The organism is Paraburkholderia sp. EG286A (assembly GCF_040965375.1).
GTDB lineage: Bacteria > Pseudomonadota > Gammaproteobacteria > Burkholderiales > Burkholderiaceae > Paraburkholderia.
Genome location: NZ_JBFRCB010000004.1, coordinates 905,762 through 952,980, shown reverse-complemented (window position 1 = coordinate 952,980; position 47,219 = coordinate 905,762). Strand labels below are relative to the sequence as shown.

General features: G+C 60.5%; 41 protein-coding genes and 1 pseudogene (1 of these 42 cut by a window edge). 16 read left to right on the top strand and 26 right to left on the bottom strand.

The features are described from left to right. The 6 genes from AB4Y35_RS23235 to tssE form a co-directional block, all read right to left on the bottom strand. The coding region (locus AB4Y35_RS23235; RefSeq protein ID WP_368706108.1) for a putative type VI secretion system effector at positions 1-628 on the bottom strand (628 nt) is incomplete at its 3' end. After that, positions 625-3,540 (bottom strand): T6SS effector BTH_I2691 family protein, encoded by a 2,916-nt coding sequence (locus AB4Y35_RS23230; RefSeq protein WP_368706107.1) that lies wholly within the window; start codon positions 3,538-3,540, stop codon positions 625-627. The genes AB4Y35_RS23230 and AB4Y35_RS23235, both read right to left, overlap by 4 nt. Before the next feature lie 44 nt (positions 3,541-3,584). Next, entirely contained in the window at positions 3,585-4,565 is a 981-nt protein-coding gene (locus tag AB4Y35_RS23225; RefSeq protein WP_368706106.1) for a DUF4123 domain-containing protein, read from the bottom strand. Between the two features lie 5 nt (positions 4,566-4,570). Next, entirely contained in the window at positions 4,571-7,153 is a 2,583-nt protein-coding gene (locus AB4Y35_RS23220) for a type VI secretion system Vgr family protein (RefSeq protein WP_368706105.1), read from the bottom strand. A 29-nt stretch (positions 7,154-7,182) separates the two neighbouring features. Then, complete coding sequence (gene tssF, locus AB4Y35_RS23215) at positions 7,183-9,021, bottom strand: type VI secretion system baseplate subunit TssF (RefSeq protein ID WP_368706104.1); 1,839 nt, start codon at positions 9,019-9,021, stop codon at positions 7,183-7,185. Then, complete coding sequence (tssE, locus tag AB4Y35_RS23210; protein ID WP_368706103.1) at positions 9,014-9,499, bottom strand: type VI secretion system baseplate subunit TssE; 486 nt, start codon at positions 9,497-9,499, stop codon at positions 9,014-9,016. Before tssE ends, tssF begins: the two co-directional genes overlap by 8 nt. 2,387 nt (positions 9,500-11,886) lie before the next feature. Here tssE and AB4Y35_RS23205 point away from each other — a divergent pair. The 3 genes from AB4Y35_RS23205 to AB4Y35_RS23195 all read left to right on the top strand — a co-directional run bounded on the left by AB4Y35_RS23205 (position 11,887) and on the right by AB4Y35_RS23195 (position 14,615). Beyond that, complete coding sequence (locus AB4Y35_RS23205) at positions 11,887-12,570, top strand: hypothetical protein (RefSeq protein WP_368706102.1); 684 nt, start codon at positions 11,887-11,889, stop codon at positions 12,568-12,570. Positions 12,571-12,978: 408 nt separating this feature from the next. Then, a complete protein-coding gene (locus AB4Y35_RS23200; protein ID WP_368706101.1) occupies positions 12,979-13,350 on the top strand; it encodes a YciI family protein in 372 nt (123 codons plus the stop codon). Further along, a complete protein-coding gene (locus tag AB4Y35_RS23195) occupies positions 13,347-14,615 on the top strand; it encodes an RNA polymerase sigma factor (RefSeq protein WP_368706100.1) in 1,269 nt (422 codons plus the stop codon). The genes AB4Y35_RS23200 and AB4Y35_RS23195 overlap by 4 nt, the downstream gene beginning before the upstream one ends. 336 nt (positions 14,616-14,951) lie before the next feature. Here AB4Y35_RS23195 and AB4Y35_RS23190 read toward each other — a convergent pair whose 3' ends face one another. Further along, positions 14,952-15,869 (bottom strand): LysR family transcriptional regulator, encoded by a 918-nt coding sequence (locus AB4Y35_RS23190; RefSeq protein ID WP_368706099.1) that lies wholly within the window; start codon positions 15,867-15,869, stop codon positions 14,952-14,954. Between the two features lie 135 nt (positions 15,870-16,004). Here AB4Y35_RS23190 and AB4Y35_RS23185 point away from each other — a divergent pair, with 135 nt between their 5' ends. Next, on the top strand, positions 16,005-16,769 hold the full coding sequence (locus AB4Y35_RS23185) for an SDR family NAD(P)-dependent oxidoreductase (protein ID WP_368706098.1): 765 nt from the start codon (positions 16,005-16,007) through the stop codon (positions 16,767-16,769). A 676-nt stretch (positions 16,770-17,445) separates the two neighbouring features. Here AB4Y35_RS23185 and AB4Y35_RS23180 read toward each other — a convergent pair. Together AB4Y35_RS23180 and AB4Y35_RS23175 are read right to left on the bottom strand one after the other, a co-directional pair. Further along, positions 17,446-18,525, bottom strand: a complete 1,080-nt coding sequence (locus tag AB4Y35_RS23180) for a helix-turn-helix transcriptional regulator (RefSeq protein ID WP_368706097.1) — start codon at positions 18,523-18,525, stop codon at positions 17,446-17,448. A gap of 337 nt (positions 18,526-18,862) precedes the next feature. Then, the gene (locus AB4Y35_RS23175) at positions 18,863-20,149 is read right to left on the bottom strand and encodes an APC family permease (protein ID WP_368706144.1); all 1,287 of its coding nucleotides are present in this window, start codon (positions 20,147-20,149) and stop codon (positions 18,863-18,865) included. Between the two features lie 368 nt (positions 20,150-20,517). Between AB4Y35_RS23175 and AB4Y35_RS23170 the strand changes: the two genes are divergently transcribed. The 3 genes from AB4Y35_RS23170 (at position 20,518) to AB4Y35_RS23160 (ending at position 22,430) form a co-directional block, all read left to right on the top strand. Then, the gene (locus AB4Y35_RS23170; protein WP_368706096.1) at positions 20,518-20,751 is read left to right on the top strand and encodes a methyl-accepting chemotaxis protein; all 234 of its coding nucleotides are present in this window, start codon (positions 20,518-20,520) and stop codon (positions 20,749-20,751) included. A gap of 442 nt (positions 20,752-21,193) precedes the next feature. Further along, positions 21,194-21,433, top strand: coding sequence for a hypothetical protein (locus AB4Y35_RS23165; protein WP_368706095.1), 240 nt, complete (start codon positions 21,194-21,196; stop codon positions 21,431-21,433). Between the two features lie 415 nt (positions 21,434-21,848). Further along, positions 21,849-22,430, top strand: coding sequence for a hypothetical protein (locus AB4Y35_RS23160; RefSeq protein ID WP_368706094.1), 582 nt, complete (start codon positions 21,849-21,851; stop codon positions 22,428-22,430). A gap of 300 nt (positions 22,431-22,730) precedes the next feature. On the opposite strand, the gene AB4Y35_RS23155 is transcribed toward AB4Y35_RS23160, so the two are convergent. The 3 genes from AB4Y35_RS23155 to AB4Y35_RS23145 form a co-directional block, all read right to left on the bottom strand. Next, complete coding sequence (locus tag AB4Y35_RS23155; RefSeq protein WP_368706093.1) at positions 22,731-23,057, bottom strand: hypothetical protein; 327 nt, start codon at positions 23,055-23,057, stop codon at positions 22,731-22,733. Between the two features lie 177 nt (positions 23,058-23,234). Beyond that, entirely contained in the window at positions 23,235-25,181 is a 1,947-nt protein-coding gene (locus tag AB4Y35_RS23150) for a hypothetical protein (RefSeq protein WP_368706092.1), read from the bottom strand. A gap of 262 nt (positions 25,182-25,443) precedes the next feature. Next, on the bottom strand, positions 25,444-26,754 hold the full coding sequence (locus AB4Y35_RS23145) for a helix-turn-helix transcriptional regulator (protein ID WP_368706091.1): 1,311 nt from the start codon (positions 26,752-26,754) through the stop codon (positions 25,444-25,446). 465 nt (positions 26,755-27,219) lie between these two features. On the opposite strand from AB4Y35_RS23145, the gene AB4Y35_RS23140 reads away from it, so the two are divergent. After that, complete coding sequence (locus AB4Y35_RS23140; RefSeq protein WP_368706090.1) at positions 27,220-28,248, top strand: response regulator transcription factor; 1,029 nt, start codon at positions 27,220-27,222, stop codon at positions 28,246-28,248. Here the strand turns inward: AB4Y35_RS23140 and AB4Y35_RS23135 are convergent. Further along, the gene (locus AB4Y35_RS23135) at positions 28,245-28,490 is read right to left on the bottom strand and encodes a hypothetical protein (RefSeq protein ID WP_368706089.1); all 246 of its coding nucleotides are present in this window, start codon (positions 28,488-28,490) and stop codon (positions 28,245-28,247) included. The genes AB4Y35_RS23140 and AB4Y35_RS23135 overlap by 4 nt on opposite strands. Positions 28,491-29,057: 567 nt before the next feature. On the opposite strand from AB4Y35_RS23135, the gene AB4Y35_RS23130 reads away from it, so the two are divergent. Next, positions 29,058-29,528, top strand: coding sequence for a hypothetical protein (locus tag AB4Y35_RS23130; RefSeq protein WP_368706088.1), 471 nt, complete (start codon positions 29,058-29,060; stop codon positions 29,526-29,528). Continuing rightward, positions 29,518-29,772, top strand: a complete 255-nt coding sequence (locus AB4Y35_RS23125) for a hypothetical protein (RefSeq protein ID WP_368706087.1) — start codon at positions 29,518-29,520, stop codon at positions 29,770-29,772. The genes AB4Y35_RS23130 and AB4Y35_RS23125 overlap by 11 nt, the downstream gene beginning before the upstream one ends. Positions 29,773-29,893: 121 nt before the next feature. Here the strand turns inward: AB4Y35_RS23125 and AB4Y35_RS23120 are convergent, their stop codons facing one another. From AB4Y35_RS23120 to AB4Y35_RS23080, 9 genes are all read right to left on the bottom strand, one after another. Continuing rightward, positions 29,894-30,286 carry a nitrile hydratase accessory protein gene (locus AB4Y35_RS23120; protein ID WP_368706086.1) on the bottom strand — a complete coding sequence of 131 codons (393 nt, stop codon included), beginning with the start codon at positions 30,284-30,286 and terminating at the stop codon, positions 29,894-29,896. After that, positions 30,283-30,945: a nitrile hydratase subunit beta gene (nthB, locus tag AB4Y35_RS23115; protein ID WP_368706085.1), complete on the bottom strand. Its 663-nt coding sequence runs from the start codon at positions 30,943-30,945 to the stop codon at positions 30,283-30,285. Before nthB ends, AB4Y35_RS23120 begins: the two co-directional genes overlap by 4 nt. Then, positions 30,942-31,547, bottom strand: coding sequence for a nitrile hydratase subunit alpha (nthA, locus tag AB4Y35_RS23110; protein WP_368706084.1), 606 nt, complete (start codon positions 31,545-31,547; stop codon positions 30,942-30,944). Before nthA ends, nthB begins: the two co-directional genes overlap by 4 nt. Before the next feature lie 44 nt (positions 31,548-31,591). Then, a complete protein-coding gene (locus AB4Y35_RS23105) occupies positions 31,592-32,662 on the bottom strand; it encodes an ABC transporter ATP-binding protein (RefSeq protein ID WP_368706083.1) in 1,071 nt (356 codons plus the stop codon). Next, positions 32,663-34,399: an ABC transporter permease gene (locus tag AB4Y35_RS23100; protein WP_368706082.1), complete on the bottom strand. Its 1,737-nt coding sequence runs from the start codon at positions 34,397-34,399 to the stop codon at positions 32,663-32,665. A gap of 30 nt (positions 34,400-34,429) precedes the next feature. Beyond that, on the bottom strand, positions 34,430-35,491 hold the full coding sequence (locus tag AB4Y35_RS23095; protein ID WP_368706081.1) for an ABC transporter substrate-binding protein: 1,062 nt from the start codon (positions 35,489-35,491) through the stop codon (positions 34,430-34,432). A gap of 379 nt (positions 35,492-35,870) precedes the next feature. After that, positions 35,871-36,089: a hypothetical protein gene (locus AB4Y35_RS23090; RefSeq protein ID WP_368706080.1), complete on the bottom strand. Its 219-nt coding sequence runs from the start codon at positions 36,087-36,089 to the stop codon at positions 35,871-35,873. A 123-nt stretch (positions 36,090-36,212) separates the two neighbouring features. Beyond that, positions 36,213-36,545 carry a hypothetical protein gene (locus AB4Y35_RS23085; protein WP_368706079.1) on the bottom strand — a complete coding sequence of 111 codons (333 nt, stop codon included), beginning with the start codon at positions 36,543-36,545 and terminating at the stop codon, positions 36,213-36,215. A gap of 40 nt (positions 36,546-36,585) precedes the next feature. Next, positions 36,586-36,831 carry an ATP-binding cassette domain-containing protein gene (locus AB4Y35_RS23080; RefSeq protein ID WP_368706078.1) on the bottom strand — a complete coding sequence of 82 codons (246 nt, stop codon included), beginning with the start codon at positions 36,829-36,831 and terminating at the stop codon, positions 36,586-36,588. Positions 36,832-37,550: 719 nt separating this feature from the next. Between AB4Y35_RS23080 and AB4Y35_RS23075 the strand changes: the two genes are divergently transcribed. Both AB4Y35_RS23075 and AB4Y35_RS23070 read left to right on the top strand, forming a co-directional pair. Beyond that, entirely contained in the window at positions 37,551-38,678 is a 1,128-nt protein-coding gene (locus tag AB4Y35_RS23075) for a helix-turn-helix transcriptional regulator (protein WP_368706077.1), read from the top strand. A gap of 28 nt (positions 38,679-38,706) precedes the next feature. Then, positions 38,707-39,138 (top strand): annotated as a pseudogene (locus AB4Y35_RS23070) (lytic transglycosylase domain-containing protein); the annotation flags it as partial. 176 nt (positions 39,139-39,314) lie between these two features. Here the strand turns inward: AB4Y35_RS23070 and AB4Y35_RS23065 are convergent. Continuing rightward, positions 39,315-40,268, bottom strand: coding sequence for a poly(3-hydroxybutyrate) depolymerase (locus AB4Y35_RS23065; protein ID WP_368706076.1), 954 nt, complete (start codon positions 40,266-40,268; stop codon positions 39,315-39,317). Between the two features lie 649 nt (positions 40,269-40,917). Between AB4Y35_RS23065 and AB4Y35_RS23060 the strand changes: the two genes are divergently transcribed. Next, positions 40,918-42,378: an esterase-like activity of phytase family protein gene (locus AB4Y35_RS23060; RefSeq protein ID WP_368706075.1), complete on the top strand. Its 1,461-nt coding sequence runs from the start codon at positions 40,918-40,920 to the stop codon at positions 42,376-42,378. Positions 42,379-42,890: 512 nt separating this feature from the next. Here the strand turns inward: AB4Y35_RS23060 and AB4Y35_RS23055 are convergent. Further along, positions 42,891-43,358 carry a hypothetical protein gene (locus AB4Y35_RS23055; RefSeq protein WP_368706074.1) on the bottom strand — a complete coding sequence of 156 codons (468 nt, stop codon included), beginning with the start codon at positions 43,356-43,358 and terminating at the stop codon, positions 42,891-42,893. A gap of 201 nt (positions 43,359-43,559) precedes the next feature. After that, positions 43,560-44,360, bottom strand: a complete 801-nt coding sequence (locus AB4Y35_RS23050) for a LuxR C-terminal-related transcriptional regulator (protein ID WP_368706073.1) — start codon at positions 44,358-44,360, stop codon at positions 43,560-43,562. Between the two features lie 162 nt (positions 44,361-44,522). On the opposite strand from AB4Y35_RS23050, the gene AB4Y35_RS23045 reads away from it, so the two are divergent. Both AB4Y35_RS23045 and AB4Y35_RS23040 read left to right on the top strand, forming a co-directional pair. Continuing rightward, positions 44,523-44,906, top strand: coding sequence for an ATP-dependent protease (locus AB4Y35_RS23045; RefSeq protein ID WP_368706072.1), 384 nt, complete (start codon positions 44,523-44,525; stop codon positions 44,904-44,906). A gap of 331 nt (positions 44,907-45,237) precedes the next feature. Continuing rightward, positions 45,238-46,260, top strand: coding sequence for a hypothetical protein (locus AB4Y35_RS23040; RefSeq protein WP_368706071.1), 1,023 nt, complete (start codon positions 45,238-45,240; stop codon positions 46,258-46,260). A 41-nt stretch (positions 46,261-46,301) separates the two neighbouring features. On the opposite strand, the gene AB4Y35_RS23035 is transcribed toward AB4Y35_RS23040, so the two are convergent. Continuing rightward, positions 46,302-46,508 carry a hypothetical protein gene (locus AB4Y35_RS23035; protein WP_028204535.1) on the bottom strand — a complete coding sequence of 69 codons (207 nt, stop codon included), beginning with the start codon at positions 46,506-46,508 and terminating at the stop codon, positions 46,302-46,304. A gap of 443 nt (positions 46,509-46,951) precedes the next feature. On the opposite strand from AB4Y35_RS23035, the gene AB4Y35_RS23030 reads away from it, so the two are divergent. Next, positions 46,952-47,219: the beginning of a class I SAM-dependent methyltransferase gene (locus tag AB4Y35_RS23030; protein WP_368706070.1), read on the top strand. 497 nt of this gene lie beyond the right edge of the window; only the first 268 of its 765 coding nucleotides appear in the window; the start codon lies at positions 46,952-46,954; the stop codon falls past the right edge of the window.

Genomic DNA, 47,219 nt, shown 5'->3' with positions numbered 1-47,219 from the left:
TCGAGAAAATCAGTTCAGCCATCCTGACAAAACCCATGAGCTTCCACGAGACCCTCAAGGCAATGATTCCAGTAAAAACCATCAAAAATGGAATAAATGCCCAAGCAAAGACTTGCATACCGTCTTTCTGAAAGGTCTCAACGCCTCCCTGGACAAGAAAAACTGTCATCAACATCAAATAACTAGCAATTGTCCAGTATAGCCACGCCTTAGCCGATTTCCGGAAATGCGCACTCCGTCCTGCCGTAGCATGTGGATAAATCGCCAGCAAGCCGTCTTCCTTGCGCCTGACTGCATAGGCGACGTACCGGTTCTCGCCAATCTGTTCTGCTGCGACCTCAACAGAATCACCGTTAAGCATGGGCATCATCCATAGCCAGCCCTCGACCTGTTTGCCGTCCAGATTGAACTGCACCCAGTCCGCTTCCTCTTCCGAATTGCCTGCCATACTGATCAGGCCAATGCCGATGGCTCCGCTTCCCATCAGCGACGCAGCCACGGCAGTCGCATCGATCTGTCGATGCTGAACCTGCGTCAGAACGAAATCACGAGTGCGGCGCGAACGTTTCAGTTCCGAGATCGTGCCTGACAAAAGAACAGTGGATTGCTTCGATTCCTGATTTTTCATATCGACTGGGTCATGGCTGAGACATAGTCCTTCTCCTGCTCGGCCGGGTCCGTATAGAGCTTCACACTGTAGTCCTTGACGCGGAAGAACGATGTGCGGCCCGTTCCAAAGGCGCATTCCGAGCACCATGTCTCAAGGGCGGTAGGCGTGAGCCAGTCCGCAGCGGCCTGGAGCACGATCAGACCGATCGCCGCCTCCCATCCCAGCAGCATGCCGATCCCTCTTAGAACCGCCCAGGCGACCGCCCTCTCCGTTACAGCCTCGACGGCGGCAATCACCGCTTCCGTGCCATACCGTCTTGCAATCGTCTTGAGCAACGGGGCTGACGTGCTGATGGTGTCGATCACGACGGCCCCCGTAATTCCGAAATCCGCTACTGCTTTAAGACCGTAAATAAATGATGCGTCAAACTGATGTTTTGATACGCTATCGCGGGTTTTTGCTGCATCCATCCATAGGCTAATCGAAGCTCCAATCGCGCCCAACCCGCCCCCGACAAATTTCCACGCCCGCGTGCGGTTCGAGTTCTTCAGCGCCGCATAATACGGTGTCATCGTGATCGTGATCATCGATGAGAGCAGGGAGACGCCGGACTGCACCAGTTTCTTGTTGGTATCGTCATCCTTGGCGCCTGTCATGAGCTTGTAGAAGTTGACCGACTCCAGCAGCATTGCTACGACACCAATCCGGGCCGCTCTCAATGACTTCACGCCGTCCTCGGTCGACGCCATCTGATGCCACGTGTCGTACAGCTCCTTCGTGGCAGGCGGTGTTTTCGCGGAAGCACCCGCGCGCAGGAAGGGAACCGCAGCGCGTACACGCGAGAGTTTTTCCTCGCGACTCATCAGTTCGAGATCGGCCTGCTTGCGCACCAGCGCAATCGCATCGGTGTTGGACACGCCGGCGCGTTTGAGTAAAAGCGTCTGGATGAGTTTCTCACCGACGAAATCACCCATCTGGTTAATCCGGAATTTTCGATAGATCGCATCCCCGACGGTCATCACGAACGTGTCGGCATGAAGACGTTTGAGCGCGTTGCCTGCTGGTGTGATCTTTGCCGGATCGCTTTGAGTTGCCAGCGACGCGAGCTTGCTGTAGTAACCGTTCAGTTTGGCGAGCGTGCCGGATGCACTGATCACGGCATCGACACCGGGGCTATGTCCGCCTGCTGCCTGGCCCGCAGGCGCAGCCAGCGGCGTATCCTTTTTCGCCTGCGCGGTCTTCAGATATTCCGCAAGCTCCTGACGCGCGTCCATCTGGTTCATCGCGAAGACGCGCCAGATGAGACTCGGAAGCTCGACGGGATTCCACTGCGCGACTAGCGTATCGAGGATCTTCTTCCCCGTGGGCGTGCTACCCAGTCCTGCCGTTGCGTCGGTGACGACAATCTCGAACGCGGCCGCATCGTTGAGATCCGTGGACCCGTAATCCTCCAGCGTGTCGAACAGTAGCTGCGCCTGCAGCCAGGCACCAACGTCTGCGCTCCGTGTTTCCTGCAGGTCATGGACGGATGTCCGGAGTTTCTGGTACTGGTCGCGGAAATGATCGAGATCCTTTGCCCTGAGCCGGGCAACGTATTTCGACCACTCATAGGCCGTCGCCGAATCAATCTGTGATTGAAGGTCGCTGGCATGTTGCCCTCCCTTCTTCTGCGCATACGCACGGGCCTCCGACATGACCTCGTCGCGATACGCACCGGTATAGGGCGCACTCGAATTGGGATTGGTGGCCGAGGAGCTGATTCCAATCACGTTGAGCCGTCGCTGGTAACTGGGCGGCGTATTGTTGGCTGCCATCCAGGCCTGGTCGTCGTAGAACGCGTTGATCTGTGCAGCCCGTGCCGGATCGGCACCGGCCAGTGCCTGGGCACGCTGCTTTGCCAGCATCGCTGGCGCGTCCGGGCTGGCGAGGGGATTCATGACGGTATCCTGCCCCTTGACCCGCGCCTCATTGCGCGACTGGACGATCGCTTTTGCCGCGTCCACATCATGTTGCGCGCCGACCTGCAGCGTGCGCTCGGTTGCGACGTAACGGTCTAGCCATGACACGGGATCGCTGCGAAACCCGTTGAGTTCGTGGACGTTGCCGATACTGTCCCAGAGCGCAAGCAGCATTGGCGGATGGGATGATCCGGAAGCGTCTGTACCGATCTGCTGCATCAGTTTTACAAGCGCCTGGCTCGTCGAGAGCGGCGAGGCCTGCCGGATGAAAAGGGGATAGCGGGTGACTTTCAGCTTCAGCCAGTCGTCCTTGTAGTCGCCCTTACCCGTGCTGAACGACTGCTTGTCGTCGGGCAGGCTGAGTTGCTTCGGATCGAACGCCGGCATGTATTCAAGTACAGCGTCGATGGCAGATTCGGTCGCCGCAATGGCGTGCCCGTGTGCATCCGTGCCCCCCTGGATCCACTTCGACGGCTCAATGTACTGCATCCGCGCCGTGCGCAGCTTCGCGTCAGTCTTGTAGTGACTGAAGATTTCGGCGTGCCATGCATGTTCGGAAAATGCGATGTACACCTTCCCGGTACACTTCTTCGGCTGCTCGATGGCAATGACATCCATCGGTACAGCGATGGCGCATTGTGCGCAGGCCGGGTCGGTTCTGGTTTCGCCGGACAGCGTCGGGGATGTCGGCGACGCCAGGTCGTGCTTCCAGAGACGACCGTCCGCGGTCACCTTGTAGACCTCCCAGTACTGGCTACCTCGCGCACCCACTTCGTAGAAGAGATAGATCCATCCCTCACGTAACGTGCGCACGCCGTAGTGATGATCCGTCAGGCCGACACCCGTCACGCGCTCCCCGCTCAGGCCGCCGGGCATGCGCGCTTTCACATCGTTGGGCAGGACAGTGTATCGCACAGGCAGGATCGCCAGGCCGGTCTTCTCGCAATTGTCACACTTCGGTTTGGCTGCCATACATTTCCCTACATATCTGATTCGGACTGTGCCAAAAGTGGGCCTTAGCGGAGCGTGGGCGGGGTCACCCGGTCGTACCACGCGCCACTGCAAATGTCCGCAATATCGGCCTGCGTCAGTTCGCTGATGCCTGCGGTATAAAAATCATCCGGCGCCATGTTGCCCAGGACACTCAGCACCTTCGGATACAGATCGAACTGTGGATGCCATGCCAGCGCGTGACCAATGAAGGCGATGTGGTCGTTCCGGTCGGCAAGGCCATATCGTTCCGCCCGTTCCGCTGCGGCAACCGCCGTTTCGATGTCCGATGGCTCGGGCTGACGCCCCGTCGACATCGCATGCAGCGCGAGCGCCCGGTTGATCGGGCCATGGCGACGAATCTGTTGCCATTGCGCGGCGGTCAGCGCCAGTTCCCGGTCTGATTCACCCGTCTGGCTGTAGACACATGGCCTCGCACTCGCATCAAGTGCATGCCAGACCTTGACCGGCCCCAGCAATGCCTGCTGCTGTCGCCCGCTCAGCATCGGCCAGATCAGGCTGAGCGATCGCGCGTCGTAGAAACGCAGCACACATGCGCGCCCCTGATCGTCGTATTGCAGCGCGTGGCCGGACCAGTGTGAAGCGATCTCGGCAAGCGATGCAGAACTGGCGAGCCATCCACCAATGCGCTGCCCCAGTCCCGCAGCCATCGATTCCGGACGTCTGTCTTCGTACGCCAGCCGGACGCTCTCTTTCAAAAGCGTCATGCCCGCCGGTTTCGCGAGATCCAGCTCGATCAGGTAAGGGTGATGCGCTTCCGCAAACCCGTCGTGATCGATTTCCACCACCGCACGCGAGGCGGCGTCCGGGCCTGAGCTTTCTTCGTCAGTCAGATCCCGCTGCGCCGGATCGACGGCCAGAAAGCAGTGCATCTCCGGACTCCTGCTGAAATACGCACGCAGGACGTCGAGGGTCGCGTTGACGACTTCTTCCCAGGAACCGCCATCTGCCTGCTGCGCAGGGTCTGGGGTATTCGGATGATCCATTGCAGTTACTCCAGCGGGACACTTGATGCGCTATCCGCCGACGCGGCAGCCGTTTTCCAGGCGCAGCCCTTCGGGACGCTTGTGAGCGGTGCAGGCAACCGCATGGACGACGCACCCTGCTTGCTCCACGACGCAGCGCGCTCGATGATCTTTCCGCTCGACCCATTCTCGATCAGGTCGGGCGTAATCTTGATATATGAGCCGCCCGCGCCGATCCAGATTTCCTTGTCTGCCGAGATCACGACCTTGCCATTCGAGCTCGTGACCGTCACATCGTTCTGCGCAGCAAGCTTCATCTCGTCGCTCTGCGCCTGAATCTCAACCTTGCCCTTCGCGGCGAACAGCTTGATCCCGGCGTTCTGGGCAAACAGGCTGATCTTCTCCATCACGCTGGCGATCAGCGACTGGCCGGTGGCCACATGCGTGTTCTTCCCGCTCACGATGTTGACCTGCTGGTTTGCCGTGATGTGCGCCGAATCCTGCGTCGACATCCCGACGCCCGATGGACTCGCGATCAGCATGATCGGCGTCGAAAATCCGTTGGCGTTGCCGGTTCCGCCTTCGGCCGTGTTGCCGCCGCTACCGCTGCTGCCTGCCACGCTATACTGCGTCGCATCGGTGAACTTTTTCAGGGCATCCAGGCCATCCTGCAGGCTCTCCGCCTGGTTTGCCGTACTTGCCTGGGACGCCAGATCGGTCACACTTTCGGCGCTCGTGAGCTGCTCGCTTGCTGCCGTCACGTTCATCGGCTGGGCCACGCTTGCCGGATGGGTCGAGACATACAGCCCCTGGCCCGCACGGATCGCCCCATACGCATCCGACTTCAGGTCGAAGCCGCTGCCCAGATAGGCACCGCGCGTGTTGTCATTCTGCGCGATGAGGTACCCCAGGTGGAGCGCGGAATTTGCACTTGTCGAGTAAAGCTGCATGCGGCTCTGGGCCGTTGAGTCATCCAGCACCATGTGGTTATAGCCACTGCCACCGCCATACTCCTTCGACCGGTAGCCCGACAGTATTCCGTTCGAGTGCCAGTTCGGCGTCGCCGAACCGTTGTAAACGCGGCCCGTCACAATAGGCCGGTCACAATCTCCGTTCACCCAGTCCACGAGAATTTCTTCGCCCACGCGGGGCACATGCACGCCGCCATAGCTGCCGCCCGTATCCGACATCGCCACCCGCAGCCAGCACGAGGATTTTTCGTCACCCGGGTTCAGGCGATCCCACTCGAAGCGCGCCTTGATGCGGTTCAGCGGATCGGTGTAGACCTCCGCGCCAGACGGGCCGGTGACGGTCGCCGTCTGGATCTGCATCTGCGGCTTTTTGTGCTCGAACGGGCTGCGGTACGGCACGCTCATGCGCTGCGCCTCGACCAGCGTCAGAAAGAAGCCGTCGCTCGCCCCTGCCGCTGTTCTCCATGATGCCCGCGGCGTGTCATGCTCCGACACATCGCCCTGGTAGCTCTCGCGCATCTGCGCGACTTCGCCCTCCAGGCTCCCCGGGAACGGTCGCGTGTTGCCAGCGGGCAGGTTGTTCTCGATAAACCACTGCACCTCGATGGCGAGGAACTGGCGCTGCTGTTGCGCGTCCTTTTCATGGTCGGGGTGATCTACGAGTTCGAAATACCGGCCTGCGTCCATACGGCGGACACTGCCTGCACCATGGAACCGCTTGGCGCGCGACTCGAACTCCTCCATGCGCAGCGTTGCCAGGTGGTCGCCCCGGTTGTTGTCCAGCCACGTATATTTCCCGGTGTATTCGTAGACCTCGGTCTGGTCAGGCAGATCACCCTGATTGGGCACGGTGTTCTTGCTCTGGGTCTTGCTGCTCAGGGGCGCCTTGTAGTCCCCGGTGACACTCGTATAGCGCACACTCTGAAGCGTGCGCGTACCCGACCATTGCGAGAAACCGTCAACCTCGGCGTCAATCGCCGAGCGCGAGAAGTGAATCTGGCCGGGCTTGAGCTCGCTCGCGAAGTAGTTGTAGTCCGTGATGACCAGCGTATGCGACTGTCCATCCTCCGCCTGCTCGAAGTAGCCCCAGAGGCCCTCGGCCTCGAGGAGTCGGTGCACAAAGGTCCAGTCGTCCTCGTACTGCATGCAGAACGAGCGCGGAGCGAGCGGTGTCTTCAGTTGCCCGTACAGGTTGAAGCGGAACCGGCCTCGCGCCTGCGGATGTGCATTGAAAACATCGGCGAGGATGTCCTGTACTGTCCTGTCCTGCCAGATACGGGCATCCTTGCGAAAGCGCAGGAAGTGTATCCATGAGGCGAATTCGAGCTGCGTGTGAACAAGCCCCCCATCGGCCCCAAGCCGGCGCGCTGTATGCACGTAACCGTGATGCGGCTGATAGGTTTTGTCGTTCTGGCGGATCCAGAGCGTGACGGGCTGGGCGATCAACTGCTTGAGTTCGATCTGCCGGGAAGTCGACACCATGTCGACCGAAAAGCCGTAATCGCGACCGATCCTCGACTGGCCGACCGCACGCAGTGGCAGCAGCACATCCTTGCCCAGCGGGGTATCGAGCTTCAGCAGCCGGTCGTTCTGGACCACGCCCTGGCTGATATCGCGGATCTGCTCGTAGGCATCCATGATCTTTTCCGTTCGTTTCTGTGTACGGGTTACATGAGGATCGAATCGCCGCTGCGTGGTTTGCAACGGATCATTTCCTGGCCGGTGCGCTTCGAGAGTACGATCAGCTGCGTGAAGCTGTTGATGTGCACGTAGAGCCCGAAAAAGCGGTCGAGCACGCCAATGAAGGTCGCAAGGCTCACACCGGCGAAATGCTCTTCGTCCAGCGTCAAACAGATTTCAACGCCGCGCACGAACGTGGGAAAGGGCTTGCCGGCCATCCACTGGATCGACTCGCCAGCCTCGACGTTCACGATGCCGTCAATCTGACGTGCGGACACCGCCGTATGGCGCTGGTCGTAAAGCAGCAGCATCTCCCTGAGCGTACCTGCGCCGTCTTCGAGCAGCGAAACATGGTTCAGCGAGAGATGAGAGATCAGCCGCCAGTGCGCCGCTTCCCGGCGGTCGAACCGGGCCACGCCTGTGGGCCGCATCAGCAGGGCAACGCGCCCCGCAATGTCATTGCCCGCGATGAAGAGGTCTCCCCCTTCCAGCCCGATCGACAGCAGCCCGGGCAATTCCCGGTTGGTCGCCGTGACATCAATGCTCAGCGTGTCGATCTGGGCGTCGGCGGGATTGAAACCGAGGTCGACGACCGATATCTCGGTCTCGTACCCTGGACTCTGGCGGGCCACCAGTTCGTTGCGGCGCGCAAACCAGTAGTGTCCGACCTTGGACTGCTCACCGTGACGCAGCGAGTAGAACGGCCTGAGTTCGCTCACGTTCTCTTCGTTCCCAGCCTTGCGCACGAGGTTCACCGTGTCGATGGAATACACCTCATGGGCCGACGCGTGCCGCCCGTTGACGATGACCGGGTAGGACGAGGCCGTGTGCGTCCAGAGTATGGGGTCCGCGTGCGCCTGGAAAAGATTGATGACCGGCGTGCAGAACAGGCGAAGATGGCGAGCGGACAGGGCCCCGAGCAGGCGGGCGGCAGGCGAGTCGGCGCGCACCTCCTTCAGCACCAGATGCAGGGTCAGCCGCTTGCAGGGGCCAGCGACCTTCGCCATGGCGGCCAGGTCAATATCAACGAAGCTGAACTGTTCCGGAAACGCAAAATATTCGGTCAGCAACCGGTAGGCAGGATGCGAACGCGCCGGATAGTCAATCAGGGCGTCTTCGTCATCGAAGCCGGCCTGGTTCAGGGGCACAGCCGGCAGCGCCGTCCATCGCCCGCTGCGTTCGGGCTCCACGTACGCCGCGAGAGTATGGAGAAACAGGCAGTCCTGGAGCGCGGCAATCAGCGGCTGGTCACCGTCCAGATGTACACGCAGCCGGTCAAGCTTCAGTGCCGTGACGCCAGCCTGGGGTGCAGTCGACTCCAGGGTAATCGAAATGATGCCGGTCGCGCCCGCTGGCAGGTTGACGAGGCTCGGTGCTACCGTCGTTAGTGCGTACTTCGCTTCCGACACACGGACCGGCGCCAGCGCGACATCGTAGGCTGTCCGGAACGTGCACTGCGTGCCGCGCACGGGGTGGGACTTAAGTTCCGTGCCGCGCGCGATAACGAGCGGCTGCGCGAGCTGTCCAACGGCGGCACTGCCGCTGAACTGCGCGATGGAACTCGCAGGAAAGGGCCGCAGGTAGTGCGGATACAGGACCTCCAGGAGCGCATCGGTGAACTCGGGATAGTCGTCCTCGATTTTCTTGCTGATGCGCGCGCCAAGAAACGCGAACGATTCGATCAGTCGCTCAACGTGCGGGTCCTCGACGTGCTCGCCACTGACTCCCAAACGCCCGGCGGTTCTCGGGTAGCGCTGGGCAAAATCCGCCGAATAGCGGCGCAGGAACGTCAGCTCGCGCTCGTAGTACGGTAACAGGTCATCCACCGAACGTCCCCTGAGCCTTGCCGCGCGCACGCGTGACCGAATACTGGTGCGTCGAAGGCTGCAGCTGTGCATCGAAACTGACCCGCTCCTGCGCCGGATGGACGACCAGCATGGCCTTGATGGCGAAGTGCAGCGCATTGGTGGACGGTGCACGCATCTCAAGCGTCACCTTCACGTCCACCAGGCGACGCTCATGCCGTGCGATAGCCCGACCGATCGACTCGCAGATGAACTTGCGGTCGTCGTGGCTTGCGAGTGTTCGCCCCGAGAAGTCGTTCAGGCCGTAGGTGAGAATCGAACGCGAACATTCGGGAAACCCGCCCAGGTCGTCCTCCGAATACCCCATACGCGTGTTGAGCAGGGATTCAAGATCCTGCGCGACGGTGCTCTTGAGTTCTTCGAGCGAGAGCGTACGCACGGTAGCGGAATCCGGCGCGTTATAAAACAGCTTGTCAAAAAGCCCGGGTTCGAAGCGCATGACTCATCACCGATGCATGCTGGATGCATATATCTTCAAGTGGAGAGAAACAGGTAAATTGCGGATTGCGAATGTGTGAATGCCGCGACATCGTACCGGCCATTTTCTGGCAGTTCAATCTTTTGCCGGAAAATAATCGTGAAGTCAGGACAGGGCCCCACAGAATCTGGTAATAATTTCTGATACAACCACTTGGAATCCGGAAATTTTTCCACCGCCACAAACGCGATAAACTACGTCGCGTATTTGTGGATGTGCGCTCGATAGAATCTGGATGCGGAATGATTTAACAATTATCCGAAGACAAGTTATCGACCGTAAAGGGAAATCGATGTCGACGCGGGCGGCATCCGATCACACGGCGAGAAGCGCGCCAAGCATGCCCATGAAATTTAAGTAATCTTGTTACCGTCGTCACCATTCGACCGCGCGACCCACGACCGGCCATGCGGGAGATGTGTGAACCCCAGTCGCCGCCTGTCACGTCGCCCTCCAGGTAACGTCAGGGCCTGACAATTGTTGCTGACTCGCCAAAGACTTGTTGAGATTTAAACCATTGACCGCATTTGCTGCGCTGTCCGTCCCGGCTGCGCTGTTTGTGGCAACACTACACCTTGACGGAAATTAAAAAATCCGCACCGAGCGTGCGCCACTGAGGCCCCGAGTCATAAGGCAGCGAAGAGAAAGCTGAAACGGATCATTTATCTTCCCGATTTGTCAATGCAATATGCTCCGATTTCAGTGTCGATGTTACATGAGTGATTGCGGACGCAAGCTTGACCTGTCTCCAATGTCTCCTTTCAGGAGCACCAAAGGCCGGTTGGGGGCCAAGCTATGCTTTTTGCATGATACGCGTACCCCATATGTTCAGCGCGCGGTGCCGTCGGGCTCTGGGCAGCCAGGGGCGGCCGTTCGACAAGAGTGCGTGAATCGTCGACAATCCGAGCAACCAGCCTAGTTTGTTATGCCGACAACAAAGGCGGGCTATCGCGCGGACCGTCAATAAAACACTCCCGAAAATGCTGTTTAACAAAAGGCCGGAATTTCGACGCCGACCGCCGAGTCCCTATCGCGAAGGGAGTCTGGTGAATCGTGCGACCACTTTGGCCTCGTGGCTAGGTCGTGGAATATTCGGTCTCTTGAGCATTGTCTTGTTACTCGCCACAGCGGCGGCAGGGCCTGGAGTAGACCTGCCAACATCGAAGAGAGGGTGGTTCGCATTGGTTGCCATCATCGGTGGTGGCGTCCTTATTTGTATAGTTGTAGTTCGCTGGATGCACACTCCGGTTACTCTCCAAAGGTAATGACGTTCGCATGAGGGCTCGCCGCGGATCGGGATATTGCTTTTGGCTTTTTGCATAGAGGCGCTTGCGAGGGATGCTGGGGCTCATGAGGCTGTTAACGCAACGCCTGTTCCTGCTCGACGAGCGCACGCAACTCTGGCGTAGATGCCGCTAGGCGCGCTGCGCCGTCGCTCATCGCGCCTTGCGTGGCGTTCATATGGAAAAGCTCGGCTATGCGGAAATTCGGGAGACCCGACCGCTGACTGTGTGAGCGGCGACGCAGCAGAGGATTGAATGTTTGGAGACGTGTTGACCTGCCCGCATGACATGCGTGGGAACCCCGCCAGAACCAGAGTGACCAGCGCTACCGAAGAGACCAGATAACGGCAGCACGTCTTCATGTAGCCTGCCTCCTTACGGTCGCCTCGTTTTCCGCAAGACGACGTTCCTCGCTTTTATTGGCGATACCAGAAATTGAAGCAGGAACGCGGACAGGATCCAAGGTGCCGACCACGGATGGATGTGCGGTAGCGCACAGATGCCCAGCGCGATTGGTGTATGCCGTCGGCAGCGAAGGCCACGTCGCGTCGTCGTTTGCGACTTGAACTCCCGTGATTCCCACTGGGCGTCCTGACGCTGCGCCTCACCTGCGCGCTCGTCGATCCACTGGCCAACGATACACAGAGCCGGGGCGAGCTGCGCATCGCCGGCGCGAAGATCATCGTCGGCCGGGATCCCCTCTCTGGTCGCCCTTCCGCTACCCGGGTGGCCTGGAGCCTTTACAGCACCGTCTCATACAGGAGTCCACCATGTCTTCTAACCAGTGCTGCCTTCGCGGTTGAAAAGCGGATGCGCATATCTGTCATCGGGCTCCCCAAAACTAGCGGCTAAGGAGCGTAACCGTGATCGAACTGTACGCGCCCCCCACCAACAACTCACCCCCGGTCAGGCAAGTCGACAGGGAATGCGCCCCTTTTTTTGCTTCAAAAGCGCTTGCCGGTCTCTGATGCCTAATAGGTATAATCGCCGCCCGGGTGGCGCAAAAATCAAACAAGGGGACATGTCGTGCGCGCGACAATGGCAGTGGTAATGGCAGTTGCGGCAATGAGTGTGACGATGGCGGCCGCAGCCTCCGTCGAGTATCGCGAACAATGGACGCCGCCGGATGTGTGTCATGGCATCGTCGCGAAACGGACCGAAGCAACAGGTCAGATCGCGGTCGGCGCGGCTGCGGGCAACGCGTGTGTTTGCCAGCCTGCCGGCGCCGGACCGCGCGCTGCGGCAGCCCGCCCTGCACCGCCGTCGGGCGATCATAAAGACCAGGATGACGACGGAGCGCTCAAGGCGGGGGCAGCGATGCTCGGGCTTTGGCCGAAAGACTCGGCGAATCATACAGGTCACGTCGTGACCGGGCAGATTGTCCGCAACGTTCGGCACGAGCCGGTTGCTGCCGCTCACGCGCCGGAGGGTGGATCGCATCACGCGTTTAGCTATGGCCGTCGCGCAAACGTTTGGCACGCGCCGAGTACTGTCGCGCGAACGACAACGGACGCGCCGCCGCATCGCACGTCAGCCGGCACCAGTAAGGACAACACCCGGCACAAGCCGGCCGCTGGCGCGCGCCTGGCGGCAAAGTTACCGCCGCACAGTGACGGCTCGCGACGTTCGCTCGCAACCGCCGCCGCTCATCCGGTGCCGCATCATCGCCTCGTCGTCGAGACGAAGCCGATGCAACCGAAGGTGCTGCCGAACTCGCCACGACGGGAATTGCCGCCCATTCTCAGTTGATACTGCATATAAACTGCGCAGAGATTCGCTCTCTGCGCTTCGTTTCGCGCAGCGGCACGTCGCGCGACATTCCCGCCAATCGCTCGATCTGGTCACGGCATGACGCATCGAGTGATCACCTGGCGTTCTCCGGGAGGATGTTCCTGCAGATACGTTGGGAAACTCCGTTCATGCGCGCGCGCCGCACCTTCTCCCGTTCCCAGCGCACGTGTCGCCGAATGGCGCTGCGTGTATCCGAAACTGACAGGCCGTTAGTTGCGTTGATTCGTCGCCCCCTTCCTGCTGCCGCTTGACATCTGCCCTCCGCGATTTTTTTGATGCGCCTTGTCCGTCAGCGAGCCATGCGAGCGTCATTATGATGGCGGCACGATGTAATTCATCCGCCTCAACCCCATGACGGAGGCTCAAATGGAATACCTCTTGATGATCTATTCGGCAGAAAACGGCTGGAACCAGATGACCGACAGCGAGCGACAGCAAGGCGTCGCCGCCTATCACGCGTACACCGAATCGCTCCAGAAAGCAGGAGCGCTGGTGGGTGCCAACCGGCTGCAGCACACGAATACGGCCACGACCGTACGGCTGATCGACGGCAAGCCGCAGGTGCTCGACGGACCGTACTCCGATTCGAAGGAGCAGCTCGCGGGCTACTACCTGATCGACGTACCCAACCTGGACGCGGCAATGACGTGGGCGTCGCGATGTCCAGGCGCGGCGCACGGCGTCATGGAAGTGCGCCCGGTCTGGACCGCTCCGTACGATGCGCCATCTGCTGCATGAGCCAGTCCGGCGGCGGCCGTCACGCTGACGCCGCCGCACATTCCATTGCCGAGGCAGTCGCGCGCCGCAGTTATGGCAAGCTCGTCGCGCTGTTGGCGATGCGCACGCGCGACGTCGCCGCGGCCGAGGATGCACTCGCCGACGCGTTTGCGGCGGCGCTCACGGACTGGCCGGAGCACGGTTGCCCCGCGAGCCCCGAAGCCTGGCTGATGACAGTTGCGCGCCGCCGCGCGATAGATGGCGCACGCCATCGCCATGTCGGCGACGCAGTGGTGAACCAGCTCGCGATCCTCGCGGACGAAATCGACGAGTCTGAACCCGGGGCGTTGCCCGACCGGCGGCTCGCGCTGCTCTTCGCGTGCACTCACCCTGCACTCGAGGCCGCGATTCGCACGCCGCTGATGCTGCAGGTAGTGCTGGGCCTGGAAGCGAAGACGATTGCATCCGCGTTCCTGATGTCTCCCGCCGCCATGAGCAAGCGCCTCGTGCGCGCGAAGACCAAGATCCGCGAAGCGGGCATTCCGTTCAGCGTGCCCGAGCGTGAGGAACTGCCTGGCCGGCTCGACTCAGTGCTTGAAGCTGTCTATGCAGCGTATGCGGAAGGTTGGACGGACCCGGTCGGCGGTGATACCGAACGGCGCGATCTAGCCGACGAGGCGCTGTATCTTGCACAATTGCTCGTCGAACTACTGCCCGAGGAACCGGAGACGCTGGGTCTGCTTGCGCTGATGCTGTTTGCGCAGGCGCGGCGAGATGCCCGACGCGATGCGGCTGGCGATTACGTGCCGCTGTCGGCTCAGGACCCGGCAACATGGAACGCACCGATGATCGACGCAGCCAACGCGCTGCTGCGGCGCGCGAACGCGTTAAATTCCATCGGTCGCTTTCAACTCGAGGCCGCGCTGCAGTCGGCGCATGTGCATCGCTGCCGATCGCATTGCCCGAACTGGGACGAGATCGTGCAACTCTACGATGGGCTGCTCGCCATTGCAGCTTCGCCCGTGATCGCGGTAAACCGCGCACTCGCACTGGCGGAACGCGACGGCCCACAGGCGGCGCTCGGCGCGCTCGCGCCATATGCGGACGATCCGCGGCTGATTGACTACCAGCCATACTGGGCCGCACGCGCCAATCTGCTCGCGCGTGCCGGCGCTACGACCGAAGCGCTTGACGCGTACGAACTTGCGATTGGCCTCGAGCGCGATCCGGCCGTGCGCCGGTTCCTGCAGCGCAAGAAACTGGAACTTGCATCGGCGAGCAGCTAGGGACGCGTGGCGATGCGAACCTCCTCAACGGAACGCTGCAGCCGCCGCACGGCCCCTGGTCACCGACCGTCCGCTATGGCCGAAATCCTGTCGTCGCGCAACGGTACCGAATGACCTGGCCTCTCGGCGGATTCAACCGGTCATTGCGACACCGCCACTGCTCACGCAGATTCCAGGTGTTGCATCGACCGGTTGAATCCGCCACGCATCCTTCGTCATTGCTGCGACGCCGGATTGAAATGCTGCATTGAGGCGGTATGACGTATTCGCCTCCCGATAATCGCTACATGCACAATTGCAATGATCCATGCACTCCGGACTCACCACAGCGTCGGGTCACTTCGGCCATCGCCACGACGGTTCAGACAGATGCTGCGCGAAGTAATCGGAAAGCGCGCTCACCTTCGCGGGCCGCGCACGCGCCGAAGGCGTCACGAAATACAAGCCGCCTTTCGTCAGCGACCAGTCGGTGAGGATCGCCTCGAGGCGGCCGTCCGCCAGATACTCGCCTGCGATGAATTCCGGCAGTTCGCCGATAGCAAGTCCGTCGAGCAGCGTCGGCAGCAACGCATCTGTATTCGTCACACGCAGCGGACCGCTCGGCATGATCGGCTCTTCCTCGCCCGCAGCGTTCGTGAAACGCCAGACATCGCTACGCGCTCGGTACGCGTAGGAGAGACACGGTCGATCCGCGAGTTCGCGCGGGTGCGCAGGCCGTCCTTCGCGCTTCAAATAATCCGGCGACGCCACGACATACTGCGTCACCGCGCATAACCGCCGCGCAACCAGCGACGAATCCGGCAGCGCGGCGATGCGCAACGCTGCATCGAAGCCGTCGGCAACGATATCGACGGTCGCATCGGAGAGATGCAGGTCGATCGACACGTCGGGGTACATGCGGAAGAAACCCGGCAGCAGCGGCGCCACCCAGCGCAGGCCAAACGACATCGGCACGGCCAGGCGCACCAGTCCGCGCGGCTGCACCGACATTTCGCGCGCCGCGCTCTCGGCTTCCTCGGCCTGCCGGTAGATCTCGCTCGCCTTCTCGCAGATCGTCCGACCGAATTCCGTCAACGCCAGCTGGCGCGAGGTGCGGTTGAAGAGCCGCGCGCCCAGGCGGTCCTCGAGCCGCGCAACGCCGCGCGACACCGTGGCCACCGACACGCCCATCGCGCGCGCGGCCGCGGCGAACGAGCCCTCTTCCGCGACCTTGGCAAACATCGCGAGGCCTTCGAAATCAGGCAGTTTCGGCATTTGCTTTCATCTTTTCATTTTTGCAACGTTGGTTTGCGATCCATTCTATTTCGAAAAGATCGTGCCGTCGATATTCTCCTTACATCGCAGTACCAACGCCCCACCCACTCGATGACCGAATGAAGGAGAAACACCATGGCACGCAAGCTCGACAACAAGATCGCCCTCGTTACCGGCGCAACCAGTGGTATCGGCCTGTCCACTGCTCAACGCTTCGCAGCCGAAGGCGCGCACGTCTACCTCACCGGCCGCCGTCAGGCCGCGCTCGACGCAGCCGTAAAAGCGATTCGCGAAACGGGCGGCAAGGTGACCGGCGTGCGCGTCGACTCGTCGAAGCCGGTTGAACTCGACGCCCTCTACGCCCAGATCGGCGAGGAACAGGGCCGCCTCGACGTGCTGTTCGCGAATGCCGGCGGTGGCTCGATGCTGGCGCTCGGCAGCATCACCGAAGAACACTTCGACGACACTTTCAACCGTAACGTGAAGGGCGTGCTGTTCACGGTGCAAAAGGCGCTGCCGCTGCTCGCCAGGGGCGCATCCGTGATCCTCGCGGGCTCGACGGCGGGCAGCGCGGGCACGGCAGCGTTCAGCGTCTATTCGGCTTCGAAGGCCGCCGTGCGCGCGTTCGCCCGCAGCTGGATTCTCGACCTCAAGGACCGTGGCATTCGCGTCAACACGATCAGCCCGGGCGCGACGCGCACGCCGGGCCTCCTCGACCTCGCCGGTCCGGACGCCGCGCAGCAACAAGGCCTCGCCGATTACCTCGCCGCACAGATTCCGCTGGCGCGACTCGGCGAGCCCGAGGAAATTGCAAGCGCAGCGCTCTTCCTCGCCTCGGACGATTCAAGCTTTGTGAATGGCGCCGAACTGTTCGTGGACGGCGGTCAGCAGCAGATCTGAGCGTGGAGATGGTTGTGGGTGCATCGAGCAGTCGAAACGCCGGCATCCGCCGTTTCACGCGCCCATGGGGGAGACGCATTGTGATGGAACATCGCCCTTCTCTTGCGCACGGCTGCATTTCCGCTCCGGCGACGTCAGGTGGCCCCAGACGGTATCTGGACGTTCTCAGGTGTGCGGCGACGCCGGGCTTGAGCTTGCTGTGATGGGAGCGCGCCGTGCAACTCGTTTCCCCCGAGAAGATCGCTGCAGTCATGGGACTTGGCGGCCGTTTCAACAGCCCCGGCCGTCCAGTGATCTATGGCGCTCTCACATCGGTTATGGAAAACCGGCGTCGCGTCATTGACCTTACCTGAAGCTCATATATTGTCGTTGATAAGGAACGCGAATTAACCTTTTAGTTATAGCGTTTCCTCTATCGAGCGCGGCACAACGATTGACTACGACGAGAACGCCGCGACCAAGGGCAAAGAAGCAGTCGGAGAATTCATTAAGGCCAACTCAAGCCCCGGGTTCACTGGGACCGCATTGCTCGGTCAACGAACCCCACCGGCGCCGACGCAAGCGGACTTTGCAGGTCGCGGGGCGGTGGCGCCACTGGTTGTGGCCAATCGCCGCGCCGACTGACTTGGCCCTCAGCGGGTCCCAAACAGTGGAGATATTGTCGCCGTGAACGCGTCTATTGGCGCCGGCCTCGGAGGACGTGTGTCAGTTCGTCGTGATTGTGCACATCCAGCTTGTAGTACATCTTTCGCACGTGATCTACTACCGTGCTTTCCCGAACGTTGAGCAACCGCCCAATTTCGCGGTGTGATCGCCCGAGCAAGAGGTGGGCGCAAATTTCTCTCTGGCGCTCGCTCAAACCGAGCTCAAAACCCCGCTTTTCCGACTCGAATTCAAGCGGCGCATAGTGTTCGATATAGACGGCGACGGACAGGCCGCGTTTGAATGATTCATTGACATCAAAGCGATAGGCTCTGAATACGAATCGGCCCGATGAATTGCGATGTTCCGTGACAGCGGGAGGCACCGGAGCCCCGCGCCATAAGTGATTGAACACATTCAATAACGGGGCAACACACTCCGGTAGCTGTGAGTCGGGCCGTCTGAACGTCGAGGATCCACACGCGAGGCAAAGCAATCTGGATGCTTCGGCGGTGCGCAACAGTATCTTGCCTTTTCCATCGGTCACCGCGAGCGCCGTGGTGGGTGAATCGGCATCGAGAGACGACATCTGTTTGGGGCAGGAAATTGCATGCGCTATATGACGCGCGAAGGGTTCAATGTCCGCGTGATTTCGGTCAGTGAATGGGCGGCTTCCAGGCGGCCTTGCCAGTTGCAAGCTGCCCCAACCCCTTCTTCCGTCCGACGCGGTGAGTTCGAGACTGTGACGGATTCCGGTCGGGCACCACAATTCACCGTAGAGAACACTGCCAAGGAGGGCTTTATCGTATTGCAGACTGTTTACATAGCCACGCCCGCGCCGCATCGCCGAAGTGAAATCGACGCCGAGAACCTCCTGGTTCGACGTGTTATGCACATGGGCAAAATAGACCGGCATGACATCCAGAACCGCTTGATTTTCGCTGTAGACGTCGGACAATCCAAAGTGCTCGTCAGCATAAAAGAACATTCCCCATTCCGCATCCGCGATTTTCCTCAACACTTCAGTCACCTGCGGGATGATGACGCGCGGATCACAACCCAACGAGCATAGGCGTCGCACGTAACCAGCTTGTTCCGCATACTTCTTCGACATCGAACCTCTCCGCCTTGTAATCAGTCAGTCGTACACCTTTGTCATTCTCCTCGACGTTTTGAAACCAGGGCGGAAACTCAAAATGCTTCGTATGTGATGCTGATGCTCCTGTTGTAGTACAGACGAAAGTGAAATGCCAAGAAAACGAAATTCTCTGGGTCGAACTCAAGTTTGTTGATTTTCAGCGCTATGGCACATGTCGCGTACGCCCTCGCCTGGCGCTTGTGCGAGGAAGGATGCGAGCCTTCCGGCTACACTTTGATTAAAAACTTGGCGGGCAAAAAGGGATCAAAGATAGCCAAAGCCGTACACCGTCCATCGGACGCATTCCTTGCTGCTAGATATTGGGCGGCAAACGGTCTTCAGCCAGGTTGATAAGCGGCCGCTCGTCGCGAGAGCGCTGGCATAGCATGCCAACGCCGAGCAGAAAAATTGGGTAGATAATCTTGTAGCTGAAGCCTGAGAGCAGAAAACCGCACGACAATAGGGCGAGCGGCGTCAAAAACCATCGCTGCAGTCCGCTTTCGACCTTCCAGCATGCGTAGATGCATACCAGATAGAGCACCAGGAAGTTCTGATTCGCCACCAGCACGAGATCCGCGACACTGACGTGAAAGAACGTCACCGTAGCCAACACGATAGAAAACGACGCAGCCACCAGGAGTACCGCGTTGCGCGGGTTGCCTCGTGCGTTCAGGTTCGCAAAAATCCCTGGCAACAGGTGGTTTCGGCCCGCTGCGTAGAAGAGCCGGCTTGCGGCGAAGACCCACGCGTTGGCGGTGGCCTGAATAACAATCAGCGTCACGAAAGAAAACAACGCCCGCCAGCGCAAGGGGACGAGATTTGCGATGCCTTCCGTTACGTTTACACCTGTGTCTTCTCCCGATGCACCATTAATGGTCGCGGCCAGCAAGAAATACAGCACTACCACCACCACAAAACTGGAGAAGTAGACCCGCTTGATCGTCCGCTGCGGATCTCTGAACTCCTCGAGGCTGAACGATACATTCTCCCAGCCCACAAATGCCCAGAAGATCAAGGCGCTCACTTTCCACACCTGTGATAGTGTGGCGCCCGTCCAGTCCGGGTGAGTCCACAGCAATACGCCGGAGTAAAGACTCGAGTGACGCACGGTCCCGAGCGCAATTACTGCGGTGACGATCAGCGCGAGCGTGATCATATTGATGAACGAAGTCGTGCGTGCGCCGCATAGGTTGAATGCCACCGCGACGAAGAGGATGAAAGCGGATGCGGGGATCAGATTTTCCTGGCCAAGCCCGAAGGCAACGAGCGCATAGCTCGCACCGATCATCGATTGTGCAGGGACGGTAAGTGGAAAGGTGCCGCAAAGAACGACAGTCACAGCATATTCGGCCCGGCGGCCGAGTGCCGCTTCGGCATATCTTGCGATGCCTGCCGCACACGCGTAGCGAGTGCCGAGAATTGCAAACACGCAAAGCAGGGGCAGGCAGGCAATCGCGCAGGCTAGCCATCCAAATGCCGCGATCTGCGGTGAACTGAGTTGCAAAGCAAGGCCCGGGAGCCCGAAGACGCCGGACCCGACCACCATTCCGACCGCCAATGCAGTGCCGCCAAACGGTGAAATTCGACGACGCAGTTGCATCACCTGCCCCTCCTTGCACACATCGACTGCCAGCCATCGATCTACAGTCTCAGGTGGATATCCCAGTGTCGTTCCTGTCGCGTGCGCTGGTATGCTTCGGCCGTGGACAGAATGTGGGTCTCCCAGAACTCCAGGGATAACTTTACGGTGGGTGTGATTTTGGCCAGAAACGAGTTTCGTTCGAGAGCTAGCCTTCCTATGCTAGAGGTTTGGTCCTGACGAAACACCCCCTTCAAAGGGGGTAGCTGGACTTCGCGATTTTCGTCCGGGATGGCCTCCCACGAGTGCGTCATACGATGGCTCGTGATCGTCTCAGTGCCCGTCGATTGCGCCGAATCGCGTACGAACAGGGGAACAGGCGTCTTCGCGTGGCGAAAACCGCGGCGAGTATGCACCTGACCGCCACCGTGAAGCAGAACGCGGAGGATGCATTGCAGGCTCATCAGTCGGCGCGCAGCGCAACCCAACTCGCGGGCGAAGGCGGACAAGCTGTCCAGCGCGTTGTCACGAATATGCAGAGCATTTCCCGGAGCTCTTCGTGCGTGGCCGACGTCGTCTCGGCAATCGAAAACATCGCATTCCAAACGAATATTGTTGTGTAAGCCGAAGGGATCGAAATCGCGCCCAAGGCACCGCTACGCCACACAGACGTACCGAAACACCGTCCAGGAACCACAAGAAAGCCAGGACGAAATGCGATGGAACCTGGATGAGAATCAGGCCGCCAGGCCAGGCTACAGATAGAGAACAGATGCAGTCCATCTCGAACCGCACAACGCTCGGATCGCGCGCCTCGCTCCAAATTGGTTCCGTTCACGTCGACGAGTCACAGTCCTGCATTTGAATGCGTTACAAGAGCTGTCCCTCCATCAGGTGATGGAGGTGTATTGCTACACACGCCAATATAGTGGACTAGCAGCGATACCCTCAGCTGTACTCAATAGCAAAGACCCTTACCTACACCTGAACATCGCCAGCACCGACCACGTGGCCCGCACTCGCGGGCGCGCGGACGGCTCACGTTTTGCCTGAAAGGAGTCAAACATGCTGCTGCTTCTCTCGCTCCACCCAATCGCCGCCCAGCGTGGCGACGGGCTTCGGCCCGAACTTCTGGCCCCGCTCCGGCGCCAGGTTCAGACCGAACTGAGCGCAAGTTTCACTACAGAAACAGAAGACGCCTGCGAACCGGTATTGGATCTGCAATCGAGCCAGGCGCTGGTGGTTCCTGTTGAAGCGGCCGCCGCGACGTCGTCGCCGCCCGCGAGCATTGCACATGCCGCGTGACGACGCGATACCGCTTGCGCACGTTGCGCGCTAGCCGATGCTGCCCGTTGTCCTGGGCGAACCGGGAACCTCTCTCTGGAACTGGAGATCTCACATGACTGCGATCGCTTTGATTTTGCCTTGCCACACACCATCGGCAGCGCGGCGTTACCCCGTGCGTGCCTTCCTGCTACCCCTGCTGCTCGGAATCGGTATACTTTCGGCCAGCATCTCGTCTCTAGCGCCCAGCAGCTTTTCATCGGCGATGAGGGGAACAACACTGTCCAGGTTGCGGCAACGAGCGCAAACGCCCCGTACGCGCCTCGAGGTCTCGTGCGAGGTGGGCCCGACAACAACTACTATGTGGCGGATGTCGGGACGCAGAACGGTGATTGCAGCAATGAGGGGTCCGTCAGGCGGTACAACAGCGCTTTCCTTGGCAGTCTCGACCGGAGCAAGTTCACCGGACGGTTCTATCCGCGCGGCCTCGTGTTCGGGCCCGACGGCCTGCTGTACGTATCGTCAATGGGGTTGCCCTTACTCAAGCAACCCGGATGAGCCGAATGTAGGCTATGTCCTGCGGTTCAATGCGGCCACGGGCGCCTTCGTCGACCAGTTTGCCTCGAATCAGACCGTGCCGGAGCTGCACCGTCCCGAGGGGCTGGTTTTCGACAAGGACGGCAATCTCTGGGTCACCAGCTTCCGCGGCGTTTCCGGTGGTAGCGACCAGATCCTGAAGCTCAGTGGCAAAACGGGCGCGCGCCTCGACTCGCTCGTGCTGTGGGCAGGAACTGCACCGCGCGCCTATGCGAAGGCCATTCTCTTCGGGCCCGGCAACAAGCTGTACATCCCGATCTCCAGTGGCGATCCGACCACGGCGGGCCAACTGCGCAGATGCGACGTCGCGACCAAGGCCTGCGCCATCATCGCGCCGGCTGGCAACCCGCTTCAGATCCCCGACTACCTGATTTTCAAGAACTCCGATCCTGCGACGCTCGACTATGGAGGCGGCGAGTAGCCGTGCGCGCGTGCAACCGGAGGGAATCCCGGTCCGGTGGGCCGGGATGACTTCAGGCCAGTTCCTCATCCTCACTGCCATCACGCTGCTCGTCACCGGATCCGCCGCGCAAAGTAGGTCACTCGCCGCACGAGCAGATCCGACAATGTTGAACGGTGGTATGCGAATCGCTCGTCTGACGGGAAGGCAACGCCGGGTCGACGGAAAGACGCCAGAAGCTGCCCCTCACGTGGTGTCCACTCGAGCGGCGGCATTGAGTCAGCCGGTTGGCCAGGAAGTCCCATTGATCGTCGAGACGCATCACTTGCCGGTGATCTCGATTGCTTGCGGCAAAGTGCCTGAATTACCCTTCTCGACGATCGTATATTTTCCACCTGGCATTTTCTGTACTAGCGCGCACCAGTTTTCGTATAGCCGATTCCATTCGATGTGAACGCAATATTTTCCGTCGTCGGACACATGCCAATCACCCGGCGCGTTGAAACTGATTCCCCGACCGAGTATCGAGCCGTTACCGAAAAAATTGCCGTCTGGTTCGTTCGTCCAGCGACGGTTTACGCCGCTTTGGTCGATACTGACGACTGTCGAACCGGGCAACATCTGAAGCAATTCGTCTTTTGTCAGCACGTGTGCTTCCTGTGCGGCCGCAGTATCCCACTGCAGAAGCAAACAAACTGAACCTATCGTAAGCAGGCATTTCACTTCGAATCCCCCGTTCGCGACGTCCCGTTTCGCAATGGAGAGGCCCGTTGGACCAACCACCCAGCCCCCGCCCCTCCCCGTTGAGCCACGCTTTTAGACCGCTCACTCGTACACCTTCCAGATGTTGAAGTAGCGCGCATGAGTCACCGTATTCCAGTCCAACGAAACGATGCGTGCCCCCCCGCGCATCAACGCTGGAAACTGACAGCCCGAGCATTCCGCAATCCCACTGCTGTTCACGCCCGCCGTCGCAGTGGCCGAGTACTGTCCGGAGGCGGTGTTTGCTGCTGGGCCCGTCCACCATCCATCGACGATCGTCGTCGAGGCTGCGCCGGTGCCCGGAAATGCCGAGGCCTCCAGCGACGTGACCAGCGGCGCTGCATCCGCAAGCTGCCCAAAGGACGTCGACCATGCCGCCGTCATCTGAGTCGCAACGCCAGACGCCGCACCGCCCGGTGTTAGAAAGGACTGGATCGTGGCGCTGGAAAGCGTTTGCCACGTGACCCCCGATCCGTTTGCAGCCGTCATCACTGGCGATGGATTCGTTACGCTCATCGACTGCCCTATCTGCGCACCCGTCGAGTCGTAAAATGTCACGGTGTACGTGGCGTACATCGGGACCGACGAGGTGTCAATTGGCGCGGGTGTATTGAAGCCCAGTGAATCGGCGCCCGGGCTATACGTTCCCGTCGCTCCGGGAAGTGCCTGCCACGACCAGCGATATAGCGCGGTATTCGATTGCGACAGGAGACCGCCAGTGGGGACTGCCGTCAATTGACGACTGCTGAAGGCGAACTCGCCACTGCCCGTTGCGGCGCTCGGCAAGAGATACGCAGTGCCGTTGATTCCCGGCCCGCTTACCGCCGCCGAAGCGAGGCTGGCAGGATTCGCTCCGCCCACCGGAATGTCAACGAGCAGACCTGCGTCATAGCGGGAATACGGCGCGTCGTCGGTATCAACGAACTGACGGCGCTCGAGCATCGACGTGATCCTGACGTCGAACTGCTGCTGATTGCCGACAATATTCCAGCTTTCGCTGCCCGTCTGCTGCGCGACCGTCACGAACGCTCCACCCGTGCCATCGGAGCGCGTGAATGGGTATGCAACGAGCGCCTTTAGGGTGCTGCTCCCAGACAGGAACTTCAGCGTCGTCGGATACCCCAGCGTGATTCCGGACGCCGCCATTTCCGGATGCGCACCAAGGAACGTGGTATGGCCATTCTCGAGATAGCTGGAATCAAGCGCCTGCGTACAGGAAGCGCTCGTGCCGCCCAGGCATTGGCCGAGCAATGCCGTGACTGACGCGAGGAAGTTGGCAGGTACCGGCAATGCCGCGAGCGGCGCCCCGGGCGTTGCGTTGCTGTTTAGCACGATAGCGACAGATGGATCACCCGCCGAAACAAGTTTGAAACCGGCTGCCGGGGCGGGAATCATCTGAACGCTGTCGATGACAGCGTCCTGCCCAGTATGGTTAGCGACGAATGGTGAGGCGACTGCATTGAACGAAGCGGTGTCCAGACCATTCTGACTCAGGATGTCTTTCAGCGCGGCGTTGAGCGTCGCGCTTGCCGAATCGACCGCCGATTGAGTGACGTGCGCACTCAGGCTGCCGCTCTGGGCAAGGTCAACGGGGTTGCCGCTCGCCGTGAGCAACGCGGAAAGCGCAGTCGTCAACGTCGTCACGTTGACTACGGCTGGCGCGGAACCGGTCGGCAGCGCGGCGAGCACGGAGTAAAGCGCAGGCTGCATACCGGCCGGGTCGTTGGCGGCGATCAGCAGTGGAGTGCTCAGGCCGCTGAGGGAAGCAGCGTAGTTGCCGGACGCATCTGCCGTCGCGTTCAAAGACTTTCCGTTCGCATCGATGATCTGGACGTACGCGTTGGCAACGGCGTTCCCGGCGGCAACCGTTCCGCTCAAGGACGACGGCGTCTGCTCTGCCGAGGACGATGACGAACCACTCGAGCCACTGCCTCCGCAGCCGGTTAGCATGACCGTCGCGCACGACGCGATGACGACCATCGTCAATTTTAGATTAACTGAACGATTCATTTCCTGTCTCCCGTGCCTGTTCTGGTGGATTCTCATCGCCTGATCCCCTGTCTCGCACGAGCGCGCGCGGACGACGGGTACAGGTAGTAAAGCACCGGGACATTTGCGGTCGCATCATCCAAATGGAGGAAGGATTTAGGGATGACGCGGGCAATCGAAATGATCTGATTGCTCACGTTGAATTGAGCAACGCGGGGGCAAGCTCCGACCATGGCAACGCATCGGCCTCGTTGATACGCTGGGCTATTCTCGCGAGCCGGGTTCAAGGCTCATCGGATGGCGACGCGCTGCGGCGAACCTCGGCGTCCGTCGTAGTGCGTTGCGTCAGCACCCACATCATGAGTGCGACGGCTTCAGCCTGAGACCGGGTGCCGGTCTTCTCGAACACAGCGCGCAGCTGCGTTCTTACCGTCGCGATGCTGACACGTTTCTGGCTGGCGTAATCGTCAGGCGATTTCCCGTCGATCAGGGCTTCAGCAACCGCGGCTTCGGCCGCGCTCAAGTCGAATGCCTGGCGCAATTGGCTGGCAGTGACAAGGCGTGCGCCATCCCGATATCGTGCCATGATCAGAAGGCCAGGGCCGCCCGTTCGTGCAGCGCCCGTTTGGCTCGGTAACGCATTGATGCTCAGAAAAATCTGGTGAGCGCTATTGAGCTCACTATCCAGAACGAGCGTCTCGCCGTGCCTCGTCCTGGCCACGCGTGTGAATGCCAGCTGAAGTGCATCGTTCAGCCGACTTGACGTGGCGACAAGCCGACCGTCTCGCAGTTTCAAACCATTCGCCTTTCGCAACATCGTTTCCGCCTCTGGATTCAATGACACCGATCGCATGTGTCTGTCCAGCACGATTGCGGCGACATTTAATTGTCCTGATATTTCAGCACCGATTGCCGCGCTGTGATGCAATTCGCAGGCGCCCTGCCAACACCTGATGGCACGCTGCAAATGCCCGCTCACCGATGTCAACTCATCGCGGTTGCGTTTCGTAAAGGCAGGCTGCCCTGCCGCCCGCACCAGCGCCACCAGAACGTCATCGCATCCCCCAGAGGCAATACGTGTTCCGAACATGTAACGTAGTCCGTTCGGAATCAGAAAATCCTGGAAGAATTCGCTTCGGGAAACGTAACTCTCACTGAAGTGGTCCTGACAGGCAAACCAGGTGTTTGGCGCATGGCCGTACACAAGGTTCACACGTGGATCGAGGTCCCGGTAGTACTCCACATACCTGGCTATCATCGCGCCGAAACTGGTCGCCGTTGGCGTGTAATGCGAAAACCGCGGGACGTTCCGGCGCACGTCGATGCTGTACATGTGGAAGATATCGGCACCGACCCATTCTGCCACCCGTTGGATAGTCTCCAGGAAGCCGTCCTGATTCAGGGCGGCCTCATATAGATCCCCAATGAGATGGTCTTTCTTCTCCACGGCGATGTCCCTGTTCTTTTGAAGTTCTAGACAGCCACGTGACGGTTTTACGCTGGACACATGAACGCCTGCCGCCTCGTATCGCCGGTACCAGCGAATCGCAATGTCGAACGAATTCAACTGACAAAATTCTGCGTCCGGCTCCATTTCTGAATTTGGTACATTGAAGCAGCTGTCGAATTGTAATCTTTCTTTCAGGCATTATGCGTTACCTTCCGCACATTCTGTCATGACCACACTAGTCTGGAGTCCTGTAAATAGACCACGTGACTTCAAAAGCATCCTATGTCTCCTCGAGACATATCATCGGACGTCGCAGTAGCGCCAACCCGGATGTTGAAAGAACGCACCACCGGGCGCGCTCACCGGTGCACGGACAGCGCGACTGCAGCCGAGCCCGGGGTGAACAACCCTTTGAGCGCTGCATACCACGGGGTGAAGCCCATAGCAGACGTCACGCTGACGAACAACCGGCCCCGCAATCAATACACCCTCCAAGGATTCAAATGCGCTACAGGGACAGCGCACTTCACAAACCGGCCGTTAGGACCATCCCTGATTTTGGGTCCGCTCAATTTTATGCTATCAAGATAGAGACCAAAGCAGGATTACATGCTGGTGTTTGCCGTTTTCAGCCGGGGGAAAGCTGGAGTTGACAACGGAGGCACCGTGCACGAACTCAGTGAGTTTCTGCTTTTGCTACATCGCGCGGCCCGCGAACTACCCTTCGAGCACTTCCAGGAGCAGGCACTCACGCTGCTCAAGCGCCTCGTGTCGTTTGACGCGGCGCGCTGGGGAACTACGCGTCATGATGAGCGCGGTGCAGCGTTCCACGCGCCATTCCTGTTCAACGATTCGCCCGATAGCCTCAGGGACTACGACGTCGTGCGGGAACATGACCCCGTGGCCAGGTGGTGCCTCACGCATCTCGACACGGTCTCGAATTTTCAGCTGCACGAAGTCTGCGCGCGTAACTCCGACCCGGGAATGCTGAATTATGTACATCGATACCGCCACATGCAGGGATTGATTGTCATGAGCAAGGCGGGCGAGCATGGTTTGCACCAAGCCATCTCGATCTATGGTGCATACGCTGACAAACCATTCGACGAAGCGCATCGCAGACGGCTCGAGCTTGTGTTTCCACATCTGAGGGAGGCCTTGAACACGAGCCTTGCATTCCAGATGGCCCGTATCCGCCCGCTCGCGGGCGGCGCGGCGTGGCATCTCGCGATCTGTGACGTGGTGGGCGATTTCCGGTTCGTGGATCCCGGCTTCTGCGACCTGTTGCGTCAGGAGTGGCCCACGCTCATGCACCGCGACTTGCCGGCGACGCTCGTGAGTCTTTTCGATACGCGCGCCCGGTCGCGGTTTCAGGGGCGCGCGGTGATTGCATGGATGGATGTGCTGCACGACATGGTCTTTGTGCGGGCTCGCGCGCGCATGCCGGTCGACACACTGTCGCCCAGAGAACTCGAGGTGGCGAAGCTCGCGGTCTCCGGCCTGACCCACAAGGCCATTGCCAAAATCCTGCGACTCTCGCCTGCAACTGTTCGAAATCATCTGCAGGCCATACACGATCGCGTCGGTGTGCACAACAAGGCCGAACTGGCTGAGGAGTTTCGACGCGCGGGCCGCTAGTTGATGCTCCACCAGCGCGTCGCCGGCACCTCCAGATGGACGAAGTGTCCGGCATCGACTTCGGCGCACCACGCGCTCGGAAAGAGCCGCTTCCAGGTCCGCCACTCGGCGTCGATGTCGAGGAGTGGGTCCCGGCGCGCGAAAACCAGTTGCTCCAACGCCAATTCAGTGGGCGCGAGTATAGCGGATTGCGCCGCAGCCCAGAAGTCCTGCACGATCACGTCGAACGTGCAGGGGTCCACGAAACTTTCATGCGCAACCAACTCCATGTACCAACGTCGCGGTGAGGCTCCAGTAGAGATCGGAGAAGTTTGCAACGCCCGTGACGTGGGTGGCGAGCCGCGCGAAGCGCACGTGGTCACTGCTCGTTTGCAAGCTCAGGCAGGCACCCATAATGGTGCAAATGCATCATGTGCAGATCGTGAAGTCCCCCTATCCTCAACGCTCGCGTACCGCTATCGACTGCCAGCGTAAAACGTATCCGCCCCGGCGCATATTGCCGTGGATTCGAACGCAAACCCCTATGTGATCGAAGATGGAAACATCGATCTACGGCTCCTGACGCCAGTGCAGTCACATCAGAATCAGCTTTGAATGCTCGCACACCGGCTGTTTCGACGGGGGTGTTTCAACTATAAAGCGATAAGTGGAATAGCGTGAGGAGACCCACCCAGCTACTCCTGTGACACAGAGAGTTTCCGTCGGTCCGGGCCCCGGGGCCCTCTTCGTCGAGACGCAACGGCAACAGCGCATTTTTTTACTTATTTCTGGAGAGTGAATCTCTTACCTTTGCACCTGGGAGGCAGAGCGTGAAGGGCATCTTGGTTGATCCATTTGCAAACACCATCAGAAAGGTCAGGTGCGGCGGCACCTACCTGCAAATCTCTCGGCTCATTGAATGCACGTTGTTTGACGCCGTGCTGTTGCCCAAGGGGGATGAGATTTACGTCGACAGAGAAAGGCGGCGCCTCCCCCTCGCTGAACATCGCCGCTGGACCATCCGGAAGTTTTATCCCGGCGAGGCATTTGCGGGCAAGGGCCTGCTGCTTGGCACCGACAGTATGGGCACTGCGACTACCCCACGGATGACGGTTGACGAGCTCAAGGCGCTCGTCCTGTTCGTCTGGGAGGCGCCCATGCAAGCGGTGCCGAAGGACGAATCAAACGCAAAGCGTGGCACAGCCGCTGCGCGTATCCGGAGCGGATTTCAGGGGATATGTGCGAACGGGAACCCGCAGGCGGCGACGAGGTTTGATCTGGAGAATGGCGATGAAACATGAACTCGACGGCCTCGAACTGAGCGCATTCTTGATCCACGTCGTCATCGCCCTGGTGTTGCTCGGCTTCGTCGTCGTTCGCTTCAGACCCGAAGCCAGGGAATGGTTGCCGAGCGAGGCACCAACGATCACCATCGATGCGTTGGCGGGTCCTTTTCAGTCGGTCGCAACGCTAGTGCAACCAGATGAGAAGCCGGTGCCCGCGTTTGAACCAAAGGCGCTGGCCGAGCCTCATGCAGCCGAGTGAAAGCGCTTTCAACATGATCGCACGCCACTGACTGCTAGTTGCCAAGGCACCACTCACAACGATAGAACGCAAGGTGCTGCTGGAACTTCCGTACGGGAGTGCCGCCAGCTATTGCGGCCGCTCACGACCGAGGTTCGCTTTGCGCACACTTCCCCGTTAAATCCTCAGGTCGAAGTTCAATTGGCCGGCCGTGAGGCGTGCGTGTCATGGCTTGGTCCCATGCGCGCCGATACCGGCTGAGTTCCTCTTCGCAACTCGCGCCCTTCGATGTCACGAGCGACTCGAGCGCCGCGAGCCAATGCAAGTAGTAGGTATCGCCGTGGTCGAGATCGCCCCTCGCCTGCGCGGCGGTAATTTCTGCGGCGAGCGTCCGAGTCCACTCATCCCAGGCGAACAGGCCGCGTTCGCGAAGCAGCACAGCCATTGCGAACGCCGAAGCCTCCCATGGCGCGTGAAATACCGGCCCGTCATCATCGCGAACCTGACGCAGCAAGCCGGTGAAAGGCTCGTTCATGGCAGCGTCTCCAGATAGGGCTCCCACGCGTCGAGCGCGACGCTCATCACACACGACGCGTCGCCACCCCATAGCTCACGTCCATCGAACACGACTGAATAGAGCCATTGCGGGTCTTCACCCAGGCCGTGTGCATGCGCGTCCGCGAAAATATGCGCGCCTCGAATCTGTTCAATGCAACCAACCTTTCCGCGTGCGTAGGCCGGCAAGCGGGTATGGTGCGGCACCGGGGACCCGTGCGTTCGCACCGTCTCGCCAACCTTGAACCGCGCCGCGGAGGGCAACTGACGGTGTGTCGATCGCGTCTTCGATACCAACGCCGGGACGCCGGCCGCGTGGAGAACTTCCGTCAGCGGCATTGGCGGGTGCAGCATGCGACATGCCGCCAGCTCATCCTCTTCGACCAGTCCATTTTCGATGAGGAGGCCCACCAGCGCCGCGAACCAGATCTGGTAGTAGCTGAGGCCGGCATAGTCCGCGAGCGTCTCACGCGCGCGCCGTCCCATGTCGATGTTGAAAGCGCGGCTTGCCATCATCGACAGCGTGAGCGCGTGCGTGCGCCCTTCCCAGTCCGCGTGGAAAACCTTGCCGTCGCTCTCCAGCAAGATAGCGCCGAGACCGGGCTTTCCGCCCAGATCCGCGTGTGAGTGGTAAGTCATTTTGCCTCCCCGGGAACCTTCGGGAGACCCGTGCCAATCATCGAGTCGCGCGTGACCAGTGCCGCAAGCTCGTCCTCGCTCAGGGTCTCCGCGCCTTCGGGGCGTCGCGGAATAACCAGATAGCGCAATTCTGCAGTCGAGTCCCAAACACGGATCTCCGTCGAATCTGGTAGCGTAACGCCGAACTCGCGCAACACGCCACGCGGGTCCCTGACCACTCGCGCGCGGTACGGCGCGCTCTTGTACCAGACAGGCGGCAAGCCGAGCACAGGCCAGGGATAGCAGCTGCAAAGCGTGCACACGACCATGTTGTGGCGCGACGCCGTATTCTCGAGCGCAACCATCTGCCTCCCCGAGTAACCTAGCGACGCAATGGCGGCGCTCGCATCCTCGAACAGCCACCTTCGATAGACCGGGTCTGTCCACGCCTTCGCGACAACGCGAGCGCCATTGCGTGGTCCGATCTTCGTTTCGTAGGTGTCGATCAATGCATCGATAGCAGCGGGATCGATATAACCCTTTTGCGCGAGGACGGTCTGCAATGCGCGCACTCGCAGATCCATCTCGCTGAGCGCGCCCGGGTGGTCGTGTTCTTCCCTCATCTCCATGCTCCAGAAGCGCGGGTTGCACATTGCAGCCACCGCGTTCAATCGACCGCCACCATCTGGGCAGGATCGAATTCCAGCCAGAGGACTTCCCCAATCTCATAGCGTTCGACTGGCGGCGTTTTCACGTGCAAGCGCGGCGTGCCCGCCACGGCTACGGCCGAATAGTCCCAGTGCTCGCCCAGATATGCGCGCCCGATTATCCTCGCCTGCAGTCGTGGCCCTGCGCCATCATGTTTCGACGCTTCACGCGAGAAGCGCAAGGCTTGTGGCCGCACAGAGAACGTCACCCTACCGGTGAGCGCTGCCCCTTCAGGTAGCGCCCGGCGCGGTACACTGAACAGGTCGAATACGATGTCGTCGCCAGCACACAGGCCGTCGATGAAGTTGGTTCGTCCGACGAAGCTGGCGACAAAACGTGTTCGGGGCCGGGTATATAGCGTTTGCGGTTCGTCCACCTGCTCAAGTCGGCCCTGATTCATCACGGCGATCCGGTCCGACGTCACCATCGCGTCCGCCTGATCGTGAGTGACGTATATCGTCGTCATGCGGAGTTCGTCATGCAGCTTTCGAATCTCGATGCGCATTTCCTCGCGCAGGTGAGCGTCGAGATTCGATAGCGGCTCGTCGAGCAACAGCACTGAGGGGCGGATGACAATGGCGCGTGCCAGCGCCACGCGTTGTTGCTGGCCGCCGCTCAATTCGGCGGGATAGCGCTGCGCAAGTTCACCCAGATGCACCAGTTCGAGCATTTCGCCCACCCGCCTGCTCACCTCCTCGCGAGGCAGTCGACGCAGATTCAGCCCAAACGCCACGTTCTCCTCAACAGTCATGTTGGGCCACACCGCGTAGCTCTGAAAGATCATGGACATGTGCCGTCGCTCCGGCGGAACGACCGCGGCCGCCGACGACAAAACGGCGCCATCCATTTCGATGGTCCCCGCGCTCGGCCCGATGAAGCCGGCGATCATCCTCAGCGTCGTCGTCTTGCCGCAGCCAGAGGGCCCCAGCAGCGACAGGAATTGCCCCTCATCGAGCGACAGGTTCAGGTCGTCTATCGCAAGGGCATCGGCGAAGCGTTTCGTGATACCGCACAGGGCAAGCTCGCTCATTCAATGGCTCCGCAACATGAAGTCGCGTCCGATAATGCGCCAGCCAACAGCGGCAACACTCGTCGAAACAGCAAGAAGAATCACGCCGAGCGCAGCCAGAACCTCGAAATTACCCTCCTCGGAGAGGTCGAGCAGCATCACCGAAATGACACGGGTGTTTGGCACCGCGAGAAAGATGGCCACCGATAGTTCGCGCGCGGCGGGGATAAATACGAGTATCCACGCGCCCGCGAGACTGCGTTTGAGTAACGGTGCGAGGACCTTGCGCATCGCGACAAATCGCCCACCACCCAGAATGCGCACCGCGTCCTCCAACTCCGGACTGATACTAAGCATGCCGGCGGCACTCGACGTATAGGCAATCGGCAGAAAGCGCGCCGTAAATGCAAAAATGACGATCGCGGCCGAACCGTAGAGCGAGAGCGGTGGCGGCGCGTAGGCAGCGTAAAAGCCGATCGCAAGCACGACACCCGGTATCACGAAGGGCGTCATGCACAGAAAACCCAGCGCGCTGCTCCATCGGACCAGCTTGCGGCTCTCGACGTAAGCGACACCAAACGCAAGACCGATTGCTGCGAACGCGGTTGCGCCCGCGTAGAGGAGCGTATTGACGATCGCCTGTTGCGCCTGTGTCTGCTCGACCAGCAGATAGTGGAAATTCCCGAGTGTGAGGTTATGGAGGGAAAGGCCCCTCCCCCATGCCTTCGAAAAAGCAGCCTGCAACAAGGTCGCGACCGGAAGGAGCAACGAGACGGCGCCAACAAAAATCGCATACGCGAGCATGGACCACCTCCATCGTCCAAGGTGGATCAGTCTGCGCTCCCCGGCCTTGCCCGTGACGGCCATGAAGCCTTTACGGCGGGTGATGCGCCGCTGGACACAAAACATCAGCATGGTGAGAAGCAGAAGCGGAATGGAATACGCGGCGGCTTCCTCAACGCGCACGGGGTATTCGAAGAACTGCCACAACTGCGTCGAGACGACCTGAAAGCGTGCCGGGAGCGCAATCATTGCGGGCGCGCCGAACAACGCGATTGTCTCGAGAAAGCTGACGATGAGCCCTCCGAGGATCGCGGGCAGCACGAGGGGCAGCGTCACGCGAAACGCAGTCTGCAACGTACCGGCACCGAGAATGTTTGCGGCGTCCTCCATTTCCGACGAGACCAGATCGAGCGCCGAGGTTGTGAACACGAACACGTAGGGATAGGAAGCAGCGGCGACGACGATGATGAGTCCGCTCATCGAGTAAATGTTGAACACGCCGTGAGCAGAGCCCGTCAATGCCATCCAGGAGCGGTTGAGCCATCCTGCATTCGGACCTGCCAGCAGGATCCAGCTGATCGCCCCGAGATAAGGCGGCATGACGAACGCTCCCAGCACCAGAAGCCGCACTAACGATTTGGCCGGCATGTCAGTGCGCGAATTCGCCCACGCTAGTGGTACGCCTAGTGCACCTGCAAGCAATGCAACACCAGCGCCCAGCTCGAGTGAATTCAGCAACGCCCGAAGATGGCGCACGCTCGCGTATGCATCACGATAATTCGCAAACGTCAGATTGCCGGTACGCGCATCCTGCAGGCTCACACGCAAGAGGTGAAGCAACGGGCTAGCAACGAGAAAAACGAGCACGGCCAGCAGGGCCAGCCACACCAGCATCGCAGGCTCGAGGTGGTGCAGCCTGGTTATCGGCGCAGTCACCGCGGGCGGAACAACCTGTGTGTTCAACGGCTTGCTCATCGTGATCGCTGCTCGCGGCGTCGCAGGCACTCATACGCCGAAGGTGTCGCGCCACTGCGCGATCACCTCAGGTATACCGCGGACGATTTCTTCGCTGTCGGGGCGGATGACCTTGAGTTCCCTGGCTGACTTGATCCTCGGGGAGGCTGCGACTTCCGGGCGAATCGGCTCGAAGAAGTGATCAACCCAGATTTTCGATGCCTCCACACTGAGCAGGTATTCCATGAACAGCCGTGCGGCATTTGGATGCCTCGCGCTTTTCATGATGCCTGATGGGGCAAGGATCAGCACTGTGCCGTCGGTCGGATAGATCATCGCAAGCGGGTTGCCTTTCTGCATGCTTTCGGCCGCCGTCGCCATCAGTGCAGTGCCGGCAACAAGACGCTCACCGGCGTTGACCATAGTGATCGTGTCGTTAATCGAGCGGCCGATCTGCGGATCGTTCTTTGCCAGACTCTCGAAGAACTGCCAGCCGTACAGCTTGCGCATCATCACGGCCCAGGTACCGACGTAGCCGCTATAGCCCGGATGCCCCAGCGCGATCGAATCCTTCCATTTCGGCGCGGCCAGGTCGCTCCAGTTTCCCGGTGCCTCGGATGAACGGAGCCGGCCCGGGTTGTGGACCATCCCGATGAGTCCCGCCGAAGTGACGTGGTAGTAGCCGTCCGGATCGTAGTGCTGGTACAGCGCAAGCACATTGCCGGCGCTTTCCGGCGTGTATCGTGCCAGTGCGTTCTGCGCTTTCAGATAGACGTAGTGACCCACGTCCGAGGAACTGAATACGTCAACCTGGACGGCACCCGCCTTGAGCTCCTGCGACACGCGCTGGAACGCCACCTGCGCAGTGGTACGCACGACGCTTGTCCTGATTCCTGGCCAACCGGCCTCAAAGTCGCGCCCGAGGGCCTGGGCTGTGGTGTCGTCTGAGTGCGCGGTGTACCAGGTGAGTTCGCCCTCCTTCTTCGCTGCATCGTAAAGTTCCCTGGAACGGGATGACATCGTTGCAGCGAGCCCAGTCAATGCCCAGGCGGACAGCGCAGCTGTGGCAGCACCCGCCTTGAGTATTTCGCGACGGCTAACCCCTGGTTTCATCGTGAAGACCTCCCGACACCACGGTCCCGGATGGTCCGGTGGCGTCAATGACATGGGAATCGCGAGCGCACTGGGAGATCCATTCGCCAGCGGATCATGAAATCGCCTGGATCGCGCCGTCTGATTCGTAGTCCGATGAACAGGCGCAGAGTCGACGCGTACTCGTGCCGGACGGACCAGGATTGCCGGGCGCCATGCGGATTGGTCAACCCCGCATCTTGAGGCTAGTGGCCTGCGAATCCAACCGCCTCCATCGTATGATGGAGATAACAGGTCAACCGGCTTCCGGGACTGCGTCGCATGCCTGAGCCGGGCAATTTCCGGTGCGAAGGGATTGTCAATGTCGTAGCGGTCGAAAGTGCGAATGCCCGGCACCTGTTCATCCGCCCGGCAAAATCTCGCCTTCAACGAAAAAACGCTGGCGCGCCGCTCGTTGCGCGCGCTGTCCGCCCCACGAGACAAAATACGTGCGAAATCGCTGGGTGCCGACTGGATAGATCAGTGCGGTGTGCACACCGGCACTCGCCAGTGCGCGCCCGAGCGCGGCCCCGCCAAGGCCACCGCCCGCGATCACCACGTCATAGCTGCCTTGTGTCATCTGCTGAACTCCATGCGATCGCTGTGCCTGCGAACAACTTCAAAACTCCCCACTTTTTCCTGCATGAGCCGGTACGACGCGAGTCCGCACACAGCCCGTCAACGTGGCGCTGCGCACCCTGCTTCATTTCCTGTATGCCTTCGCCATGGCAATGATTTCGTTCTGGTTGAACGCGTTGATCTCAGTGATGAGATCATTTGTCATGAGATCGTTTGGCGCCAACTTCGCCTTTGTCACTCCCCACTTCTGCATGAAGTCCGTATACGCTGCGTAATTCCCCTCGGAACTCTCACCCCATTTCGACACTCCCGATTTATCGAGCTTCCAGTTCGGGATGCGCGCCTCAAGCGTATTCACTCCTTGACGAAGCGCCGCCTCGATGCCTGTCGGCTTCGTTTCGGGATAGATCTCCCACAGAATACGGATCGCCGCCTCCGGGTTCGCGATGGTGAACACCGTACCCTTCGCGTACCCCTGAGCGAGCGCAACCGCCTGCTTACGGTCGTTTCGTATCGTCTCCTTGTCCCGTAATCGCAATCCCACTGAGTCGAGCCTCACCCTGCGAGGCCGGTATAAGCCCGATCAGGATCTTGAGGAGCGTGAACTTTCCGCAGCCAGAGGGTCCGACGATCGCAACGAATTGCTCCTTCTCGATCGCAAAGCGTATGTCCTGCAACGCGATCACCGGGCCGTCTCGCGTACGGTAGATCTTTCTCAGACCGCTTACGGCAATGAGTTCCATGATGGTTCAAACCGCGATCAGGCAACGCTACCCGCGTCGGCCGCTACCATACGAACAATGGTCACCAGAGCAATGGAAGCAAGCGCCGTGGCGAGTGTGTGCGCAATCGCAGTTTTCAGTTTGCGCATGCAACCTCCGTCCGATAAACCAGATTACGCCGTTATGGCGCGGTACGGTCCTCACGCCCCCTGGCCGGCGATCGCGGCCAGGCACGCGCCTGACTGACCGTGACGGTGAGCGCGCCCGTGTCAGTTCATGGAAAACTCCACTCAGAAGTCACGCACCACGGCTTTAACCAACGGCCGCCCATAGGGCTGACAGCACGCCACACTTTCACGGTAGTCGCCGGGGAACCGGCCGGCGTCCATCATCTGGTGGAGGGAACGTGCAAGCCTGCGAACGGCTCGTTGCAGCGCGCAGTACACCGCTGCGACGGCGGGACCGAACCTCACGCCTCATCGCGACCGCTGCCGATGCTGATGGCTATGCGCATGACGGCAACACACCGGGACAAAAATGAACGAGGCATCAGCGCTGCCACGTTTGCGCCGTCCTATACTTCATACCGACCGTGCTCGCCTCCATCACCTGATGGAGTTTTTCGGGAGGTGTTACTCGCCTTCCACGCGCCCGAAGTTGCGGTCCTTGCGAGGAGTTGCGATCTCGTCGCGGCACACGGGCTTTGCATTGCGGCGTGCTTGCTCCTCAGGGAAATCTCCGTGAGTTCAGCAGGTGACCTGAATCCACTGATCGACTCGATCCACGACGCCGGCCTTGGCCGATCGAGTTGGCCGGAGGTGCTGCACGCTCTGGCCGAGCGGATCGGCGCGCAGTGTATCTCGGTGCAGGTCGGTGCGCCGGGCGCGGCCTGGTCATTGAATGACTGGAGCGGCATCGACCCGTCGTTCAGGCGTGCCTACGACGACCACTACGGGGCTCTCGATCCGATGACGTCTTTCACCGCGAGGTGTCAACCCGGCGCCGTCGTGACGGACCCGATGATTGTGTCCCGTTCGATCCTTGACCGGTCTGAGTTCTACCAGGACTGGGCCCGGCCGCAGGGACTGAATCACTTCGCTGGCGTCAGGTTATCAACCCGGGACGGCATAGACGGCTTGCTGGGAGCCGGGCGCGGCAGCATCGCTCCGTACCGGCAGCAGGATCTGGATGTACTGGCCTCGGTGTTGCCTCACGTTCAGAATGCCCTGCGTACCGCCCACCATCTCCATGGCGTGTGCGTGCGCGAACAGGCGCGAAGCGACGCACTGGATGCGTTTGTGCACGCCGTTATCATCGTGGATCGCGAAGCGCGCGTGATATTCGCCAATCGCGCGGCCGAAGCGATGTTCGCAGGCTCCGGCGGGATCGCGACCGTGCAGCAAAGACTGGTCGGGCTGAGTGCGGCGTCGACCGCGCAATTGCATGCGCTCATCGCGAGGGCAACATGCAATGAAGGTATTCAGCGAGCGGGAGGCGCGATGCTTCTGGAGCGCCAGCCACCGGCTGGTCCCCTGCAGGTGCTGGTAACCCCGCTGGGCAGCCGGCACGGCCTGCCGGTGACCAATGCTCAGGGGCGCGCAGCCATGCTGATGCTGGTCGATTCATGCCGCGCGCGCCGCGGGCTTGAAGCGCGGCTGACTGCGCTGTTCGGGCTGACGCCAGCAGAAGCGCGCGTGGCCTGTGAACTCGCGGAAGGCCGTAGCCCCAACGACATTGCAGAGGGCACGCGCGTGATGCCCTCAACGGTTCGCACCCATCTACACCACCTCTTCACGAAGACGGCGACGCGTGGCCAGGGCGATCTCATCCGCCTGATCGCACACATTACCGTTGCTCGCATCGATTGAGGGATGGCAACGCTGGCTATTGCGACCGATGATTCCGAACTCACTCACTGTCGCCGCTGGGCTTGTCGCGCTGTTGGGCACTGGTTCAGCACGCGCAGACTGCTTCGACGAGGCGGCCCGTTATCAGAGAGTCAATCCACTGATACTGCGGGCCATCGCCTGGCAGGAATCGCATAACAGTCCCGCCGCTCTGCACAGAAACGCCAACGGCTCGACCGATTACGGTGTCATGCAGATCAACTCCGTGCATCTGCCCGTACTTGCGCGGTACGGTATTTCGCGGGGTACGTTGATGGAGCCTTGCAGCAATGTGTACATCGCCGCCTGGCATCTGCGGCAGATGATGAACAAGTACGGCAACACGTGGACTGCCATCGGCGCGTACCATTCCGAAACGCCAGTGCTGCGCGACGAATACGCGAGCCAAATCGTCGCCATCCTTCGCCAATGGGATCTGGTGCGTCCGTTTAGCAGTCGGGAACGCGCATCCCTGACACACCGTCGGTCAAGCGTAATAGCTCTGCGTGAGCACCGTGCTCCGTTACGACGACGTGAAACGAGCAATGGGTCTCTAATGCATGTAGCCTTACACGCACGCGAATGGTCAGCCCGGCCCGCCTCGGCGCAAGCAATACATCACTGATTCGCTCCCGAACTGAGCCTGTCGATCATCGCGCGGATGGCCTGCATCTGCACGCCCTTCTGATCGGCGAAGTGCGAATCGGTATAGCCCCACCAGTCCCAGCACCCAAGCGGATTGGTCCCCGGGATGACGACCGCCTGCGGGAACAGCACGACGATCTGATTGTTGTCGGCCCATTTGTCGTAGCCCGCGTGTCTGACGAACGTCGTGCCGTAATACAGCCTCCTACCGGATGAATCGAGCGGCACATAGTCCTGCCCCTGCTCGCAGCCATGGAGGGCGACGTGCAAACGACAGCGCACGCCCGCCTTGCAGTCGTCGGGGATATAGACCCAGCCAGAGCTATCGAGACCCGCGGCGCCCGGTCCGCTCAACGGTCCGCTTTTCGGCAAGAATGCAGTCTGGTCGAACTGCACGAAATGACCGGCCGGCGCCGAACCCGTGCGCGGCTTGAGCGGCGCCGGACCGTAGATCCACCCAAGGATCGCCTTTGCCGCATCAAACTGGCACTTTCCGATGAACGGCGAAACCGTGTCGCCGCACGCCACCCCGTAGTTCAGGGTCGGCATGGTGTGGCCTGCGTTATCGAGCGATACCGCCGACAGACCGGCTGGGGGCAACCCCAGCGCCTCGTAGTAGTCGCCGAGTTGCTGAACCACCGCTTGCGGTACTGTCGTATCCTTCAGGCCCGAGATCATGATCACGCGCTGTCCAGCAAGGTTGGCCGGATCGTCAATGAGCTTCCCGGTAAACGCCCGGCGGGTAGCCGATACGAGCGACGGCACCGCGGCACTGGTCGCGGACACGCCGCAAGGCAGCGACGCAGTACACGAACACTGCGTCATCGCGGTCGGCAGATTGCCTTGCGAACAGAAGTACGGTCCCGCCGCGACGACACCTGCACCCTTGACGATTGATGAGTACGCAACGGCCAGCTGAACCGCCATATAGCCTCCCGACGAGAGACCCGAGACGGAGGTCTGCGCGACGTCGATATTTAGCGCCGGCAACGGCTGCGGGGATTGAGCGTAACAGCAGAAAGACAGGATGTATAAGGCACAGCCGACAAACCAAAAGACAGATCGCATTGGTCGCTCCGGTGTATCGTCAACCCTTCTGGCACTATCGTCGCCTGTTCCGATCGTATGCGCGATTGATCGTTTCGACCTCCATCATTTGGTGGAGTCGGTCAGAAGGCCGAAGATTAAACGATGCCCTCCTGCCTGCAAGGCGTGTTTTCCTGAACCTGCTCATGATTGTCTCGGGAATCAGCTATTTCGGATAACGACGAGGAAGCCTTCTTCCTCGAAATCTGTAGCGCGTTTCCCTGGCAGTCGTCGATTAACCGAAAAAAGATCGTTTTCTCGTACAACATTCACGAACGAAAACGAACCTCCCCCCGGCTCCCGGCCATGACTCGGTCGCCCGATCAAACAGCACCGTGCACAAGCGTCACGCGTTCGTCATCAACAAACCTGACAATCTGCAAGCTTGATCACAAGAGAAGGCCCGCACCGCCATGCGCATGGTGACGGGCACGAGAATGACTGCGGGGATCGTCCTTCGAGAATGACCAACAACGAACGGAGATCGACCATGCTGCAGATACACCGTCTAATGACTTCAGGGATCGTTGCTTTCGCATTGACCAACTACGCACACGGCGCGGTTGACTTGATCGCGAACGGCCAGTTGAGCGGAACGATCGGCGACCGCGCCACCCAAACCGCCGCCCCGCTCGAAAACGGCGTGGCGGGCAACCTGCTCGGCGGCCTCGGTTCGGGCATCGCCTATGCTGGTTGCCAAACGTTCCTCGCCCTGCCCGATCGCGGGCCCAACGCCGTCTCGTATAACGCCGCGGTAGACGACACCGTCTCCTACATCAACCGCTTCCAGACCTTGCGCCTGCGCCTGCGACCTGCAGCCAATGGCGCTGCGCTTCCCTACACGCTCACGCCCGAGTTGCGCGCCACCACGCTCCTGCATACCGACGACGCCCTCGTCTACGGCAGTGGCGCTGCGCAAGGCCTGCCCAACGGCGCGCCCGCGCTCAACGCCCGCGAGCACACGCGTTACTTCACAGGCCGCTCGGATAACTTCGTGGCTACGCACCTGTCGACCTGGCCGCTCGACGCGCGCCTCGACCCCGAGAGCATCCGCGTGAGCAACGACGGCGCGAGCGTCTACATCTCCGATGAATACGGCCCGTACATCTATCGCTTCGACCGCCGCACCGGCCGCCGGATCGATGTCATCAAGGTGCCCGATTCGTTCGCCGTGTCCACGTTGAGTCCCGTCGGCAATACGGAAATCAGCGCGAACACCTCGGGCCGCGTCGCGAACAAGGGCATGGAAGGCCTCGCCATCTCGCCGGACGGCAAGACGCTCTTCGGCGCGATGCAGAGCCCCTTGCTGCAGGACGGCGGAACCAGCGGCGCCTATACGCGCATCCTGCGCATCGACCTTCGTACGGGCAAGTCGCAGCAGTTTGCCTATCCGCTCAGCAACATCGGCACCGCTGCTAAGCCGAAATATCCGACCATCAGCGACGTGCTCGCCGTCAACGATCACCAGCTGCTGATGGACGAACGTGACGGCAATGGCCTCGGCGACGACTCGACGGCGTCGTTCAAGAAAGTCTTTCTCGTCGATCTCGACCATGCGCAGGACGTGAGCCAGGCGAGCGGCGAGGCGGGGCTGGCACCCTATGCGCTGACCAAGACGCTGTTCCTCGACGTGGTCTCGGTGCTGACCTCGCACGGCTATGCGACGGCCGATATTCCGGCGAAGCTGGAAGGTCTCGCGTTCGGCGAAGACGTGACCGTGAGCGGCCAGCGCAAGCACACGCTCGTGATCGCCAACGACAACGATTTTCTCGGCACGATTACCGACACCCATCACCCGAATGGCATCGCGAATCCGAACCAGTTCTTCGTGTTCGCGTTTTCGTCGGCTGACTTGCCGGGATTCACGCCGCAGGATCTGCGTACACACGCCTGTAATTTCGACCGCGACGACCATCACGGCGACAACGACGACCAGGGCCGCGGCCACTGAAACACGGCCCGCGCGCCCCCACGGCGGGCGGGTAGCGCACGCCTCGCCATAAAGAAAAAGGACCCACGGCTATTTACCGTGGGTCCTTGCGTTTTTTCCGCGCTTCGCTTGACTGTCAGTCCTTTCGGCTCACGCCTGGCGGGAACAAGACATTGCGCCCCAACGACGTCGCGCTACCCGTGTTGGAGCGAGCAATACAGGTCCGGGAGGCAAAGCGCGATGTCCAGGGACGGCAGGGGCGCCCCCGTATCCGTCGGCGCATGCAAAGGGAAGAAGCGTGGGAACGGTGTGGCGCCTGGATGGGGCGCGTCGCCGGAGCCGCCAGGCTCGAACTCGGCCTCGTCGGGAGCTGCAACGCATTCTTGACTCCCTGCTGCCACAATCGCCGCGAATACACAGCAGGCTAAAGCTATTGTGCTGCGGACCTGGAATCTCATGTCCTGTCTCCCCATCCGGTTGCGTCGTTTTCCTCATCAACGGAGGAGCCCGAAATCGCTTTCACCGTTAGCCTGTCACGTGGGTCGATCGTCAATGACGAACCATCGGAGCGTGCGAGCCGGTTGGTCAGGCACGGCAATCTGCGTGGGAAGGCTGCTGATCACGCCCTTCACCTCGGCGACAAACGCGTCACCGTTCATCGACGCAAGCGCGACGGTTTTCAGGCCGCACTGCGCCGCCGTGTTCAAACGCGAGTGAACGACGGTGAGCCACCAATCCGTCATCGTGTAGCCCGTGTCGAGGCTTTCGATGCACGTCCGATAGTTCGAGGCGACAAACTTCCCCGCGTCACCGGAGGCCGCCACCACCGCCCACGCCTTCTCGTAACCCCCGCCAGCCCGTCCCGGAGCGTCCCCCTCTATCGGCTGCGTTTGCAGCCCATAGAGGTTGGCCACTGCGACACCTGCAATTGCAACGAGTCCAGCGAGGGACACCGGATGACGCTTCGCTGCCTGACGGCCCGTTTTCAGTACAGAAATCATGACGATCCCCTCCCTTCGACGACACGGTCTGGTCCATGGATCTGCGGTGGTTATGGTCACCCTGCAATGCAATAGCAGCCTGTATCTTCCAGGGCATCGTAGATTATTCGCTGACGCCCGAACATAACCTGAACAGGTGACACGCGCGAGCCGCGCCCTGCCCGGCATCGTTGCCGGCAAAGCCGCAGCGCCTGCAGTTCGCTATCGCAACTTGCCGAGCCACAACGCGGTGAGCGTTGAGCGGCTCTGGACGTTGAATTTGGTGTAGATCGACTTCACGTGGACATGCGTCGTATTCGGACTTTGGTCGAGCTTCTGCGCGATCTGTTTTTCCGTGAGTCCGTCGAGCAGTCCAAGCAGCACCCTTCGTTCGGCCGACGTCAGGGGAGCGTCGGCGATGAGCAGGCCGTGGCTGAGCAGTTGCTGCCGGCAGTACCATCTCAGCCCGTGCATCACGAAAGCCAAAACTTCGAGATCCAGCGCAGAAAAGCGGGAGGCCTGCAGATCGCGAAACACAAAGAGGTGAATCCGCACATCGTCGTTGAGCGAGCATCGCACCTGGATGCTGTCGCCGTGACCGACTTCGAGGTAGTGGCGGCGATAGTGCTCGCCTTCAAACCATTCGGCGGGCATCGCCTCGAAGAGCAGGTTGGCGCGGAACGGCTCGTCCCCCGACGCGGCCACGACATGTGACGCGTCGACGTTGCCGGACCAGAGCGTGTCGAACTGCTCCTGCACGGAAGCGACCACCGCGGGTACCGGATGCAGGAGCCGAACCAGACGTGGACGCCAGCCGAACAAAGGATCGTTTGGCGCGGGCGAAGGCAATCGCACAACCACGGCCCACAGCGCATTCTGTGCGGCGACCATCGCACAGAGCGTGGTTAGCAAGTGGGTCAGCGCGGCATCGCCTTCGCCTGCGGAGAACTCGGCCAGCCGATCCCAGAGTGCAAAGACGCCATCGTGGAGCGGTGGATTGGCGGAATCCGCGAATGGATGCATGTCGTCCCCAGCAAGAATGGGCAGATCACCGATCTTCGGTGATCCTGGCCTCCCCTGACAAGGGCCTTCGCACGGAAAACCTGTCGTTGGGTGCGGCCTTTGTTTTCCGAACGGTGCATGCGGCCCGTGCGATGATGTGCCACGAACAACATGAGATATGAAATGAAAACGACATTCGACGAGCCGACAACGGCGGCGATCGCCGCGTTTGCCGAACTGGATTTCTACACGGCTGTGCAGGCAATGCGCGCCGAGGCCGACTACGACCGCGAACTGGACCAGTGGATCTCGCGCTACATCGACGAGCACGGCGGCGGCGCGGACGATGCGGCATACGACGCCTTGCACGCGCAGGCCCAGGCAACCCCGGAATACGCGCAGTTCGTCGATGCCGTTCGCAGGGAAATCCTGGAGTACTTCGGCGTGGCCGACAATCAACTGGACTGGGTGGTCCTGCTGCGCAGCGACGACAGCGATGAGCTTTGGGCGGAGGTCAACCGGCGGCGAGGCGTGCTGGGAACCGGCGAAGTGCGCGGAGATCTCTGATCATCGCTTGCCATCGGGGTTTCAAGTCGTGCTGGGTGCGGGGCGAGCGTCAGGCCAGTCACGTGTTGCGCCCGGTGCTGGAGTTTTCTTTTTTCAGGCAGCGATTCCATTTCATAGGACCATCGTCCGATTGACTCTGACTCCGCCTGCGGCAGCATGAGATGCAATGGACTGCGTGTGCGTGAACTCGAGACAGTCGTGCTTGATGCAGATGCGAGTCCTTTCCTCCGCTGGGCTGCACCGCCGGAATGATTGTTTGCATGGCGTTAGCTTCCCTGGTCCGCTCGCCTGACCATCGCGGCAGGTTTCACGCCCCCATGAGAGGTCAGCGATGGGTTTGCTTACCTGGCTGTTCGGTTCAAACGAAGGTTCAACCGGCAGCGTCATGCAGGGCGCGCGCGCGCGCCTCGACGAGATGATCGACCGCGTGGTTGCCATGAACCCTCGTCTGCAGCTGGCGCGGAGTTACAGAGAGCGGCTCGGGAAAGCCGTCTCCCTGTCGCTGCTCCACATCGACGATCTGATCGACCACCTGCCCGCGCCCCACGAGTCCAGTATGGCCGCCTGGGCTGCCGATCCATTGATCCGCACATTCTTCGCGACGGCCGATGACATACCGAAGGTGTTCAGCCGCTCGGAAGAACTGCGCGCATTCTTTGCACAGAATGCCGACGCGGCGCAAGCCTACGCGACGCTCGGGATGACGATGTTCGAACGCCATGTGCTGGGCGTTGCACTCGAAGGCGACGCGGTACACCGCGACGTTGCGCAGACCACGCTTTGTTTCAGCGACCATCGCATCAGGGTCTGCGGCAACTCGGACGCGGGCCTCCGCGAGGAAATGGCGCGCAGGCTGATCGATCAGTTGACGCTCGAAGGGCTGGCCAGAATGGCCGCCGACCGCCGCGCGCTCGTCAAGAAAGGACGCGAGCTTCTTGAGGCACGCGTGACGTTGCTCGAACGCGGGGGCGTGGGCATGCGCTCTGTGGTGGGAGACAACCACGACGCCGGTTCAGGTGAACTGGCTCAGCTAGAGAACGAGATTGAAGAGAACGCTCGCAACCTCGCTGCCCTTCGTGTCCCGACCGAGGTGATCGAACTCCAGCTGGACCGGGTCTGCGACGTATTTTCCAATCCCGCGGACCATATCTATGTCGAGGAGCGCTGCCTGCGTCTGGATTTGCTGAACGTGGTCAGGAACGACGATACCGAGGCGAGCCGGGAGATTGAGTTCGGCGTCGCGCGCATTCCGGGCGATCCGCCCCGCATGCGCGCATTCACGCTCGTGCACTATCCGCGTGCCGAACTGCTGCCTGCCGGATTGCATATCGACGCCGCAACGCGTGCGATTTGAAACAGCAAAGCGCTTCCAGGTCCACCGTTGCTTCATGTTTTCTAGTATTCGTTAATTAATCGCGCCAACGACTCGGCCTCTCGGGCAACGGCTTCGTCCGCGGATACGCCATCACCTATCCATAGCTGAACGGTGTCTGCGAACGCTGTTTTTGCCGCGCCGCACAACTGCGCGATGCGAATTCTATAAACACCGTCGAAGCTGAACACTTCCAGCCGCCCTTCATACTCTCGCGCATAGAATTTCATCGCCAGCTCCTTGTGTCGCCGCCGAACGTTTCTTCACTGCTCCAGGTATCGCCGCCGCGCCAGGCGTGCTGCCTACCTTGGGTACGCGCACGACCACAAACCGCGTTCACCCATCATGCGCTCAATCGGCCAGCGGTCGCAACGGTCGTCGCGATACGCCAGCAACGGCCTATGGTCAACATCGCTTCCTGGATATTTCCGCGTCGAATCGACAGCGATATATAGACCTTCGCAAACCAGCTCAATCTGCTTTCTATTCACGGTTTCCGAACGTCGACCTCGCCACTATTGATATTTTCCGCAAGCACAGTGAAATAAATAAATATCACTGACGTTTCCGCGCATGTGGCCTATTGTTGAGATCGTGATTTAAATCCCCTCCTCCAGAAAAGTTTGCCGACATCTTCGGCGCCAACACTTTAATTCGCAATTCCGAGGCCGAAATGAGCGATATTACGATTTCATATCATTACGTTGATTGCAATCGAAGATTCGAACACTACGACGCCAATCGATCATTTTTTCAGGAATACTATGCCACTCGCCTCGCCGCGGAGCCCGGAATATCCTGCCATGTACTCGACATCGGATGCGGTCACGGCACCAATCCAACCATCAGCAGGATCGAGCATATCCTTGGGGAAGTCGATGGCGTCGACCCCTTCCCCGTTGTTCAACCCCATCCATTGATCAGGAAGCGGTGGACCTGTG

Excerpts from the sequence above, each read along its gene's own strand:
- AB4Y35_RS23230 (WP_368706107.1), bottom strand. The coding sequence starts at position 3,540 with ATGGCAGCCAAACCGAAGTGTGACAATTGCGAGAAGACCGGCCTGGCG.
- AB4Y35_RS23225 (WP_368706106.1), bottom strand. The coding sequence starts at position 4,565 with ATGGATCATCCGAATACCCCAGACCCTGCGCAGCAGGCAGATGGCGGT.
- AB4Y35_RS23220 (WP_368706105.1), bottom strand. The coding sequence starts at position 7,153 with ATGGATGCCTACGAGCAGATCCGCGATATCAGCCAGGGCGTGGTCCAG.
- tssE (WP_368706103.1), bottom strand. The coding sequence starts at position 9,499 with ATGCGCTTCGAACCCGGGCTTTTTGACAAGCTGTTTTATAACGCGCCG.
- AB4Y35_RS23205 (WP_368706102.1), top strand. The coding sequence starts at position 11,887 with ATGAGTGTGACGATGGCGGCCGCAGCCTCCGTCGAGTATCGCGAACAA.
- AB4Y35_RS23200 (WP_368706101.1), top strand. The coding sequence starts at position 12,979 with ATGGAATACCTCTTGATGATCTATTCGGCAGAAAACGGCTGGAACCAG.
- AB4Y35_RS23195 (WP_368706100.1), top strand. The coding sequence starts at position 13,347 with ATGAGCCAGTCCGGCGGCGGCCGTCACGCTGACGCCGCCGCACATTCC.
- AB4Y35_RS23190 (WP_368706099.1), bottom strand. The coding sequence starts at position 15,869 with ATGCCGAAACTGCCTGATTTCGAAGGCCTCGCGATGTTTGCCAAGGTC.
- AB4Y35_RS23185 (WP_368706098.1), top strand. The coding sequence starts at position 16,005 with ATGGCACGCAAGCTCGACAACAAGATCGCCCTCGTTACCGGCGCAACC.
- AB4Y35_RS23180 (WP_368706097.1), bottom strand. The coding sequence starts at position 18,525 with ATGTCGAAGAAGTATGCGGAACAAGCTGGTTACGTGCGACGCCTATGC.
- AB4Y35_RS23175 (WP_368706144.1), bottom strand. The coding sequence starts at position 20,149 with ATGCAACTGCGTCGTCGAATTTCACCGTTTGGCGGCACTGCATTGGCG.
- AB4Y35_RS23165 (WP_368706095.1), top strand. The coding sequence starts at position 21,194 with ATGCTGCTGCTTCTCTCGCTCCACCCAATCGCCGCCCAGCGTGGCGAC.
- AB4Y35_RS23150 (WP_368706092.1), bottom strand. The coding sequence starts at position 25,181 with ATGAATCGTTCAGTTAATCTAAAATTGACGATGGTCGTCATCGCGTCG.
- AB4Y35_RS23145 (WP_368706091.1), bottom strand. The coding sequence starts at position 26,754 with ATGGAGCCGGACGCAGAATTTTGTCAGTTGAATTCGTTCGACATTGCG.
- AB4Y35_RS23140 (WP_368706090.1), top strand. The coding sequence starts at position 27,220 with ATGCTGGTGTTTGCCGTTTTCAGCCGGGGGAAAGCTGGAGTTGACAAC.
- AB4Y35_RS23125 (WP_368706087.1), top strand. The coding sequence starts at position 29,518 with ATGAAACATGAACTCGACGGCCTCGAACTGAGCGCATTCTTGATCCAC.
- AB4Y35_RS23120 (WP_368706086.1), bottom strand. The coding sequence starts at position 30,286 with ATGAACGAGCCTTTCACCGGCTTGCTGCGTCAGGTTCGCGATGATGAC.
- nthB (WP_368706085.1), bottom strand. The coding sequence starts at position 30,945 with ATGACTTACCACTCACACGCGGATCTGGGCGGAAAGCCCGGTCTCGGC.
- nthA (WP_368706084.1), bottom strand. The coding sequence starts at position 31,547 with ATGAGGGAAGAACACGACCACCCGGGCGCGCTCAGCGAGATGGATCTG.
- AB4Y35_RS23105 (WP_368706083.1), bottom strand. The coding sequence starts at position 32,662 with ATGAGCGAGCTTGCCCTGTGCGGTATCACGAAACGCTTCGCCGATGCC.
- AB4Y35_RS23100 (WP_368706082.1), bottom strand. The coding sequence starts at position 34,399 with ATGAGCAAGCCGTTGAACACACAGGTTGTTCCGCCCGCGGTGACTGCG.
- AB4Y35_RS23095 (WP_368706081.1), bottom strand. The coding sequence starts at position 35,491 with ATGAAACCAGGGGTTAGCCGTCGCGAAATACTCAAGGCGGGTGCTGCC.
- AB4Y35_RS23090 (WP_368706080.1), bottom strand. The coding sequence starts at position 36,089 with ATGACACAAGGCAGCTATGACGTGGTGATCGCGGGCGGTGGCCTTGGC.
- AB4Y35_RS23080 (WP_368706078.1), bottom strand. The coding sequence starts at position 36,831 with ATGGAACTCATTGCCGTAAGCGGTCTGAGAAAGATCTACCGTACGCGA.
- AB4Y35_RS23065 (WP_368706076.1), bottom strand. The coding sequence starts at position 40,268 with ATGGCGGTTCAGCTGGCCGTTGCGTACTCATCAATCGTCAAGGGTGCA.
- AB4Y35_RS23060 (WP_368706075.1), top strand. The coding sequence starts at position 40,918 with ATGCTGCAGATACACCGTCTAATGACTTCAGGGATCGTTGCTTTCGCA.
- AB4Y35_RS23055 (WP_368706074.1), bottom strand. The coding sequence starts at position 43,358 with ATGATTTCTGTACTGAAAACGGGCCGTCAGGCAGCGAAGCGTCATCCG.
- AB4Y35_RS23050 (WP_368706073.1), bottom strand. The coding sequence starts at position 44,360 with ATGCATCCATTCGCGGATTCCGCCAATCCACCGCTCCACGATGGCGTC.
- AB4Y35_RS23045 (WP_368706072.1), top strand. The coding sequence starts at position 44,523 with ATGAAAACGACATTCGACGAGCCGACAACGGCGGCGATCGCCGCGTTT.
- AB4Y35_RS23040 (WP_368706071.1), top strand. The coding sequence starts at position 45,238 with ATGGGTTTGCTTACCTGGCTGTTCGGTTCAAACGAAGGTTCAACCGGC.
- AB4Y35_RS23035 (WP_028204535.1), bottom strand. The coding sequence starts at position 46,508 with ATGAAATTCTATGCGCGAGAGTATGAAGGGCGGCTGGAAGTGTTCAGC.